Origin of the sequence: Helicobacter sp. 11-8110 (genome assembly GCF_003288905.1) — a bacterium.
Taxonomy (GTDB): domain Bacteria; phylum Campylobacterota; class Campylobacteria; order Campylobacterales; family Helicobacteraceae; genus Helicobacter_D; species Helicobacter_D colisuis.
Genome location: NZ_NHYL01000006.1, coordinates 1 through 57,671, shown reverse-complemented (window position 1 = coordinate 57,671; position 57,671 = coordinate 1). Strand labels below are relative to the sequence as shown.

54 protein-coding genes and 1 pseudogene are annotated in these 57,671 nt (G+C 33.5%); 41 read left to right on the top strand and 14 right to left on the bottom strand.

Annotated features, from left to right (window positions below):
* Positions 1-229: 229 nt before the first annotated feature.
* From CCY98_RS06390 to feoB, 11 genes and pseudogenes are all read left to right on the top strand, one after another.
* Complete coding sequence (locus tag CCY98_RS06390) at positions 230-1,216, top strand: permease (RefSeq protein ID WP_112057735.1); 987 nt, start codon at positions 230-232, stop codon at positions 1,214-1,216.
* 19 nt (positions 1,217-1,235) lie between these two features.
* A complete protein-coding gene (locus CCY98_RS06385; protein WP_112057767.1) occupies positions 1,236-1,553 on the top strand; it encodes a metalloregulator ArsR/SmtB family transcription factor in 318 nt (105 codons plus the stop codon).
* A complete protein-coding gene (locus CCY98_RS06380) occupies positions 1,553-1,975 on the top strand; it encodes a low molecular weight phosphatase family protein (protein WP_034318335.1) in 423 nt (140 codons plus the stop codon). The genes CCY98_RS06385 and CCY98_RS06380 overlap by 1 nt, the downstream gene beginning before the upstream one ends.
* Complete coding sequence (arsB, locus tag CCY98_RS06375) at positions 1,969-2,985, top strand: ACR3 family arsenite efflux transporter (RefSeq protein ID WP_112057734.1); 1,017 nt, start codon at positions 1,969-1,971, stop codon at positions 2,983-2,985. The genes CCY98_RS06380 and arsB overlap by 7 nt, the downstream gene beginning before the upstream one ends.
* Before the next feature lie 159 nt (positions 2,986-3,144).
* Positions 3,145-3,789 (top strand): annotated as a pseudogene (gene guaA, locus CCY98_RS08530) (glutamine-hydrolyzing GMP synthase); the annotation flags it as partial.
* A 435-nt stretch (positions 3,790-4,224) separates the two neighbouring features.
* Complete coding sequence (gene guaA / locus CCY98_RS08745) at positions 4,225-5,766, top strand: glutamine-hydrolyzing GMP synthase (protein ID WP_343217650.1); 1,542 nt, start codon at positions 4,225-4,227, stop codon at positions 5,764-5,766.
* A 109-nt stretch (positions 5,767-5,875) separates the two neighbouring features.
* Positions 5,876-8,944, top strand: coding sequence for a type ISP restriction/modification enzyme (locus tag CCY98_RS06365; protein ID WP_258439536.1), 3,069 nt, complete (start codon positions 5,876-5,878; stop codon positions 8,942-8,944).
* 46 nt (positions 8,945-8,990) lie between these two features.
* Positions 8,991-9,119 carry a hypothetical protein gene (locus CCY98_RS08650; RefSeq protein WP_258439533.1) on the top strand — a complete coding sequence of 43 codons (129 nt, stop codon included), beginning with the start codon at positions 8,991-8,993 and terminating at the stop codon, positions 9,117-9,119.
* Between the two features lie 26 nt (positions 9,120-9,145).
* On the top strand, positions 9,146-11,344 hold the full coding sequence (locus CCY98_RS06360) for an AAA family ATPase (protein ID WP_112057732.1): 2,199 nt from the start codon (positions 9,146-9,148) through the stop codon (positions 11,342-11,344).
* A gap of 182 nt (positions 11,345-11,526) precedes the next feature.
* Positions 11,527-11,757, top strand: coding sequence for a FeoA family protein (locus tag CCY98_RS06355; protein ID WP_112057731.1), 231 nt, complete (start codon positions 11,527-11,529; stop codon positions 11,755-11,757).
* Positions 11,750-13,867 carry a ferrous iron transport protein B gene (gene feoB, locus CCY98_RS06350; protein ID WP_112057730.1) on the top strand — a complete coding sequence of 706 codons (2,118 nt, stop codon included), beginning with the start codon at positions 11,750-11,752 and terminating at the stop codon, positions 13,865-13,867. The genes CCY98_RS06355 and feoB overlap by 8 nt, the downstream gene beginning before the upstream one ends.
* A gap of 57 nt (positions 13,868-13,924) precedes the next feature.
* Here the strand turns inward: feoB and CCY98_RS06345 are convergent, their stop codons facing one another.
* Positions 13,925-15,553, bottom strand: a complete 1,629-nt coding sequence (locus CCY98_RS06345; RefSeq protein WP_112057729.1) for an N-6 DNA methylase — start codon at positions 15,551-15,553, stop codon at positions 13,925-13,927.
* A complete protein-coding gene (locus tag CCY98_RS06340) occupies positions 15,553-16,797 on the bottom strand; it encodes an aromatic amino acid transport family protein (protein ID WP_112057728.1) in 1,245 nt (414 codons plus the stop codon). Before CCY98_RS06340 ends, CCY98_RS06345 begins: the two co-directional genes overlap by 1 nt.
* 107 nt (positions 16,798-16,904) lie before the next feature.
* Between CCY98_RS06340 and CCY98_RS06335 the strand changes: the two genes are divergently transcribed.
* The 14 genes from CCY98_RS06335 to CCY98_RS06270 all read left to right on the top strand — a co-directional run bounded on the left by CCY98_RS06335 (position 16,905) and on the right by CCY98_RS06270 (position 27,417).
* The gene (locus tag CCY98_RS06335; protein WP_112057727.1) at positions 16,905-17,330 is read left to right on the top strand and encodes a hypothetical protein; all 426 of its coding nucleotides are present in this window, start codon (positions 16,905-16,907) and stop codon (positions 17,328-17,330) included.
* Positions 17,331-17,363: 33 nt separating this feature from the next.
* Entirely contained in the window at positions 17,364-18,272 is a 909-nt protein-coding gene (locus CCY98_RS06330; RefSeq protein ID WP_112057726.1) for a methylenetetrahydrofolate reductase, read from the top strand.
* On the top strand, positions 18,265-19,428 hold the full coding sequence (locus tag CCY98_RS06325) for an FtsW/RodA/SpoVE family cell cycle protein (RefSeq protein WP_112057725.1): 1,164 nt from the start codon (positions 18,265-18,267) through the stop codon (positions 19,426-19,428). Before CCY98_RS06330 ends, CCY98_RS06325 begins: the two co-directional genes overlap by 8 nt.
* A gap of 53 nt (positions 19,429-19,481) precedes the next feature.
* The gene (gene lysA, locus CCY98_RS06320) at positions 19,482-20,738 is read left to right on the top strand and encodes a diaminopimelate decarboxylase (RefSeq protein ID WP_258439527.1); all 1,257 of its coding nucleotides are present in this window, start codon (positions 19,482-19,484) and stop codon (positions 20,736-20,738) included.
* 9 nt (positions 20,739-20,747) lie between these two features.
* The gene (gene pheA / locus CCY98_RS06315; RefSeq protein WP_112057724.1) at positions 20,748-21,812 is read left to right on the top strand and encodes a prephenate dehydratase; all 1,065 of its coding nucleotides are present in this window, start codon (positions 20,748-20,750) and stop codon (positions 21,810-21,812) included.
* A 41-nt stretch (positions 21,813-21,853) separates the two neighbouring features.
* Positions 21,854-22,387, top strand: coding sequence for a flagellar basal body-associated protein FliL (gene fliL, locus CCY98_RS06310; protein WP_112057723.1), 534 nt, complete (start codon positions 21,854-21,856; stop codon positions 22,385-22,387).
* Between the two features lie 3 nt (positions 22,388-22,390).
* A complete protein-coding gene (gene acpS / locus CCY98_RS06305) occupies positions 22,391-22,759 on the top strand; it encodes a holo-ACP synthase (RefSeq protein ID WP_112057722.1) in 369 nt (122 codons plus the stop codon).
* Between the two features lie 60 nt (positions 22,760-22,819).
* Positions 22,820-23,371, top strand: coding sequence for a septum formation inhibitor Maf (gene maf / locus CCY98_RS06300; RefSeq protein WP_112057721.1), 552 nt, complete (start codon positions 22,820-22,822; stop codon positions 23,369-23,371).
* Positions 23,368-23,565: a cbb3-type cytochrome oxidase assembly protein CcoS gene (ccoS, locus tag CCY98_RS06295; RefSeq protein WP_112057720.1), complete on the top strand. Its 198-nt coding sequence runs from the start codon at positions 23,368-23,370 to the stop codon at positions 23,563-23,565. The genes maf and ccoS overlap by 4 nt, the downstream gene beginning before the upstream one ends.
* The gene (locus CCY98_RS06290; RefSeq protein WP_112057719.1) at positions 23,562-24,518 is read left to right on the top strand and encodes an NAD(P)-binding domain-containing protein; all 957 of its coding nucleotides are present in this window, start codon (positions 23,562-23,564) and stop codon (positions 24,516-24,518) included. The genes ccoS and CCY98_RS06290 overlap by 4 nt, the downstream gene beginning before the upstream one ends.
* An 84-nt stretch (positions 24,519-24,602) precedes the next feature.
* Positions 24,603-24,791 (top strand): 50S ribosomal protein L28, encoded by a 189-nt coding sequence (gene rpmB, locus CCY98_RS06285; protein WP_006656301.1) that lies wholly within the window; start codon positions 24,603-24,605, stop codon positions 24,789-24,791.
* 20 nt (positions 24,792-24,811) lie between these two features.
* Positions 24,812-25,942 (top strand): potassium channel protein, encoded by a 1,131-nt coding sequence (locus CCY98_RS06280; protein ID WP_112057718.1) that lies wholly within the window; start codon positions 24,812-24,814, stop codon positions 25,940-25,942.
* Positions 25,935-27,125, top strand: a complete 1,191-nt coding sequence (gene argJ, locus CCY98_RS06275; protein WP_112057717.1) for a bifunctional glutamate N-acetyltransferase/amino-acid acetyltransferase ArgJ — start codon at positions 25,935-25,937, stop codon at positions 27,123-27,125. The genes CCY98_RS06280 and argJ overlap by 8 nt, the downstream gene beginning before the upstream one ends.
* A 67-nt stretch (positions 27,126-27,192) precedes the next feature.
* Positions 27,193-27,417, top strand: a complete 225-nt coding sequence (locus tag CCY98_RS06270; protein ID WP_112057716.1) for a DUF465 domain-containing protein — start codon at positions 27,193-27,195, stop codon at positions 27,415-27,417.
* A 2-nt stretch (positions 27,418-27,419) separates the two neighbouring features.
* Here CCY98_RS06270 and cutA read toward each other — a convergent pair whose 3' ends face one another.
* The 9 genes from cutA to tviB form a co-directional block, all read right to left on the bottom strand.
* The gene (cutA, locus tag CCY98_RS06265) at positions 27,420-27,746 is read right to left on the bottom strand and encodes a divalent-cation tolerance protein CutA (RefSeq protein ID WP_112057715.1); all 327 of its coding nucleotides are present in this window, start codon (positions 27,744-27,746) and stop codon (positions 27,420-27,422) included.
* Positions 27,747-27,749: 3 nt separating this feature from the next.
* On the bottom strand, positions 27,750-28,031 hold the full coding sequence (locus tag CCY98_RS06260; RefSeq protein WP_112057714.1) for a hypothetical protein: 282 nt from the start codon (positions 28,029-28,031) through the stop codon (positions 27,750-27,752).
* On the bottom strand, positions 28,031-28,849 hold the full coding sequence (locus CCY98_RS08455) for a hypothetical protein (protein WP_181566555.1): 819 nt from the start codon (positions 28,847-28,849) through the stop codon (positions 28,031-28,033). The genes CCY98_RS06260 and CCY98_RS08455 overlap by 1 nt, the downstream gene beginning before the upstream one ends.
* Positions 28,850-28,860: 11 nt before the next feature.
* A complete protein-coding gene (locus tag CCY98_RS06250; RefSeq protein WP_112057713.1) occupies positions 28,861-29,523 on the bottom strand; it encodes a hypothetical protein in 663 nt (220 codons plus the stop codon).
* A 37-nt stretch (positions 29,524-29,560) separates the two neighbouring features.
* Positions 29,561-30,040 (bottom strand): hypothetical protein, encoded by a 480-nt coding sequence (locus CCY98_RS06245; protein WP_112057765.1) that lies wholly within the window; start codon positions 30,038-30,040, stop codon positions 29,561-29,563.
* Between the two features lie 17 nt (positions 30,041-30,057).
* The gene (locus CCY98_RS06240) at positions 30,058-31,788 is read right to left on the bottom strand and encodes a M3 family oligoendopeptidase (protein ID WP_112057712.1); all 1,731 of its coding nucleotides are present in this window, start codon (positions 31,786-31,788) and stop codon (positions 30,058-30,060) included.
* Between the two features lie 103 nt (positions 31,789-31,891).
* Positions 31,892-33,319 carry an Asp-tRNA(Asn)/Glu-tRNA(Gln) amidotransferase subunit GatB gene (gene gatB / locus CCY98_RS06235; RefSeq protein ID WP_112057711.1) on the bottom strand — a complete coding sequence of 476 codons (1,428 nt, stop codon included), beginning with the start codon at positions 33,317-33,319 and terminating at the stop codon, positions 31,892-31,894.
* Between the two features lie 143 nt (positions 33,320-33,462).
* Positions 33,463-34,128 carry a hypothetical protein gene (locus CCY98_RS06230; RefSeq protein ID WP_112057710.1) on the bottom strand — a complete coding sequence of 222 codons (666 nt, stop codon included), beginning with the start codon at positions 34,126-34,128 and terminating at the stop codon, positions 33,463-33,465.
* A 172-nt stretch (positions 34,129-34,300) separates the two neighbouring features.
* Positions 34,301-35,554, bottom strand: a complete 1,254-nt coding sequence (tviB, locus tag CCY98_RS06220) for a Vi polysaccharide biosynthesis UDP-N-acetylglucosamine C-6 dehydrogenase TviB (RefSeq protein WP_112057708.1) — start codon at positions 35,552-35,554, stop codon at positions 34,301-34,303.
* Positions 35,555-35,719: 165 nt separating this feature from the next.
* On the opposite strand from tviB, the gene CCY98_RS06215 reads away from it, so the two are divergent.
* The 14 genes from CCY98_RS06215 (at position 35,720) to CCY98_RS06155 (ending at position 47,726) form a co-directional block, all read left to right on the top strand.
* The gene (locus tag CCY98_RS06215) at positions 35,720-37,426 is read left to right on the top strand and encodes an ABC transporter ATP-binding protein (protein ID WP_112057707.1); all 1,707 of its coding nucleotides are present in this window, start codon (positions 35,720-35,722) and stop codon (positions 37,424-37,426) included.
* A gap of 27 nt (positions 37,427-37,453) precedes the next feature.
* Positions 37,454-38,383 carry a glycosyltransferase family 2 protein gene (locus CCY98_RS06210; protein WP_112057706.1) on the top strand — a complete coding sequence of 310 codons (930 nt, stop codon included), beginning with the start codon at positions 37,454-37,456 and terminating at the stop codon, positions 38,381-38,383.
* Positions 38,380-39,498 carry a glycosyltransferase gene (locus tag CCY98_RS06205; protein WP_112057705.1) on the top strand — a complete coding sequence of 373 codons (1,119 nt, stop codon included), beginning with the start codon at positions 38,380-38,382 and terminating at the stop codon, positions 39,496-39,498. Before CCY98_RS06210 ends, CCY98_RS06205 begins: the two co-directional genes overlap by 4 nt.
* Complete coding sequence (locus tag CCY98_RS06200) at positions 39,489-40,631, top strand: glycosyltransferase (RefSeq protein WP_112057704.1); 1,143 nt, start codon at positions 39,489-39,491, stop codon at positions 40,629-40,631. Before CCY98_RS06205 ends, CCY98_RS06200 begins: the two co-directional genes overlap by 10 nt.
* Before the next feature lie 100 nt (positions 40,632-40,731).
* Positions 40,732-41,100, top strand: coding sequence for an aspartate 1-decarboxylase (panD, locus tag CCY98_RS06195; protein ID WP_112057703.1), 369 nt, complete (start codon positions 40,732-40,734; stop codon positions 41,098-41,100).
* Positions 41,093-41,401, top strand: a complete 309-nt coding sequence (locus CCY98_RS06190) for a YbaB/EbfC family nucleoid-associated protein (RefSeq protein ID WP_112057702.1) — start codon at positions 41,093-41,095, stop codon at positions 41,399-41,401. The genes panD and CCY98_RS06190 overlap by 8 nt, the downstream gene beginning before the upstream one ends.
* A gap of 3 nt (positions 41,402-41,404) precedes the next feature.
* Positions 41,405-42,490: a PDZ domain-containing protein gene (locus tag CCY98_RS06185; RefSeq protein WP_112057701.1), complete on the top strand. Its 1,086-nt coding sequence runs from the start codon at positions 41,405-41,407 to the stop codon at positions 42,488-42,490.
* Positions 42,462-43,328 carry a polyprenyl synthetase family protein gene (locus CCY98_RS06180; protein ID WP_112057700.1) on the top strand — a complete coding sequence of 289 codons (867 nt, stop codon included), beginning with the start codon at positions 42,462-42,464 and terminating at the stop codon, positions 43,326-43,328. The genes CCY98_RS06185 and CCY98_RS06180 overlap by 29 nt, the downstream gene beginning before the upstream one ends.
* Before the next feature lie 10 nt (positions 43,329-43,338).
* Complete coding sequence (gene surE, locus CCY98_RS06175; RefSeq protein ID WP_112057699.1) at positions 43,339-44,121, top strand: 5'/3'-nucleotidase SurE; 783 nt, start codon at positions 43,339-43,341, stop codon at positions 44,119-44,121.
* Positions 44,118-44,810 carry a ThiF family adenylyltransferase gene (locus CCY98_RS06170; RefSeq protein WP_112057698.1) on the top strand — a complete coding sequence of 231 codons (693 nt, stop codon included), beginning with the start codon at positions 44,118-44,120 and terminating at the stop codon, positions 44,808-44,810. Before surE ends, CCY98_RS06170 begins: the two co-directional genes overlap by 4 nt.
* Positions 44,798-44,959: a hypothetical protein gene (locus CCY98_RS08450; protein ID WP_181566554.1), complete on the top strand. Its 162-nt coding sequence runs from the start codon at positions 44,798-44,800 to the stop codon at positions 44,957-44,959. Before CCY98_RS06170 ends, CCY98_RS08450 begins: the two co-directional genes overlap by 13 nt.
* Positions 44,959-45,840 (top strand): carbon-nitrogen hydrolase, encoded by an 882-nt coding sequence (locus CCY98_RS06165; RefSeq protein WP_112057697.1) that lies wholly within the window; start codon positions 44,959-44,961, stop codon positions 45,838-45,840. The genes CCY98_RS08450 and CCY98_RS06165 overlap by 1 nt, the downstream gene beginning before the upstream one ends.
* The gene (locus CCY98_RS06160; RefSeq protein ID WP_112057696.1) at positions 45,833-46,393 is read left to right on the top strand and encodes a methyltransferase domain-containing protein; all 561 of its coding nucleotides are present in this window, start codon (positions 45,833-45,835) and stop codon (positions 46,391-46,393) included. Before CCY98_RS06165 ends, CCY98_RS06160 begins: the two co-directional genes overlap by 8 nt.
* Positions 46,386-47,726, top strand: a complete 1,341-nt coding sequence (locus CCY98_RS06155; protein ID WP_112057695.1) for an MATE family efflux transporter — start codon at positions 46,386-46,388, stop codon at positions 47,724-47,726. The genes CCY98_RS06160 and CCY98_RS06155 overlap by 8 nt, the downstream gene beginning before the upstream one ends.
* On the opposite strand, the gene CCY98_RS06150 is transcribed toward CCY98_RS06155, so the two are convergent.
* Entirely contained in the window at positions 47,723-47,941 is a 219-nt protein-coding gene (locus CCY98_RS06150) for a hypothetical protein (RefSeq protein ID WP_112057694.1), read from the bottom strand. The genes CCY98_RS06155 and CCY98_RS06150 overlap by 4 nt on opposite strands.
* A 164-nt stretch (positions 47,942-48,105) precedes the next feature.
* On the opposite strand from CCY98_RS06150, the gene serS reads away from it, so the two are divergent.
* Both serS and CCY98_RS06140 read left to right on the top strand, forming a co-directional pair.
* Positions 48,106-49,398 carry a serine--tRNA ligase gene (gene serS / locus CCY98_RS06145; RefSeq protein ID WP_112057693.1) on the top strand — a complete coding sequence of 431 codons (1,293 nt, stop codon included), beginning with the start codon at positions 48,106-48,108 and terminating at the stop codon, positions 49,396-49,398.
* Positions 49,399-49,402: 4 nt separating this feature from the next.
* The gene (locus CCY98_RS06140; RefSeq protein ID WP_112057692.1) at positions 49,403-51,781 is read left to right on the top strand and encodes a hypothetical protein; all 2,379 of its coding nucleotides are present in this window, start codon (positions 49,403-49,405) and stop codon (positions 51,779-51,781) included.
* Between the two features lie 332 nt (positions 51,782-52,113).
* On the opposite strand, the gene CCY98_RS06135 is transcribed toward CCY98_RS06140, so the two are convergent.
* Both CCY98_RS06135 and CCY98_RS08645 read right to left on the bottom strand, forming a co-directional pair.
* A complete protein-coding gene (locus tag CCY98_RS06135) occupies positions 52,114-54,018 on the bottom strand; it encodes an ATP-binding protein (RefSeq protein ID WP_112057691.1) in 1,905 nt (634 codons plus the stop codon).
* Between the two features lie 333 nt (positions 54,019-54,351).
* A partial coding sequence (locus CCY98_RS08645; protein WP_343217649.1) for an LPD23 domain-containing protein occupies positions 54,352-57,671 on the bottom strand: 3,320 nt, incomplete at its 5' end.

Below are 57,671 nucleotides of genomic sequence, written 5' to 3'. Positions count from 1 at the left end.
TGTTTTGTAGGATTTTTCTTCACTTCTTTATGAAAAATTACGCTCATTATATCCGTGATATTTTGTGATATTTTGATATTTGTGAAATGTATGTAGATTTTTTTGTAGCCGTATTGTGCAATTCTTATATCGCTGAATATTTAAGCTTAGATTATATTTCTAATATATTGATATATTTTGATATATTTTGATATAATAATATTTTGATTTTTAAATAAAGGATTGATTTATGTCAGTAAGTTTTTTAGAAAGTATAAAACTTTTTTGTTTGTATTTTGTCGAATTGTCTGTTCTTTTTGTTGCGGCGCAAATGCTTATAGCTCTAATCCAGCAAAAATATCAGAATCTATTCAAAAATCATTTGCAAAAAGATTCGTATTCTAGCTATATCAAATCTATCTTGCTTGGTGCTCTTACACCTTTTTGCTCTTGTTCTACTATACCTTTGCTTCGTGCATTGCTTAAGGCAAATGTAGCTTTTGGTGTTTGTATTGCTTATCTTTTTACTTCGCCTCTTATTAATCCTATCATTGTTGTAATGTTATTTTTAGCTTTTGGATTTAAAATCACTCTAATCTATGTTATTGTCCTTTGTGTTGCAATTTTTATTATTTCAATTTTGCTACAAACCCTAGATACAACAACATTGTTAAAACAAGATTTTAGGCAAGATTCTATACACACAAAGCCTTCAATTTTTACTTCTAATAAGCCTACCAAGCTTACTTCATTTAGCACCATAAAGCTACAAGCAGGGAGTTGTTGTAACAATGAAACTTCAAGCCAAAATTGCTGTGAAAACACAAAGAATATATCTATCAAAAACCTCTTTTATCAAAGCCTAAAAGATTATAAGAAACTCATTCCATATATTGCCATAGGTATGGGCATAGGAGCTTGTATTCATGGATTTGTGCCACAAGAATTTATCCAAAATCACTTAAGTAATTTTGGCTTTTTGGGTGTGGTTTTTGCGGCATTTATTGGAGTCTTGCTATATATTAGAGTGGAAGCTACTATTCCCATTGGTTTGGCTTTGCTTGGAGTGGGTGTGCATGAAGGCATAATCTTTAGTTTTTTGATAGCTGGTGCTGGATGCTCTTTGCCTGAACTTATTCTTTTACAAAGTATATTTACAATGAGATTCCTAGCAATTTTTGTTAGTTTAATTCTTTTTATTGCCATAGGTTTTGGTGGCATTATGTATCTTATATAAAGGTGATAAGATGGACAAAATGAATGCTTTTCTTAATCTCATAGGTGCTCTTAATGATGAAACTCGTGTAATAATTTTGGCATTTTTACAAAATCATGGTGAGCTTTGCGTCTGTGATTTACAAAACGCACTTGACTTAAAGCAATCTCGCCTTTCAAGACACTTAAAGATTCTAAAAGATTGTGGATTTTTATATGTCAAACGCAAAGGCACTTGGGCATATTATGGCATTAATGAGAATCTTTCTATATTTCACATAGAATGCCTAAAGGCTATACAAGAACTTCAATTATCATTACCGCCATTGCAAAAAATTACTTGCAATAAGGAAATATAATGAAAATTGCATTTATTTGTGTGCATAATAGTTGTCGCTCTCAAATGGCGGAGGCTTTAGCCAAGTACAAAGCAAAGAAACTAGGATTAGATCTAGAGATTTTTTCTGCGGGAAGTGATACTTCAAAAGGAGTAAATCCTCAGGCCATAAGACTAATTCATGAACTTTATCAAATTGATATGAAAGATCATTATGCAAAGCTTATTGAAGCCTTGCCAAAAGATATAAATATTGCTGTAAGCATGGGGTGCAATGTCGCTTGTCCAAGCCTTAAGGCAGAATATTTTTTTGATTTTGCCCTAATGGATCCAAGTGGAAGCGATGATGAGACTTTTAAACAAATTATAAAAACACTAGATTCTAAGCTTGATGCACTTCTACACGCTATCAAGACAAATTCACTCAAAGGTTTTGTATGTTAGGTATAGTAGATAGATTTCTTAGTCTTTGGATTTTTCTGGCAATGGCTGCGGGCTTATTACTTGGCTATCTTGTTCCAAATATCAATAATTTTTGGGCGATTTTTGAATACAACTCACTAAATATGCTTTTGGTTGCTTGTCTTATCATAATGATGTATCCCCCTCTTGCAAAGGTAGAATATGCCAAAATGTTACAAGTCTTTGATGATAAGAAGATTCTAGCTTTTTCACTTTTTTTAAATTGGATTGTTGGTCCTACTTTGATGTTTATTTTGGCTTATATCTTTTTGAGAGATTATCCAGAATATATGCAAGGTGTGATTATTATCGGGCTTGCTAGATGTGTAGCAATGGTTGTGGTATGGAGCGATCTAGCAAAGGCAAATAGAGAATATACAAGTGCGCTTGTGGCTTTTAATAGTGTGTTTCAAATCCTATTTTTTGGAATCTTGGCATATTTTTATCTTGACTTTTTACCCTCAATACTTGGCATAAAAATGGAAAATTCTAGTATAGATATTAGCATTAGCGCGATTAGCAAGAATGTCTTTATTTATCTTGGTATCCCTTTTATGTTAGGATTTTTAAGCCGTTTTGTTTTGCTAAAGACAAAGGGAGCTTCTTGGTATGAAACAAAATTCCTTCCATTCATTAGTCCGCTAACGCTTATTACCCTACTTTTTACAATTTTAATGATGTGCTCTTATAAATCTGATGCTATCTTTACTTTGCCATTAGATACATTAAAAATTGCCTTGCCTTTGATTTTGTATTTTGTATGTATGTTTTTCTTTTCTTGGTTTATTTCACGCAAAAACAAAATCAACTATGAAAAGACTTGTTCTATCTCTTTTAGCGCAAGTGGTAATAATTTTGAGCTTGCAATTGCGATTTGTATCGCAAGCTTTGGGATTGCATCTCCACAAAGCTTTGGGGCGATTATCGGACCACTTGTAGAAGTGCCCGTATTAGTTTTGCTTGTCAAGTGGGCTTTGAGGAATAGATATTAGACTATTTTAAGAGAGTGTGTGAGTGTTGTCTATCACACACTCCTTTAAGTAAAAATACAATATAATACCCCACATCAAAACCTAACAAGGTGCTCGAGGAAGAAGCCCTAGAAAAATATCTCAAAAACACCATATATTTAGACTAAGTAAGGAAAGAAAATGAATAATGTTGAAATGTTAGTGCTTGACTTTGGGAGTCAATACACACAGCTTATCGCTAGGAGACTTCGGGAGTTTGGCGTTTATACCGAGATTGTGCCTTATTTTGAAAGTATAGATTCTATCAAGGCTAAGAATCCTAAGGGCATTATTTTAAGCGGTGGTCCTGCTAGTGTGTATGAAGAGGGGGCATATAAGCCTGATAACAAAGTCTTTGAGCTTGGCATTCCTGTGCTTGGGATTTGTTATGGTATGCAATATATCGCGTATCATTTTGGCGGTGCGGTGGTGCGAGCCAAAGAGCAGGAGTTTGGCAAGGCACAATTAGAGATTTTAGCTACTGATACAGCACTTTTTGCAAATGTCAAAAATAATTCTGTTGTGTGGATGAGTCACGCTGATAAGGTAGAAAAAATCCCGCAAGGCTTTAGTGAATTAGCCAAAAGTGGCAATACGCATTATTGTGCCATAGCAGACACAAAGCGTCAAATCTATGCTTTGCAGTTTCACCCTGAAGTCGTGCATAGCGAGTGTGGTGGGGAGATTCTCAAAAATTTCGCGGTGAGTATTTGCAGAGCAGATACAAGCTGGAATATGAAAAATTTTATCACCTATGAGATAGATAAGATTCGTAAAATCACAGGGATACTATCCCAAACACCCACATTCCAACGCACCGAGGATCGCGCGCAACAAGAGCAAATTTTTGCCCTATGGCAAGAGAGCTTCACAAAAGCACACGGATTTATGGGAGCAAAATTATTAGAGCATATTGCCACGACGCTAAAACAACGCATTCATAATTCAGAGCATTTTTTTGCCAGAAAAGATGATGTAGGAAATGTAAGTGCCTTTGGCTTTTGCGTGTATGTAGAGGATACAAGTGGCTATCGGTGCAATTTTGAGTGTTATATCATCGATAGAAATCTAACACAAAAAGAAGTAACGCAATCTTTTTTGGATACGCTTATGCAATTTCAAAATACACAGAGCTTCCACACACAATGGGATACACACGACAAAAAAGGGCTAAAGGTTTTTAGCGAACTTGGTTTTGAAAAAGGTGCGGTATGTGGTGATATGGTGGAGTTAGGTTTGGATTGTGTAGCGACGAATACAGCGCCACTACAACGATGTGGTTGGATTTATCAAGGGTATAATGCCTCTGATAAAGCCACACAAAAGCTTTATCAAGATTATCACGATTTTGAGTGGGGCATTCCACAGCATGATGACAAGCGACTTTTTGAGCAACTTGTGCTAGAGGGTATGCAAGCAGGGCTTTCGTGGATCACGATACTTAAAAAACGCGAGGCTTTTAGGGCAGCCTTTGATGCCTTTGATCCTCATATTGTAGCCACTTATGATGAGGCAAAGATACAAGAACTTATGGAAAATCCAGGTATTATCCGCAATCGTGCTAAGATAGAATCTGCTATCAACAATGCCAAAAGATTCTTAGAGATTGAGCGTGAGTTTGGGAGCTTTGCGAAGTTTCTTTGGGATTATGTAGATAATACACCAATTATCAATCATTTTGAGAGTTTGGAGGAGATTCCCACACATACACCACTTTCTGACACAATCGCAAATGATCTCAAAAAGCGAGGCTTTAGCTTTGTAGGAAGCACAGGGATTTATGCCTTTATGCAGTCTGTGGGGCTTGTGTGCGATCATTTGACAAGCTGTGCATTTGGGCACACAGATAAAGCCAAACCTCACAAGGTGCTTTGTGCCGTGAGTGGTGGAGTGGATTCTAGTGTCGTAGCCACATTGCTTTATCGTGCTATTGGGGAAAATCTTATCCCTATTTTTGTGGATACGGGGCTTTTACGCAAAGGCGAGAGAGAAGCCGTGGAGAAAATGTTTAGGGAAAACTTGCGTGTGCCACTTATCACCATTGATGCAAGTGAAGAGTTTTTGGGATTGCTTAAAGGTGTGCGAGATCCTGAGAGTAAGCGTAAAATCATCGGTGAGACTTTTATCAAGGTGTTTGAGCGTGAGGCTAGAGCGCACAATGCCAATGGCGAGATAAAATTCCTCGCACAAGGCACGCTGTATCCTGATGTGATTGAATCTGTGAGCGTGAAAGGACCAAGCAAAACGATAAAATCTCATCATAATGTCGGCGGGTTGCCTGAATGGATGAAATTTGAGCTAATCGAGCCTTTAAGAGAGCTTTTTAAAGATGAGGTGAGGGCTTTGGGGCGAGAGCTTGGTATGCCAGAATCTATGCTTATGCGTCACCCATTCCCAGGACCAGGACTTGCAATCCGCATTATGGGAGAAGTCAATCAAGCGGATTTGGATCTTTTGAAAGAAGCGGATTGCATTTTTATAGAAGAGTTGCATAAGTGGAATCTATATGATAGCGTATGGCAAGCGTTTTGCGTGCTTTTGAATGTCAAAAGCGTGGGGGTAATGGGCGATAACCGCACTTATGATAATACAATTTGTGTGCGTGCGGTAGAAGCGCTTGATGGAATGACAGCAACTTTTTCGCATTTGCCTCACGAATTTTTAGAATCTGTGTCTAATCGTATCATTAATGAAGTAGAGGGCATAAACCGCGTCGTATATGACATTACTTCTAAACCCCCGGGAACGATTGAGTGGGAGTGATAGCCTAAAAGTCAAAAGCATAAAATGATTGAGGGATTTTAAAGACTTTAAAATACAATATTGCTATGCGGTGATAGTGGGGCTTAGAAATATAAATCAAGGAAAGAGTATGCAAGAAATTTTGGCGGAATATCTACAGCAAATAAAAGATATAAATCAGGGAGACAAAGAACACACTTATCGCACATTTTTGCATACGCTTTTGATAAAGATTCAAGAAAAAGCAGCATCTACAAATATAAAAATCATCCACGAGCCAAACAATGACAAAGAAGGCAGAGGTGCGCCAGATTTTCTCATCACAAAAGATTCTCTCATACTTGGATATATTGAAAATAAACGCATCAATGAAGATCTCAATAAGATTCTCCAAACACAACAAATCAAAAAATATCTAGACCTCTCTTCAAATCTCATACTCACAGATTATCTGCGGTTTTGTCTCATAGGGCTTGATAATAAAAATAACCCCATCATTCTAAAAGAGCTTAGACTTTGTGAATACTCACAGCTAAAAACTATCACCAAAGATAATGCGTATTTGCAAGATAAAGCACAAGAACTCTTAGAGTTTTTCACTCTCTTTTTCTCCAAAAATCCAAAACCCATAGCAAATGCCAAGGACTTCGCCGATGCCCTAGCCCTAAGGACAAAAATCTTAAAAGATGAATTGCGCTCAAATGATACAAATCAATACTTACTAAGCCTTTTTAATACCTTTAGAGAAGTTTTATACAAAGAGTTAGAATATCAAAACTTTTGTGATAGCTTTGCTCAAACGCTTACTTATAGCCTCTTTCTCTCACGCCTAAACAATACCACACAAGAAAATATCAATCTAAGCAATGCCAAAAAATTTATCCCAAAATCTTTCCCACTTATTAGAGCAATGAGCGGATTTTTGGACAACCTAGAGGAGCTAGATTCTATCAAATGGCTTATAGAAGAAATCATCTCTATCATCAATCACATAGATATAAGCGAAATGATAAAAGAGCTTAATAAAATCTCACAAAAAGATTTATTAGGAGATTCTCTGCATAAAGACCCTTATTTGCATTTTTATGAGACTTTTCTAGCGAGTTATGACCCTAAGCTTAGAGAGATTAGGGGCGTGTATTATACCCCCGCTTCAGTGGTAAGCTTTATCATCAATGCCATAGATTTGACACTACAAAAAGATTTTAGTAAAACAGGATTAAATCAAGCAATGAGTGATAAAACTATCACACTCCTAGACTTTGCCACAGGCACAGGGACATTCTTGCTGGAATCCTTTAGAAAAGCCCTAAAAGAGAGCAATAAAAACAGCCCAAAATATAATCCAAAAGCCTTGATTGATAGATTCTATGGATTTGAGTTTTTAATCGCTCCTTATACTATCGCACATCTAAAAATCTCCCAAAGCCTAAAAGAAGAGTTTGACACAGAGCTAGAGGATAGTGAAAGCCTAAACATCACCCTTACAAACACGCTTTATTTTAGTAAAGAAAAAGATGAGCTAGACAAGCAAAGCAATCTCTTTGCAGGTATGATAGAGCTTACAGAGGAATTCAAAAAAGCCCAAAAGCTAAAAGAGCAAGAAATCCTAATCATCACAGGCAATCCACCCTATAGCGGCGCCAGTAGTAATAAAGGGCTTTATGAAGATGAGATTAGAATTAGCTACGGATTAGAGCCAAAACTAGCTAGTCTTACAAAAGCAGAGCAAGAAGCCTTGCAACGCTATTTTACAAACAAAAGCAAGGACAATGCAAAAACCTTTAAAAGCATACTTGAGCGACACAAACTCCAAAATGAGAAAAATCCCAAATGGCTACTTGATGATTATGTGAAATTTATCCGCTTTGCAGAATCTAAAATTCAACATCAAGGCAGCGGAATCTTTGCTTTTATCTCTAATAATAGTTTTTTAGATAATCCCACTTTTAGGGGTATGAGATACCATTTATTGCAAAGCTTTGATAAGATTTATATCCTTGATTTGCACGGCAATACGCGTAAGAAAGAAACCACACCAAGTGGTGATAAAGATGATAATGTTTTTGACATTATGCAAGGCGTTTCTATCAATATTTTTGTAAAAACAACACAAGATTCTAAAGATTTAGCCAAACTCTACCACGCTGAAATTTATGGTAAGAGAAAAGAAAAATATAATTTTCTCTATGAGCATACCCTAGATTCTATAGAGTGGAAAGAGCTAACACCACAAGAGCCTTTTTATCTCTTTATCCCCCAAGATGAGAATTTACGCATAGAATATGACAAGGGCTATAGTATAAAAGATATGTTTAAAATCTCAAGTGTGGGGGTTGTTGGTGGTAGAGATAAATTTGTAATGTCAGATTCTGATAGTTTTGAATCTTTGGAAAATTTCAAAGAAAGAATTAAAAAGTTTTTATCATTAGATATAGAGAATGCAAGAAAAGAGTTTAATTTAGGACAAGATTCTAGGGATTGGAAAGTAGAATATGCACAAAAAGAATTACAAGCAACTGGGAATAACCTGCAAAATTATGTAAAAATTCATTATCGCCCATTTGATATACGCTGGACTTATTACACAGGAAAATCAAAAGGTTTTCATTGTATGCCTAGAGGAGAGGTTATGCAACACTTTTTAAAAGGCGAGAATCTAGCCATAACACCCATTAGACAATTAAAAGATTCACAACAAGAGTGGAATCATTGCTTTTGTATAAACAATATTGCAGACCAAGCTATTGCTTCTGGAAGCAATGGAGCAAACACCATAATGCCTCTTTATATTAAAAACACAGAATCTGCAGACTTAGATTCCATAAAATGGATAGAAAACTTCACGCCAAGCTTTAGGGAGTTTATAGATTCTAAATACAAAGAGCATTTTAGCCCCGAAACGATACTAGGCTATCTCTATGCCCTGCTTTTTCATAAAGACTATAGAGAAAAATACATCGACTTTTTGAAAGTGGATTTTCCAAAAATCCCCTTTGTAGAATCTAAAGAGCTATTTTTACAGCTTAGTGCTTTGGGAAATAGTCTAATCACACTACATTTACTAAAAGAGCAGGATTTACCACCTATTGGAGAGCCACTTTATAAAGATACTGCAAACAAGGATTTAAAAATCTCTGCAATCACTTATGCTAAAGAGACAAAAGAGCTTTTTATAAACAAAAAGCCTATATTTTGACAAAGTGGATTCTAGTGTATGGGAGTATAAAATCGGAGGGTATCAAGTGTTGGATAAATACCTAAAAAGCCACAAAGACGAAGAAATCAACTTTGAGTATTTTCAAAAAATTATCCAAACTTTGCATAAAAGCTTGGAGATTGAAAGAGAGATTGCAAAAATAAAGTTTGTGTAAGCGGAAATAATGATAAGGGGGAGAAAATGATTACTAAAATTTCTATGAAAAATGTAGCGAGTTATAAAGATGAAACAATCCTAGAAACAAATAAACGCATTAATTTGATTTATGGTTTAAATGGAGCAGGAAAAACACAAATATCTAAATTTTTAGCAAATCAAGAAGATGAAAATTTTAAAGATTGCAATATAAAAGGTTTAAGTAATGAAGAAATTTTGGTTTATAATCAAGATTTTATTGAAAAAAACTTTTATGATACAGACAAACAACAGGGAATTTTTACACTCTCTGAAGAAAATATAAGTGTAAAACAAGAAATTGAAAATTTACAAAAAGAATTAATGGAGTTAAAATCTCGTCAAGATAAAATTAAAGGAGAATTAGAAGAAAAGCAAGAAGGAATTACAAAAATAGAAAGTGATTTTAGGGATAGTGTTTGGAAAATCAAGCAAAATCATAGCGATAATTTTAAAGATTTTTTTGAAGGAAAAATGGGAAACAAAGAAAGTTTTCTTAAGTTTATAGAACCAAAAATAGAAGAAGTTTTATCCCCTAATCTATTGCAACAAAATAGCAATTTAGAAGAATTAAAGAAACAATATAACATTCTTACCGATACATCACAAGCTAGATTAGAAAATATTCATGAAATCTCAAATGTAGAATTTACAAATATAGAAGATAACTCAATATTTAATGAAACAATAGTAGGCAATGAAAATATTATTATTGCAGATTTAATAAAAAAGCTAGGAAATGGAGATTGGGTAAAAGAAGGTTTTGATAAGTATATTTTACAAGATTCTCAAACTTGTCCATTTTGTCAAAATAACACAATCACTCAAGAATTTAAAAACTATTTAGAGAATTATTTTGATAAAACATACGAAGAAAAAATCCAAGAAATTAAAAAATTAAACAACGATTATGAAAAATTATTTTCAAATATACCAAGTATAGAGATTTTTTACAGAGGAGATATTTTAGATAATAAAGATTTTGAATTTGAAAAATTATATTCTCAAGTAAAATCAAAACTTGAAGAAAATATTAGAAAAATTCAAGAAAAAATTAAAGAGCCTGGCAAAAAAATAGAATTAGAAAAAACCGAAGAAGTATTTCAAAATTTAAATAATTACATTAAACAAATACAACAAAAAATTATAGACTTTAATACTAAGTTAAATAACAAAAAAATTGAGTTAGAAAAATTAGAAAAATCTTTTTGGGAATTTGTGATTTTTGAGAAAAAAGAGATTATAGAAAAATATAAAAAAGACAAGAAAGATAAAGAAATAAATAAACAAGCTGTAGAAAGAGAAAATGAAACTATCAAAAACAATATACAAAATATAGAAAATGCCTTAAAAGATGAACAAGAAAAAACAATTAACATTCAAAAAGCAGTTGATAAGATAAATAACTATTTAAAAGATTTAGGAATTTTAAGTTTTTGCATTAAAATCCAAGATGATGAAAAGCAAGAATATATTATCACAAGAGAAGGAGAGAATAAGCCTAGTTTTAAAACCTTAAGTGAAGGTGAGAAAACTTTAATTTCATTTTTGTATTTTTTGCAACTCTGTCAAGGCAAAAAAGAAAAAAATGAAGCAATTCTAGATAAAATTATCGTGATTGATGATCCTATTTCTAGTCTTTCATTTAATTATGTTTATGATGTAGCTCAACTTATAAAAAATACTTTCTTTAATAATAATTCATATAAACAAATTTTTATTTTTACACATAATTTATATTTTTATCATGAATTTTTTACAATTATCAGTAAAGAAGATTGCAGGAAGAATATTGCTTCATTTAGAATATTTAAAAATCAAAATAATTATTCTTGTATTAACACCTTAAAAAGAGATGAAATTTTAAATGATTATCAAGCTTATTGGCAAATATTAAAAGAATACAAGAACAAAACAGCACATAAGGCAATAATACCTAATGCAATGAGAAATATTTTAGAAAATTTTGTGGGTTTTGTATATGCAAAAAAATTGCAAAATGTTATTGATCAATATTTTACAGATGGCATACAATATAAAGCTTTTTATAGATATATGAGCAGGGAATCACACACTGATCAAACAAATATATCAGATACAAAAGAAATTGATATTGATATGTTTTTTGAAGCGTTTAAAAAAGTATTTGAATATTTAGGACATCTTGAACATCATGAAAAAATGATAGGAACTAGCAATGCCTAACCACAAAAGACAGATTCCAAAAGTTTCACACTTACAAATCCACCCTTTACCCTATTCTACCCTAACTTTTTTGCTTTTATAAAATCTTTACTCACTCTATTATAAATGATAATCAATATTAATATTACTCTAAGAGTATTAAGACTACAATACAAATTAAACTAATTCTTAAGGGACATCTTATGACAATTGAAGATTTAAAAGATGGTGAAAGTGCAATCATCACAGAATTAGATGTTGATGCACAGCTTAAAGATAGATTTTTCAGTCTTGGTATTTGTAAATCCAAAAAAATCAAAAAACTAGAAACTTCATTAGGTGGCTCTACAATCCTAGTAGAGCTTGATAGAAGCTGCATTATCTTGCGCGCAGAAGAAGCAAAAGCAATCAAAGTAGGAAATATCAATGGATAAAAAAAGTATCAAAATCGCTCTTGTAGGGCAGCCCAATGTCGGCAAAAGCTTATTAATCAATGCCCTGTGCCACTCAAATATGAAAGTTGGAAATTTCACAGGCGTAACCATAGAAAAAGCTCACGCCAAAACCACTTACAAAGACTATGAATTAGAAATCATCGATTTACCTGGGACTTATTCGCTTTATGGTTATTCCGAAGAAGAAAAAATCACTAAAGACTTTATTGACAATGGAGAATATGATTTGATTGTCAATGTAGTTGATTCAACCAATCTTGAACGCAATCTACTACTCACCACACAGCTACTAGAACTCCAAAAGAAAATGATTCTAGCACTTAATATGAGCGATGAAGCGGAAAAAGAAGGGGTGCAAATCAATCATAAAGAACTTGGCAATCTCTTAGGAATCCCTTGCCTAAAAATCTCTGCTAAGACCAAAGAAAATCTTAGATTACTTCTCTTTTTGGCACTTCAAACACACACGCAAAACACTTCATCAAACAAACGCGTATATAGCAATGAAATTGAAACTGAGATTCTTAGGCTTGAAGAATTTTTAAATAGCAAAAATGATAGAAATATTCAATCACTAAATCTCACTAATCGACAAATTGCCATTTTGCTTCTCAAGCAAGATGAAAAACTCTTTAAATTCTTGCACGAAAAACCCATTTGGATGGAAATCTCTCCACTTCTACAAGAATCTCTTAATAATCTCTATATTATCTACAATACCAAATCAAGTAGCGATATTTTTATTGATGATTTAAATGCTTTTGTAAATGGCTTAGTAACCGAAACGCTTAAATACGAAAACAAAATTCTGCCAAACTACACCAAAAAAATTGACAAAATTCTTATCAATAAATACGCTGGAATCCCTATATTTTTGGCTCTTATGTGGCTACTTTTTCAGCTCACCTTTACGCTAGGTGCAATTCCTATGGATTATATCGAATCCTTCTTTATTGGAATTGGCGATAGCATTAAAGAAAATATTGCTAATGAACACATTGCTTCTTTATTGGCTGATGGAGTTATAGGCGGAGTGGGTGCAGTTATCTTATTTTTGCCTAACATTATCATTTTATTTTTTGGAATCGCCCTTTTAGAGACAACAGGCTATATGTCTCGTGTCGCTTTTTTACTTGATGGATTCTTCCACAAATTTGGCTTACACGGAAAAAGCTTTATACCGCTTGTTACAGGCTTTGGTTGTTCGGTGCCTGCTTTTATGGCTACAAGAACACTCAAAAGCCGCAAAGATAGATTACTCACTCTTTTTATTGTCAATTTTATGAGTTGTGGTGCTAGATTACCTGTTTATGTGCTTTTTGTAGGGGCATTTTTCCCCGCAGAACAAGCAGGAAATTGGCTCTTTGGAATCTACATTTTAGGGGCTTTATTTGGATTAATTATGGCAAAAATCTTACGCCTTAGCGTCTTTAAAGGACCCGATGAACCCTTTGTAATGGAAATGCCAAAATATCGAATCCCAAACTGGAATCTTGTATGGTTTTCTGTCTATAACAAAGCAAAAATGTATCTCAAAAAAGCAGGAACTTTCATTTTAGCAGCCACGATTCTTATTTGGTTTGCTAGCACTTTCCCACTCCAAGAAGACACCCAAGCTATCTATGCTCAAAAAATAGAACAAGCTAATACTCAAGAAGAAAAAGAGGCTTTAGAATTTACCTTGCAAGAACAGCTTATTGAAAATAGTTATTTAGGCAAAACCGGACAACTCATTGAACCAATCTTTGCGCCTCTAGGATTTGATTGGAAAATGAGTGTTGCTTTGCTTAGCGGACTTGCGGCTAAAGAAGTTATCATTTCCACTATGGGAGTTTTATATTCCTTAGGTGCAGAAGTTGATGAAAGTAGCGTTACTTTAATGGAAACTATCAAAGCAGTCATTCCTTTAAAAGTTGCTATTGCTTATATTTTATTTATTATGATTTATAATCCTTGCCTTGCTGCAAGTGTGGTTTTTGGAAAGGAAGCAGGCGGATTTAAATATATTGTTTATCTCTTTTTATTAACAACTATTACTGCCTATATTGTCTCTTATATTGGTGCATTAATTGCTAGTTTTTTAATATAATTCACAAGATTCCATAATCTTGTGATTCTTTTTTTTTAAGTTAATTCCATTTGTTTTTTAAAAATCAAGCAATGTCTTTATTGCTCTTTGGTGCTCTTTAATTTGCTCACCCTCTTTTAGCAATAAATCAAAGCACTTTTGATATTCCAAAAAACCACTTGGCAATAAAAGATTCATTATTTGCTCTTCTCCAATGCGATCTTGATTTTTTTGATAAATCTCACTTAGCGCCAAAAATCCTTTTGGAGATAAAAAATATACATACAAAGCCTCTGCAATCTCTCTGCTTTTGGGACGCAAAACCAAGATTCCTGCATTAGGCAAAATCCTTTTCTCTCCTATTCTTTCTCCAATAATTGCTACTTTGGGTGAAACTCCTCGTATAGAGAGCAAAATATCATAAGCTTGAATTCTAAGTTTTTCGATTCGCTTCTGATCGCTTTTGGGAGAAAATTCCAAAAATCTCTCACTAAAGCCATATTCTTCAAAATCCTTAATTCCCGCATTATAGCAATCCACCAAAACCCCATCTTTTTTTGCTTCAACCCTCTGCCCTCTATAAATACACTCCAAAAATTCACTAAGCAACGCAGAATCGCAAACATCTTTTTTTTGCGTGTAATAGGAGGCTTTAAAGTTCCCATCATCAAGAGATTCATAATCAACCAACCTAGAAATATCAGAATCTTGCTTGCTAAGATATTTATCATAAATCCTATCAATATTAGTTAGCCTATTATACTTGCCCTCTTTGAGATAGAACTTTTGAGCATCAACAAAAAAGACTTTCTTGTTCTCTTGTTTTGATAAAATAAGCAATGAAAATTCTTCAATTTGGTGTGGAAAAATATTTTTAGGAAACTCCACCACCCCCTCAAGTAGCCTTTTTTCTCTTAAAAACTTTCTTAAACGCTTACCATAAGCCTTATACAACAATAAAGAGCGAACAATAAAAACTCCTTTTTGCTTAAAATGCCTTAGCGTATAAGCCAAAAAAGGAATCTCAGGGATACTCTTAATAAAAGGCTCCAAATCATCATCTTTAAAACTCCATAGATTTAAAGGCATCTCCAAGGGAAAATAACAAAAAGCTTTGTTTGCTACCAAATCCCCAAAGGCAGATTCTTTAAAAATATCTGCCACTTCCAAATAACTCCGCTTAAACCCTATAAAAAGCGATAAAATCTTAGCTAGATAAAGAATCTTTGGCTGAATATCCTCTCCATAATAATCAAAATTCCTCTCACTCACGCCAAATAGCAAACTCCCTAAACCACAACAGGGATTATAAAGGCTCTCATTACTCTTAATATCCAAAAACTTACAAACCAAGAGATTCACTTCAATAGGAGTAGCGTATTCATAAAGCCCCAAAATTGTCTTATGCATCACAATAGCTTGAATAAAATTCTCCAAATCTTTTGGAGTAATTTCATAATCTAATAATACTTTTAAAATTTTTTTGCGATTAATCTTTGGATTTGCACTAAAGGCTTCTAGCCCATAACCCCTTAAATTTTCAGAAAGATTCTCGTCAATTTGCTCTTTATCCCCCTCTATCAATCCCTTTAGGAATTTTTTATCTTTGGAGATCAACAAAAATTCCAAGATGATTCTTAAAACCTCAAGATTATCTTTATGGAATTTTTGAAGGTATTGAAAAATTTGCAATAATTCTTTTAGCATTATTTATACATTGGCAAAACATTAAACACAAATAAAATATGGCAGATTCCTACCACACAGCCAAAAATCAAAAGTGCATAAATAGTCAAATTACCACCTTTAACTTGATAATTAACTTCTTGATTTTCTATCCTTTTTCTCGAAGCTCTAAGGAGTAAAGCAGGAATCACCACCGACCAAATTGTCGCAGCAAGTCCTGCCCAACCAATTGCAAGCAAAAATCCATCAGGATAAATCATTCCTGCAATAATAGGTGGTGCAAAAGTAACAAGCATTGTTTTTGTTCGTCCTATTCTGCTATCATTAAATCCACACAAATCTGCCATATAATCAAACAATCCAAGTCCTGCCCCTAAAAATGAAGTGGCTACTGCTAAAAATGCAAAAGCATCAAGCATTCTTAATAAAAAACTACCATTAAGATTACTACTTGCTGCTTCAATAAGATGACTAACATTCCCACCTGCTGCAATAACTTCTTTAAAATCACTTCGCATAATATTTCCATCACACGCAACAATCCATATCACATAGGCTAAAAGCGCAATCAATGTCCCATAAATAAGGCATTTGTTAATAGAAACAGGGTCTTTACCAAAATATTTTACCAAACTTGGCACCGAAGCATGGAAGCAAAAAGAAGTTAAATAAGTTGAAACTGCCACAAATACAAAAATCCCATAACTACTTCCATCATTTTGCAAATCCAAAAGCAAAGAAGTTTTAACCTCCCCAAGCATTCCACTCATCGCAAAAATAAAAGTAATAACCATACCCCCAATCATCACTACTGAAAATCGATCAACTGCATAAGTGCTCCACCACACACAGCCACTCAATAAAATTGCAAATAGCAATCCTGATAAAAACTTGGGAGGCTCATATCCAAACAATGCCACAGAAGTATGCACTACCATAGAACCTCCACCACTAACATAAGCATAGAGTAAAATATATAAAACAAAGGCTACACTCAAACCATTTACAAGATTCCAAAATTTCCCTAAATTATCATGCACAAGTGTATGAAAACTTGCACCAGGATTATAATTGAGATTAACTTCCAAAATGGCTTGAGAAGAAAGCAACATCATAAGCCAAGTAATCACCATAAGCCCCAAAGACCACCAAATCCACATTCCAGCAGAGATTGTTGGCAAAGCTAACATTCCAGCTCCAATTGCCGTCCCTGCAATAATCATTGTTCCACCTAACACGCTAGGTTTTTTTCCAATTCCAAACATTCACCAACCTATAAAATTAAATTTACCACAGGATTATAGCAAATTCAATTTCAAAACAATGCAAATATGTTATAATTCAGATTAATTTTATAAAAGAGGGTTGCTATATGCAAAAGATTTTTTTATTTTTTATTTCCCATTTAATGCTTACTGCCTCTCTTGTTTATGCACTTCCACCAAAAGAAACACTAAAAACACCAAAAGGTATCACCAAAACACTTTATCACAATTCAAGCTTTAGTCAAAAAAGAGAAATTCGTAATATTCAATACCAATTTCATCAAGATCTTCGCAAACAAACCGAAAAATATCGCAATACTAATGATAAATTACACTTAGAAAAAGATTTGCTTTTGCTTGATTTAGAAGAAGCAAGGATTCAAAAAGATCAAGCCAAAATCCAAAATCTTTATCACTCTATTGCCAAAAAAGAAGCGCAGATTCAGCAAAACAAACACGAAGAGCATAATGTGCGATATAATCTTGAGACCAAGATGAACACAACAATTAACAAAATTCTTGGGATTCAATAAAAGCCTTAATTTCAAGGCTTTTGCTATTAGTGAATGAATATGATTGAAACTTTTATTAAAACCCTAAGAAGCGATGAGAAATGCTTCACATATGAATTTTCATCACCAGCTAGTTTTACCCTAGAAGCGCTTTTTGAGACAATAAAAAAAGAGAATCTCCCCAGCAAAATTAATGCCTTTGTTTGCACTGATTCTCCCCTTGCAAAACTCAAACACAATGCGATTTTAGCAAGTCTAAAACTCCAAAATACCTTTAAGATTCCAAGCATCACAACAATGTCAATGAGAGATAGAAACACTCTAGCACTCCAAAGCGAGTTAATCGGTATGAACAGCCTTGATTTACGATTAATCCTAGCACTCACCGGTGATCCTATGAGACATGGCAATCAGCCACAAGCTAAAAGCATCTTTGAGGGTAATAGCAATGTTTTACTTAAAACCATCTGTCAATTAAATACCGCAAAAGACATTAATAACAACCAAATACAAGGCGATTTTAAACCTTTTTACCCCTTTAGTGTGCTAAATTCTTATGCTAATAAAAAACAAAATCTCTATAAAAAAATGCAAGAAAAGATTCAAAATGGTGCTTTAGCAATTTTTACACAACCCATTTATGATCTTGAAATCGCAGAAGAGCTACTCCAATGGATAAACCAAATCAATCAAGAATACAACACACATTGTATATTAATGTTTGGATTCTTTCCTATTACTTCTTATAAAACCGCTCTTTTTTTACACAATAAACTACCGGGTGTTTTTGTTCCACAAGATTATTTAAAATCCATGGAAAAAGCTTTTCAAAAAGGAATAGAATTTGAAGTGGGACTACAAAAAAGCCAAGAACTTTTTAATCATCTTTGCAAAATCCACCACAAAATTCATCTTATGAGTGCCAATAAAGCAGATATTATCGGAAAAATTCTCAATGGTTGATAAGCCACTCTTTTTTTTAAGCATAAGCCTCATTACTATTAGCATAATCTTTTCTTACTCACTTTCCTCTTTTGCTGTTTTATATTATGATTACAGCGAATTCCATTTTATGATAAGACAGCTTATTGCAGGAATCTTAGGGATTTTTTTAATATGGGGTATTTCTCGTTGCAATCCTGATAACTTTGTTTTAAAGTTTGGCTTTATTTTATTTTTTGGTGGAATCTTTTTAATGTTTATTATGCATTTTCTCCCCGAAAGTCTTGCTACAAGTGCTGGTGGAGCAAAACGCTGGATTAGATTCCCTCTTTTTTCTCTAGCGCCTGTAGAATTTTTTAAAATCGGCTTTATTGTCTTTTTGGCTTGGAGTTTTTCGCGTAAATTCTCTCTTATAGAGACCAAAACACTCAAAGAAGAATTTATTACCTTTTTACCCTATGTTTTTGTATTTTTAATTGCTGTTTATCTCATTGCTATTTTGCAAAATGACCTAGGACAAATTGTTCTTCTTGGTGTTACTTTAGCTTTGATGATGATTTTTGCAGGTTCTTCTTTTAAGCTTTTTGCAAATCTTTTAGCCCTTGCGTCTGTTTTATTTATTTTGGTGATTGTTACAAGTGCGCACCGCATTATGCGTATTAAAGCGTGGTGGGCAGGAACGCAAGATCTAATATTATCTTTCTTCCCACAATCCATTGCTAATTCTCTGCGCGTTGAAAATCTCCCTGAACCCTATCAAATACAACATTCTCTTAATGCAATTGCTAATGGTGGAATCATAGGAGAAGGATTAGGAAATGGGCTTATTAAACTTGGTTTTTTAAGCGAAGTGCATACCGATGTCATTTTAGCAGGTATCACAGAAGAAATTGGCTTTATTGGTTTATTTGTTATTAGTCTTATTTTTCTAGTAATGATTTATCGTATCTTAAGAATCGCAAACCGCTGTAAAAATACAATGTATTATTTATTTTGTTCTGGAGTTGGAATCATCTTAGGATTGTCTTTTCTTATTAATGCTTTTGGGATTTCAGGATTAATTCCCATTAAAGGAATCGCCGTCCCATTTTTAAGCTATGGAGGTAGCTCTATGCTCTCAACGAGCATTATGATTGGATTAGTTTTATCCATTGGCAAAAAAGCCAAAATATCCTAATTTTAAGATTTTTTGATTACAATTCTCAAAAATTTTATTTTAAAGTGAGTTTTATGAAAAATATTCCACTACCAAACACTCCCAACCTTGATGGCAATCTAAATAAAGAGCTTTTGTTGCAAGTAGCCAAAGAGCACCAAACCCCTCTTTTTGTTTATGACTTTGATAAAATTGAAGAGTATTTTAATCAATTTAAACTTGCCTTTAGTGGCAGAAAATCATTAATCTGCTATGCTCTAAAAGCAAATTCTAACCTAAGCGTTATTAAAAAACTAGCCTCTTTAGAAAGCGGTGCAGATTGTGTTTCGCTAGGAGAAATTAAACGCGCCATTCTAGCTGGTATCCCAACTTATAAAATCATCTATAGCGGAGTTGGCAAACAAGACTATGAAATCCAAGAAGCTATTAAGCTTGGGATACTTTTTATTAATATTGAAAGTAAAGAAGAGTTGCTTAAAGTTGAATCAATTGCAAAAACTCTTCACACAAAGGCTAGAATCTCTATTCGCGTTAATCCTGATATTGATCCACAAACCCACCCTTATATCTCAACAGGACTTAAAGAAAACAAATTTGGAATTGGGATTGAAGAGGCTAAAAGTCTTTATCTCCATGCTCACAAATCAGAATCTCTAGATCCCATAGGTATCCACTTTCACATAGGAAGTCAAATCACCAAACTCCAGCCTATCTCTGAATCCGCACAAAAAATCGCTCAACTACTTCATAGTCTTTTAGCGCTTAAAATTGACATTAAATTCTTTGATATTGGTGGGGGTTTAGGAATTACTTACAAAGATGAAACAACCATTAATCCTTACGATTATGCTCAAAGCATTTTAGAGTGCTTAAGGGGGCTTGATGTAACTATTATTTGCGAACCTGGTAGATTTATTATGGGGAATTCAGGAGTTTTCTTAACTCAAGTGCTTTATGAAAAAACTTCTCAAGAAAAGCGTTTTATTATTGTAAATGGCGCAATGAATGACTTAATCCGCCCTAGCCTTTATAATGCTTATCATAAAATCACTCCCTTAACTTCACAAGAAGGAGAAGCCACTCCTGCAGATATTGTAGGACCAATTTGTGAGAGTGGGGATTATCTAGGTAAAAATATTGCTTTACCTCCTTTAAAAGCCGGAGATATACTTGCTATTCTTAGTGCTGGAGCTTATGGCTTTAGTATGTCAAGTAACTACAACACACGCCCTAGATGCTCTGAAGTAGCTATTTCACAAGGAAAATCAAGATTAATCCGTAAAAGAGAAACTTTTGAAGATTTAATTGCACTAGAAAAAGATTACTTATAAGGATTCTAAATGAATTTACAGCTTTTTAGAAATGAAATTGATAAGATTGATGATAGTATTCTAGAACTTTTAGAGAAACGAATGGAGATTGTTAAACAAATTGGTAAAGCCAAAATCCAAACCAATTCTCCAGTTTATCGCCCAGAAAGAGAAAAGGAAATCATTGATAGACTAGATCATAAAAAACCAACCTTTTTAACTAGAAGTGCCATTGAATCAATTTATCTAGAAATCTTTGCAGTAAGTCGAAACCTTGAATTACCAGAACGCGTAGCCTATCTTGGACCTATTGGAAGCTACACACACCAAGCCGCTGAAAGTCGCTTTGGCGCCATATGTGAATATTTTTCTCACAACACTATTACTTCTGCTATTAAAAGCGTCAAAGAAGGAAGAGCAAGTTATGCAGTAGTGCCTATTGAAAACAATCAAAATGGCGCTGTTGGAGAGACTCTTGATATGCTAGAGGAAACTGATCTTAAAATTGTTGCTGAAATTTATATGCCTATCCATCATTGCTTTGCAAGCATTTCACAAAAACTCCAAGACATACAAATCATCTATTCAAAGGACATTGCATTTGGACAATGCCACCATTTCTTAAGCGAACACAGCCTTGATCACATTCAAAGAATCCCTGTTGATTCTACTGCAAAAGCCACGCAACTTGCCGCCAAAAATCCACAATGCGCTGCAATTTGTTCTCATATTGCTGCTAAACTTTATAATGTGCCTATTTTGTTTGAAAATATTGAAGATAGCGCAGGCAATAAAACACGCTTTATTATTATTAGCAACTTCAAAAACCAACGCTGTGGCAAAGATAAAACTTCAATTTTTGCCAATCTCACTAATACTAACAAACCAGGTGCTTTGTATAATTTGCTTTATGATATTAGAGATTTAAATATCAATATGACTTCTATACAATCGCGCCCTGCACACACTGGAGATGATTTCCAGTATTGTTTTTTTATTGATATTGATGGACATATTGATGATGCTAATATTAATGAATTATTTCAACGCTACCCAAAAGAACTCAAATGGCTTGGTAGTTACTTGAAAAATTAATATGATAAATAATATAATATTTCTAAAAATAAGGAGTTAAAATGGCAGAAGAAGAACAAAAAGAATCCAAACTAGCAAGTCTTAAACAAAACAAAATGATTTTATTTGTTATTATTGGTGTAGTTGCATTGCTTTTGATTATTCTTATTGTGGTAGGAATCTTAATCTTTAGTGGTGGAGATGATACACAAACTCAAGATGCAAATCAGCCCACTCAAAGCTCTGCTTCTAAAAGTAGTGTGGCAAATCCAAATAGCTCACTTCTTAATGTAGGTCCTATGTATCCTCTTGATCAATTTATTGTCAATCTGGTTTCTACAGGTGGTGGAAAACGCTATTTAAAAACTTCAATCGCTTTAGAAATGAGTATTGCTAAAATGCAATCCGAACTTGACACAAAAGTCAATATTCTACGCGATACTATTATTAGTATTTTAGCTTCTAAAACTTTTGAAGAAATACAAACAACAAGAGGCAAACAAAAACTAAAAGAAGAAATTATTGCTCGTCTTAATGAATTTTTAGTAGATGGCAGAATCTCAAATATTTTCTTCACTGAATTTGTGGTGCAATAGTCCTTGTTTGAAGTTGGAGTAGATTTAGTTTCTATTGCAAGAATAGAAGCTTTTTTGCAAAAATTTAATCATAAAGGACTTGCTCGATTCCTTAATTCTGAAGAAATAAAACTAGCTAAAACCCCCCAGACCATTGCTGGTTTTTGGGCGGCAAAAGAAGCTTGCTCTAAAGCTTTAAAATGCGGAATATCTAAAGAATTAAACTTCCATGATATGATTATCTCAAAAGACAAAAAAGGTGCCCCCCTACTTACTTTAACAAAAGACAAAATGAAATATTTTAATCTCCACTCACTAAGTCTCTCTATTTCTCATGATAGTGGATTTGCCATTGCAGTTGTAGCAGCAATTTTCAAAATTAAAGAAACTTAATGGCATTATAATCCAAAAAATAATATAATTGAAAGCCTAAATTCAATTCTAAGGATTTTTGTGCTGAGATTATGTTCAACTTCGCTTAGCAGACAGCAGATTCTAAAAGAAAATGAAATTACCTTTATACAATGCGATAATGGCTTTGATGAGGAGACTTTAGAGCTATCTAGTCCAAGAAGTTTTGTTTATACTGCTGCAGTTTGCAAATACAAAAAAGCATTAGAAACTTATGGCTTAGAGCTTCCGCTTTTAGTAGTTGATAGCGTCATAGAATGCGCTAATACTTTACAAAGAAAACCCAAAAATCAAAAAGAAGCCAAAGAGTTTCTTCAAATGCAAAGTGGAAGTTCTATCCATATTTTGAGCTGTTGCATTTTACATTCTAACAAATTTTATTTTATCAATCTTGGCAAAACTACTTATGAATTTTCCAGCTTTGATTTAGATGATTTGGAAGTCTATCTTCAAAGCCAACAATGGCAAAATAAGGCAGGGGCAGTTATGGTGGAAGGATTCCACAAAAAATATATCAAAAAGCAAATTGGTAGCACTTCTAATGCGATGGGTTTGCATTTTGAAGCAATCCAGCCTTTTTTGGAGCTCTTATGAATATAACAATGGTGGGAGTTATGCTTGCAACTTCGTTAATCATAGGGCTTTTAGGATTAATTGCATTTCTTTGGGGATTGAAAAATGGACAATTTGATGATGAGAAAAAAATGATGCAAGGCGTTTTATTTGATAATGAAGAAGATTTGCGCCGAGCTGCAACTAACAAACCTATTAAAAAGGATAAAAAATGAAAGAAATTTATGATATTGCAATTATTGGTGGAGGACCAGGCGGAATTGGATCTGCAGTGGAATCAGTTATTTTAGGAATTAAAGATGTTATCTTGTTTGAAAAAGGGGAAAATCACTCCACAACTATTCGCAAATTCTACAAAGATAATAAACGCGTTGATAAAGATTACAAAGGACAAAAAGTAGAGCTTAATGGAAATATCTATTTTTGTGATGGCACTAAAGAAAGCACTTTGGATTTATTTGATGAGATTATTGCTAAAAATAACTTTGAAGCACAATTCCAAACAGAAGTCGAATCAATCAAAAAAGAAGGGGAATATTTTTTAATTCACACTACACAAAACACTTCTATTAAGGCAAAATTTATCGTTATCTCTATTGGGAAAATGGGGCAGCCAAACAAGCCTTCTTATCCGATTCCAAGCACTATTAGAAGTGTAGTAAATTTCAACGCTAACAGCTGTCAAAACAATGAAAAAATTCTTGTAGTTGGTGGAGGAAACTCCGCTGTAGAGTATGCTTGTGTGCTTAGTGATACCAATCCTGTGATGCTTAATTACAGACGCACTGAGTTTTCTAGAATCAACGAAACTAATAAAGAAAACTTAAATGCTTGTTTAGAGGCTGGGAAAATTACTCCAAAACTTGGTATTGACATTGTTAGCCTTGAAGATGAAAATGGAAAACCAAAAGTGAATTTCACCGATGGAACAAGTGAAACTTTTGATAGAGTTGTCTATGCTATTGGCGGAATGGCTCCTGTTGATTTTCTCAAAAAATGCAATCTAGCACTTGATGACAATGGAGTTCCATTGATTGATGGGAATCACCAAAGCTCAATTGATAAAATTTACATTGCTGGGGATATTCTTTATAAAAATGGCGGTTCTATTGCGGCTGCACTTAATCATGGATTCCACATTGTGCAAGAAATCAAAAAAAGATTATAAAAGCTTTGTGCTTTTAAAGTTTTTTTTACATAGATTCTGCTAGAATCTATGGTTTATTTTATTTAATTTCTTAAGGAATCAAAAATGGCAAAAAGATGTGTTTTTAGCGGAAAAGGTCCAATGGTTGGAAACAATGTGAGCCACGCAAACAACAAGACAAAAAAACGCTCATTACCTAATTTAAGAGTAGTTCGCATCAAACTAGAAGATGGCACAACTGCAAAAGTTAGAATCGCTGCTTCTACTCTACGCACAATGAAAAAACGCTCTTAATCCTGATTTAGGATTGAGTAGTGGCTTTCACAAAACTCAAAAAACTTCTTCATTGGGAAGGCACTCAAAAACCTGATATTGATTTATCTGGCTTATTATATGAGCAACTCAAGCCTTTTCGCCTTCCTTTTATTTTACTTTTTCTAGGATTATTGCTTAGCACACTTGGTTATATTGTCATCACCGATTACACTTTGATTGAAGCTTTTTTTCAAAGCTCTTATACTTTCACAACAACTGGATTTGGTGCTCTAAAAGAAAGCGAATTTGATGCTTTAAGCATTATTTATACTGCCATTGTTATGTTGGCAGGCTCTGCTGTTTTGAGCTTCTGCGTCATCGGCGTAATTGACACCTTAAACCGAGGAAAACTTATCTCAGTCATCAAGGAGCGGAGTATGATTTACAAAATTGCGCGTCTTAAGAATCATTTTATCATTTGCCATCACAATGAATACACCATTCAACTTTCCAAACAATTCAGAGAAGCTCATATTCCATTTGTTGTTGTAGATAGCAATCAATCATTAGAAGACATTGCCCTAAAGTATCGCTATCCTTTTTTTATCAATGAAGATCCTTTAGAGGAAATCGCAATGCTAAAATCCCATTTATCTAGCGCAAGGGGAGTAATTGCCTTGTCTAACAATATCGCTGATAATATTGCCCAAATTGTTTCTGTAAGACTTTATGAAAAGGAATTAGGCAGAAAGCCTTATTTTATTATTGCCAATGCAAACAATAGCGAAGAAGAAGAAAAGTTAAAAAAACTTGGTGCAGATTCTGTTGTTTCCCCATCAAAGCTTTTTGCGCAAAGAGTAAATGCAATGGCAACAAGACCAGATATGGAGAATCTGCTTGAACGCTTTGCTTACCAAAAAGACACACCTTTAGATTTAGAGGAAATTGTCGTTCCACGCTATTCTTGGCTTGTTCTTAAAAAATTAAAAGAATCTCACTTGCGTGAAATCACACAAACCTCCATTGTCGGAATCACGCAAAAAGATGGAAAATTCATCTCTATGCCCAATGGAGATACACTTGTAACTAGCGAATGTAAATTGCTTGTAATTGGAACTTCACATGGAATACGCCTAACTAAGCAATTAGTATCTAAAAAAGACAAACCAGAGGAGTTAAAATATGTTTAATCTTTTTCCAATTGAAAATGGAGTTTGTGCGCCTATTGGCTTTTATTGTGATGGAGTAAGTGCAGGATTAAAGGCTGATTCACAGCTTGATATTGCTTTTATTTATGCTGATTCCTTATGTGATGTAGAGGGCATTTTTACAAAAAACAAATTTTGCGCTGCCCCCATTACACATTTTAGGCAATATGGAGATAATTTTAAAACCAATTTTATTTTAGTTAATTCCAAAAATGCCAATGCGCTAACTGGAGAAGAGGGAATCCAAAATATCCAAGAAATCTTAGCAAAATTACAAACCACTTTCCCCCATATCATCAATCCTATAATGAGTTCAACTGGGACTATTGGAGTGCAACTCCCAAAAGAAAAGATTATGCAATCTTTTAGCAAATTTCATCTTGAATCAAAAAATAATCAAAACGCTTCTCAAGCTATTATGACAACCGATCGCTTCAACAAAACCATTGCTTTTGAAGTTTTTTTAGATGATACAAGAAGTTTTAAGATTGGCGCAATTTGCAAGGGAGCAGGAATGATTAATCCTTCTTTGGCTACAATGCTCTGCTTTATTACCACCGATGCAGCTATCCCCAAAGAAGATATGCGCCCACTTCTTCTTGAAGCAGCAAAAACAACTTTTAACGCCATTAGTGTTGATGGTGATACTTCAACAAATGACACGATTCTCTTACTTAGTAACCAAAAAAGTGGCAATTACGACAAAGAAGCCTTTCTCTTTGCGTTAGAAAAAATTATGCATAAACTTGCTACTGATATTGTGCGAGATGGAGAAGGAGCCACTAAGCTCGTTGCTTTTGAAGTTAAGGGTGCTAAAACACAAAGAGAGGCAGAGATTTGCGCGAAGGCTCTTAGTCAATCTCCATTAGTAAAAACTGCACTTTTTGGTTGCGATCCAAATTGGGGAAGAATCGCCTCTACTATTGGTGCAAGTGGGATTGAATGTGATCCTAATACCTTAGAGATTAATTTTGGAGAAATTTGCGTGTATAGCAAGGGTAAAATCTATTTTGATAGCCTCAATGAAGAAAAAGCCGCTAGAGTCTTAAAGCAAGATTCTTATAAAATCTCTTGCAATATCGGCTTAGGTAAAGAATCATTTGTTGCCTATGGCTGTGATTTAGGCTATGAATATGTAAAAATCAATGCGGATTATCGCACTTAAATTTTGTTTTGCCTAATGTTTTTAAGGCAATTTTGTTTATAATATTATTTTATTTAAAGGAGTAAAAATGCTACACGAATACAGAGATGAAATCACAGTGCTTAAGCAAGAAAATGCACATTTTGCAAAAATTTTTGATGAGCACAACGAACTTGATCAAAAGATACAAGACATTAGCGAGGGTAGAGAGCACGCCACAGATATTGAACTAAGTGAATTAAAAAAGAAAAAGCTTAGCTTAAAAGATGAAGCTCTAGCCATGATTATGGAGTATAAAGAAAGTAAAAAGTAGTCTTACAAAACTCCTTTATGGAGTTTTTTAGTCTCATTATGCCATTTTTGGTATTTGCTAGAGACAAAATCTAAATGCACTCCGATTATCTCTGGAATCTCATAAATATGCTTTGCTTCTATCAGTTTGTTTAATTTTTCAAAATCACCTTGATTAACCTTGAAAGTTAGCAGAATCTCACTATCTTCTCTTAGAGTATTTTCCCAATAATAAAAACTCTTTATAGGCACTTTTTGAACACAAGAAACCAAACCACTTTCCAAAGCTTCTTTAATTAATATTTCTGAATTCTCCGGTGTTGTAGTTGTTTGCAAGAGCATTAAAGACATTTACTATTCTTTTGACTCTTTTGGTTTTTTTCTATTTCGCTCTTCTTGGACTTTCTTTTTTTCTTCCCTGCGAAGCTGCTCAATATTAGCTTGTCTCTCTTTAGCTTTACGGAATTTATCCAAATAATCCTGCCTTTCTGTTGGGCTTTGATAAGCAATGGGGCGAATAAAAAATATAATCAGCATTAAAACAAAAAAGAAAATAGCAGTTTCTTGGTTTGAAGTCAGCTGATACCAAACCATTGCAATAATTAATGATGCGATAACCTTTAAAGCTACAACCATTAAAGCATCTTTGGAGCTATGATATGCTGATCAAACAACAGATCGCTTGCACCAAACTCTTCAAATAGTGCTAGAAAAATTTGTGGAATAAACAAAAGCGGAATCTCCAAATCATCGCGCCCTGAAGCTCTTTTATTTTCATGGGCATTCCTATCTAAAAGCTCAAAATTTCCAATATTTGGCGTGATAATACAATCCACTCCACAATCCACCATCTCATAGTAATCTCTACCACCCATTTTGTGAGCCAATCTCTTATTGCTAAGCAGTAAATAATCAAGACTATCTTTATAGAAAGTTAAAATTTTGAGTCCCAAAATATTTTCAAATTCTTCAATAAGATAATAATCCCTGACTATTTTCTCCAATTCTCTATCTAGTAAAAATGCGCACTTAAAACCCTCCCATCTTCTCTTCTTATGCAATCCCTTGATATTTTGCAAAATCACTTCTGGCATAAAAATAAAACATTTCTCTAATTCCAAAATATCCACTTCTATACCAAAATCTTTCAATAATTGCTCTTTGAATTCCAAATCTTCATAATATTTTCTAAAAAATTCCAAAATTCCAAGCAAAGTTTGACTATCATAAACCAAAAGCTTACTCTCTTTTTTTTGTGCCTCTACCAAAGCTCTTAAAATTTGCCCATAATATTTTAGCTCATCCACAAAGGGTAATAATCGATTCTCACAAGCAATTTTTTGAATCCCAGCTATAGGAATCTGTAGTTTTTGGCAAAGCTTCTTTAAATTTTCTGTCAAAATAAAAGCACTTTTAGGGTAAAAATCATTATGTAATAAAATATATTCCTTCATCACACTTCCCTTTATAAAATTCTATTTAAAAGCAATTTAGCTAAATTCTTCACTTCTTTATGATTACTTTTTTTAAAGATAATTTTCTTAAATTCATTCAAATAATTATCAACATAACTATTCATCGGAAAAACATAATTTTTAATAGCTAGGGTATTAAAAATATTATTTTCTCCCATTGTAACAAACTCAAGTATTGCTTCATTGTTAGTTTCTTGATAAATCAAATACGCTAACACAAAAAACACTTCACTAGAACTACTTTCTTCTAAGCCAATGGGCGTAGCATAAGCAAATGGAAAAAATGTAAGCACAAAATCCTCACTTTGATTAAGCCCAAATCTTTCCAATTCTTGAATCTTTTGCAAAAATGGCTTAGTATCAATCACCAGATCCTTTGTAACCAATCTCATATTCAAAGGTTCTATTGTCCAATTTAGCCCAAATCTTCCAATCAAATCTTCTATTTTTAAGCCAAAATCACATACCACGATTCCATTGATTTTAAACCCATAAGCATTATAAGCAAAACCAAAGAGATTCTCTTTTATTTTTTCTAATAATTCTGAAAGTGTTCTTTCTTTGTCTATTTTTATCTGTAACTTTGAAAAATAAGGCAAATAATCTGTCTGCACATCAAATCGAAATATTTTTAAGTTAATTTTTTTATCCACAAACTCCCCCTTAAAAATTCAAAAATATTATCCATTTTTATTTCTTAAATTTACGATTCTTTGGATTTGATAATAAAGCTTTCATAGAGCTATTTACACCATCATCACCAAAATCATTCTCATTTTGCGGCACAATATAAGTCGCCAAAAGATTAATAAAAACGCAAAAATCAGCACGAATATCTGTTTCATTGGGTAGCAAAATTTGAACAATAGATTCCAAAGGAGTTGTTACAAAACTACCCAAATTTTCTTCACCAAACCCTGCTTCAAAATAGAGATTATTCTCATCAATTTCCAAACTCTCAAAAGTATAACCTGCTAAAATAAACACAGTTAATTCACTAAAGGCTGCCTTGATATTACTTGGAAGTTCAGGCTCAAATTTCACACAAGAAACATTGCAAACAATGGAAAAATTGATTTTTTTATGGATTAAATACTCTAATATCTTACGACAATGCATTTTATTAAGCTCCATAAATTTCTTATCGTGCAGGATTTTCTCTAAATTCATAGCTGCTACCTCCCCCTTTATAAAATCTCTTTTAATCCCTTTAGCAATGATTCTACTTCTTTGATCCCTATTTTCCAAAAATCATCATCTTCAATATCCAAGCCAAAAATACCTACCAATTCCTTTGGCGATTTGCTACCTCCTAAGCTCAAAAACTTCTCATATTTCTCTATAAAGCTTTTTCCCTCTTTTTTATAAACACCAAAAAGTGCCATAACCAAAAGTTGCCCATAGCTATACGCATAGCAATAAAAAGGAGTATGAATAAAATGCGGAATATACGACCACCACAAACGATAATCCTCAGTCAAAATCACGCTCTTGCCAAACATTTTTTGATTCTCTTCTTGCCATATTTGGCTAAACTCATCTGCGCTTAACTCCGATTCTTCTTGATGCACCCTTCTTTCAAAATTAGTAAAAACATTTTGTCTAAAGAGTGTTGCAAAAATATCCTCTAACTTCCCTGCATAAAGTGCGATTTTTTCTTCTTTAGATAAAATCTCTTTCATTTTGTCAAATAAAAGCATTTCAGCAAAGACAGAGGCAGTTTCTGCTGTTGTCAAGGGAGTATCTGCATTCAAATAACCCACCCTATAAGAGAGATATTGATGAATTGTGTGTCCTAATTCATGAGCCATTGTGAAAGCATCTCGTCTTTTATTGGTGTGATTTAGCATCAAATAAGGATGGACACTTGGCACTGCACTATGGCTAAAAGCACCTCCTCTTTTATTTTCTCTTGGATGCGAATCAATCCACCCCTCATCAAAAGCCTTTTTAGCAATCTCATAAAACCGCGGCGAAAACTCTCTAAAGGTTTCTAAAACGATTTTTTTAGATTCTTCATAAGTGAATTCTGAATCTTCACTACATAAAAGTGGCGCATAGCGATCATAATCATATAATTTCTCTAATCCCAAAAGCTTTGTTTTTAGAGTGTAGTATTCCTCTACAATCCCTACTGAATCATTAATGCTCTTAACCATACTATCCACACTTTTTTGGGTAATTTGATTATCATTGTGGCGTGATTCTTCTAGCGATTTATAGCCTCTTAATTCTGCTGTGATTCTCAAATCTTTACGCACCACATTGTAAATATAAGCCAAAAGCTCCAAATTTTCTCTCAAAGTTACGCTAAGAGATTTTGCAGCCTCTTTTCTTGTTGCTTGATTTTTATCATAAAGAAAGCTTAGAATCTCTTCTTCGCTTAATTGTTTGCCTTGGAATTCAAATTTCAAGCGGCTTAAATGCTCATCAAAAAAGCGCTTAAAGCTATCTACACCCACAGGTTGTGTTTTTAACAATATTTTTTCTTCAGGCAAAGTGAGTTGATGTTTTGCGTTTTTAGCTAAAAGTTCCAAATAATAGCTATATTCTTTTGCATTGCAAATAAAATCCTTTTTTTTGTTTTCTTCTAGTGCGTTAAATTCTAAATCAAAAAACAATAATTTATCTTGTGCTTTATTAACTTCCATTTCGCATTTGGCTAAAAATGCACCTTCTTTAGTGTTAGCCGCAAAACACAAAAATGCATAAGTCATTACCCTTGATAGATTTTCAAAAATCTTTTCATACTCTTTGATAGCTTGATAAAAGAAGTGGTGATCAAGTGTGGCTAATTGACCTTTATATTGTTCTTCAAACTTTGCTGCACGATTAATTTCATTACGCAACGATTCTTCTAATGTTTCTTTGTTAGAAAAAAGCGGAGTAAGATTCCACAAATCTTGTGAATGACACATAAACTCTCCTCAAAGTATTTTATTATTTTATAAGACTGCCCTTTAACCTATCCTAATACCTTGTTATAAGCTTTTTTAAATCGCTTATGCCAAAAAATCAAATCTATTGTAATTTTTCTTTTAAAAGCTCATTTACTCTAGCAGGATTTGCTCCCTTGCTATTTTTCATCACTTGACCGACAAAAAATCCAAAGAGTTTATCTTTGCCACTTTTGTATTCCGCGACTTTATCGGTATTGGCAGATAGCACAGAATCTATGGTAGCTAGGATTGCACCATCGTCATTCACTTGTGCTAATCCCATAGAATCTATAAGGCTATCTACATCACCGCCTTTTTGCTCTACCAAGACATCTAAAATTTCTTTGCCACTTTTGCCACTAATTTTAGATTCATCAATGCTACACACCAAAGTTGCAAGTGTGCGTGAATCTACCCCACAAGTTTGCAAAGTATTCTCACCTTTTAGACGCCCCAAAAGCTCTGTGGTAAGCCAAGTGAGAGAACCTTTGGCACTTGCGCCAAACCCAAGCATAGATTCAAAATATTGTGTTAGCTCTAAGCTAGAGGTAAGCACCCCTGCATCATAGGGTTTAATGCCAAATTCTCGCACATAACGCTCTCTTTTTTCATCAGGCATTTCTGGAATCTCTCTCCCCTCTTTCATTAACTCTTCATCAATATACACAGGCAACAAATCTGGATCAGGGAAATAGCGATAATCCGCAGCCTCCTCTTTGCCACGCATAGATCGCGTTATGCCTTTTGCAGTATCAAATAGACGCGTTTCTTGCACTACTTCGCTTTGATACTTGCCATCTTCCCACGCTTCAATCTGTCGCTCCACTTCGTATTCGATAGCTTTTTGGATAAATTTAAACGAATTAAGATTTTTAATTTCTACGCGCGTATAGAGTTTAGAATCTCCTTTTGGGCGGATAGAAACATTGGCATCACAGCGAAAGCTTCCTTCTTGCATATTTGCATCAGAAATATCCAAAAATCGCACGATAGAGTGGAGTTTTTTTAGATATGCAATTGCTTCATCACTGCTACGCATATCTGGCTCACTCACAATCTCTAAAAGTGGTGTGCAAGCGCGGTTTAGATCGACTTTGGAGTAATCGTGTTCGTGGATATTTTTTCCGGCATCTTCTTCCATATGTGCGCGTGTAACGCCGATGATTTTTTTCTCACCATTGACTTCTATTTCTATATTTCCACGCCCTACAATGGGAATTTCAAATTGACTAATTTGATAAGCTTTTGGTAAATCGGGATAAAAATAATTTTTGCGCGCAAATACAGAGTTTTGATTAATCTGTGCATTAATAGCGGTGCCAAAAGCAATAGCTTTTTTTACCACTTCTTTATTTAGCACTGGCAATGCACCTGGAAGTCCCAAGCAAGTAGGACAGACATTGGTATTTGGTTCTGCGCCAAAGCTCGTGGCACACGAACAAAAGATTTTAGTTTTGGTGTTAAGTTGGACATGCACTTCTAGTCCGATGATGGTCTCATACGCGCTCATCAAAATCCTTATTTTTTACTAGGATTCTATCAATCTTTTGCTTAAAAAAAATGGATATTCTCAAGCAATCACAGCAAAATACCAGCAATCTAAACATTAAATTAGCCCAACTAAGATTGCCTATCAACCAAAACCTCAGCTTGTTAAACAAATTGATAATTTCTATCTTCTCTTATATCATAGAGTTTTACCACCTCACCCTTAATATTTTCTTGAAAATATAAAATAGGCGGAACAAAGGGATAAAATCCGGCAAACATAAACCATTCTCGACAATATTTAAAAGTTGTATGAGTTCTCTCATCAATTTGCGAATTGATAAATTTATTATAATTTATTGTTTTATCAACATAAAACTCCTCACTCCAAAAAGAAAGTATTTTTCTATTACAATAGGGATTTTCAATAATATCTTCTACTCCAATATCAAAATAAACATGAAAAGTAGGATCTAAAATTCTCCATTTATTTTCAATTTCTACTTGTAAAAATCCATGAGTCCACCCAAATAAATCACTATAGCTTATCACTCTTGATGAAATCCCAAAATATTCTAAGAGCATTTGCAATGCATAAGGTTTTTGCCCACAATGTGCATATTTTAAGCCCATAAAATACTCTATCAGATTGGTAAAAACAACATTTTCTTTAATATCTCTTGGAGTGTAATGTTTGCTTTTGTGGATAAAATCATTAAGATAAAAACTTAAGGCAAGTTCTTGTGGAATCCCTCTCCATTTTAATTCTTTCTTGATTTTATTTTGTTTTTTGGAAAAATCATTTTGTAGTTTTTGTAATAATTCCTCCAAAAAGCCTTGCGATTCACCTTTGGAAAAAGAATTACAAGTAGGAGGGGAGCTAGAAGATAATTAGCAAAAATAGTTTTATCTATCTCAATTTTCATAGGAAAATATTCTTGAATTTGCAAAGGGCGAATGGAGCTAGAAGTATAATTATATTGCCTTTTAGTGTCAATTTGCATTACAATCTCCCACTTACTTGTTCTTTTGGCAAGATTCCTTTTAAATCATAAATGATTGTCTTGCCTTTATTGCTAAAATCAAGCTCTTTAAATTCATTATGTGCCACTGCCACAATAACAGCAGCATAATCTTGCATTTTAAAGTCTTTAATTTCTTTTAATGTCAATCCATACTCATGCTCTACTTCTACTAAATCAGCCCAAGGATCAAACACTTCAACACAACAATCAAAATCTTTTAATTCTTTAATAATATCTACTACGCGAGAATTACGAATATCAGGACAATTTTCCTTAAAAGTAATCCCTAAAATCGCCACTTTGCTACCCACGATTTGATGCGCTTGTTTAATCATCAATTTAATCACTTTATTAGCCACAACAACACCCATATTATCATTAATATGTCGCCCTGCTAGAATCACTTGAGAATGATAGCCTAATGATTCTGCCTTGTGTGTAAGATAATAAGGATCCACCCCAATACAATGCCCCCCCACAAGCCCTGGGCGAAATGGCAAAAAATTCCACTTTGTCCCTGCAGCTTCCAATACATCAAGAGTATCAATTCCCATTTTATCAAAAATCAAAGAAAGTTCATTGACAAAAGCAATATTAATATCCCTTTGGGAATTTTCAATAACTTTAGCTGCTTCAGCTACTTTAATACTTGAAGCCTTGTGAGTGCCTGCTGCAATAATACTAGCATAAAGCGCATTGACTTCTTGGGCAATTTGTGGTGTAGAGCCACTTGTAACTTTCTTAATGCTAGGCAATCGATGCTCTTTATCACCTGGATTAATCCGCTCTGGAGAGTATCCACAAAAGAAATCCACATTAAATTTTAATCCACTCTCACGCTCCAAAATTGGCACACAATCTTCCTCGGTGCAACCCGGATAAACAGTGCTTTCATAAATCACAATATCATCTTTTTTTAGCACCTTACCCACACTGCTAGAAGCCTTAAGAAGTGGCGTTAAATCAGGCTTATTGTAATGATCAATGGGTGTGGGAACTGTAACAATGTAAATTTGTGCTACTCTCAAATCTTCTAAGTTTGTTGTATAACTCAATCCCTTAGCGCTCTGTAATTCTTCTTTTTCAACTTCTAAAGTCCTATCATAACCCTCTTTTAACTCATCGATGCGCTTTTGGTGAATATCAAATCCAATTACTTTGTATTTCTTTCCAAACTCTACAGCTAAGGGCAATCCAACATAACCAAGTCCAATTACAGCTAAAGTTTTCATGATTTATTCCTTATTTTAAAATTTAAGATTTATAAAATTTTACTTTATTTTGCGTTAAATAAACTCTAAAAAATATAATTTTTTTAAGAAAACTACGCAAATTAAAAAACTTCACACCAAGTTTGTTTTATAATTTCAGAAATTTTTAAACACAAAAAGGTAAATATGTTTGCTAAGCTTGATTTAATTCTCTCTCAAGAAGATAGAATCTATATTTATTTTTTACTTTTTGTTTCACTTATTGTCTCATTAATAGAGTTAATAGGAATCTCCGCCATTGCTCCTTTTATTTCTATAGCAAGTGATTTATCGTTAATAGAAAATAAGCCTTATTTTGCTTATTTTTATCATCTTCTTAAATTTGATTCTGCTTATCACTTTGTTGTCTTTTTTGGAATTTCACTTTTGATATTTTATTGCTTTAGAAGCATTGCAAACCTCATCTATCAGCATCTTTTGGCTCGTTTTACTTTTGGGCGTTATCATCTTATTGTAGGGCGTTTATTTGTAAATTATTTGGGTATGAATTACCAAGATTTTTTAACCAAAAACACAAGCTATCTCACAAAAACAATCACCACTGAAGCCCATAATTTTACTATTTTGCTTGCAGCTATTTTATTTATGACTTCAGAAGTGTTTGTGGTGCTCTTGATTTATGGAACACTCTTGTTTGTGAATTTCAAAATCACGCTAGGGCTTACCATTATGCTCGGATTCTTTGGATTTTTAATGAGTAAATTTGTCTCACAAAAAATCAAAAAACAAGGCAAACAAAAAGAATTCTATCAAAAAAGCTTTTTTGAATGCCTTGCAAGCAGTTTTGGAAACTACAAAATTATCAAACTTCAAAGCAATAATCAAACCATTTTAGATCATTTCACCCAAAGTTCTTGGGGTTATTCACTGGCTAATATCAAAAATCAAACCTTTTTTCATATTCCGCGTCTTTTGCTTGAAGCCATTGGTTTTTGTATGATGATTGCTGTTGTTTTGTATCTCTTTATTACCGATGGCAAAAATATGTCATCTCATCTCCCTTTATTATCAATGTATGTCCTTGCTCTCTATCGACTTTTGCCTTCCATTAATCGAATTTTAGATTCCTATAATAAAATCCTTTTTAACTACCGCTCTTTAGAGATCATCTATCAAGACATTCAAATGCAAACCAAAAAACTAGGTGATGAAAGAATTAAGTTCTGCGAAAAAATTGAACTTAGAAATATTTGTTTTGGCTACACACAAGACAAAAAGGTGTTAGAAAATGTAAATCTCACTCTCAAAAAAGGCTCTAAAACTGCATTTATAGGAGAATCAGGTAGTGGCAAAAGCACATTAGTAGATCTCATTATTAGCCTTTTGGAGCCAAATAGCGGAGAAATTTACATTGACCAAACTAGACTTTGTGATAAAAATCTCAAAAGCTGGAGAAGTAAAATAGGATACATTCCACAAAATGTTTATCTTTTTGATGGCAATGTCGCAGACAATGTCGCCTTTGGCAGGGAATTTAATGAAGAAAAAATGATAAATTGTTTAAAATTAGCCAATATTTATGATTTTTTAGCGACCAAAGAGGGAATCTATACTCAAGTAGGAGATAGCGGAATCGCACTTAGTGGCGGACAAAAACAAAGAATCGCCATTGCAAGAGCATTATATGGGGATCCTGAGATACTTGTTTTAGATGAAGCAACAAGCGCTCTAGATAATACAACTGAACAAAAAATTATGGAAGAAATCTATCAAATCTCACAAAATAAAACTCTACTCATCATCGCACACCGCCTAAGCACTATTCAAAAATGTGATACTATTTATCAGATTAAAAAAGGGATTCCAAAAAAGATTTCTTATGCCGATTTATAAGATACGATTTTAAAGACAAGGATACAAATGACTTCTAAAAATATAGATCTTCCAAAGGTAAGTGTCATTCTAACAACCTTTAACCGAGAATATTTTTTTACAGAAGCGATTGAAAGTATCTTAGAGCAAGATTATCCAAATTTGGAAATCATTATCAGTGATGATGGTTCTAGTGATAACACCTTTACCTTTGCCTGTGAATACGCCCAAGATCATCCTAATATTAAAGTTGTTCAAAATGCTCATTCTAAAGGATCAGCTGGGAATCGCAACAATGGCTTAGATTATGCAAACGGAGATTTAGTGCTACTTTTAGATGATGATGACTTACTTTTTAAAGAGGCAATTTCCCAAATGGTGGAAGTTTATTTGCAATTTAATAAACATTATGGAATCATTCTTGCAAACTGCACAAGAAGCGATGATGGATTTCTCTCTGGCAAAGGCATAAATGAAACACGCGAAGTGTCTTTTAAAGAAGTTTTATGTGGCAACTTAAAGGGAGAATTTATTACACTTTTTGAGAGAAAACTGCTTGGAACAAGGCGCTTTAGCGAAAATCTTAAACGCGGAAATGTTGGGCTTTTATGGCTTAGAATGCACAAACAGAGCCCCTGTTTTTATCTCCATCGTCCTTTAAAATTCTATCGGATACATGCTGAATCACTTACGCACAATATGAAATACAAACCCCTTGAGATGGTTAAAAATTATGAGCAAGACATTTTATTATTCTATAAAGAACGCAAAGAATTATGCCCCAAATACCTAGCTGAACTCTGTGCAACAGCCGCATTGCTTTATCGGCAAGGTGGAGATAATAAACACGCTTTTAAAAAGATTCTACAAAGCCTTCTTATCTATCCTAATCTCAAAGCACTCAAAGCACTAGTTTATTTATTCTTGCCCAAATCATTTATACCACGCTTTAATGTCCGCCAAAGAATCGAAAAATGAAAAAAATAAAGATTCTGCTTGTAATTCGCTCTCTTTTTGTTGGCGGAGCTGAGAGACAATGGGTGCTACTAGCACGCGGATTAGCCAAAAAGCAAGAAGTGAATTTGCTTCTTTGCACTTTTTATAGCGGAGGTGAATTAGCAGATGAAATTAATGGGATTCCACATTTTTGTCTTCACAAAAAAAGCAAGGGAGATTTTCTATTTTTATGGCACTATCGCAAACTTATAAAAGAGTTTCAACCTGATTGCATTTATGCTTTTATGCCTGATTCTAATCTTTTTAGCCTTTTGGCTAGTAGCTTTTTAAAAATTCCTGTTATTTGGGGATTCCGCTCTAGTGGAATTGACATAGCAAGACTTTCATTATTCTCTAAAATTTATTTTTACTTACAAAGATTCTTAAGCTCCAAAGCAGCAACTATTATTTGCAATTCAAGTGATGCCATTAGCTTTTATAAAAATGCCAAATACAACATGGAAAAAGCCAAAATTATTTACAATGGCATTGATACAACTAAGTTTTACCCCAAGCAATCTAACGCCCTTAAAAGCTCCCTAAAAATCCCCAAAGATTCTTTTGTCTTTGGAATAGCTGCACGAATGGATAAGGTCAAAGATTATCCACTACTTGCAAAAGGTGCTAAAGAAATTCTAGCTAAGAATCAAAAAGTTTTTTTTATTGCCATTGGAAAAATTAATGAAGAGATTCTAAAAGAGTGTGAGACAATTTTAGGGGAATTTAAAAAGCGATTTTTGTTCTTGGGTATCCAAAAAGACACGCCAATGTTTTATTCTCTTTTTGACTGCATTCTTTCAACCTCTTATACAGAGAGTTTTTCAAACTCTATTGCCGAAGCTATGGCGTGTGAATGCATTCCACTTGTTAGCGATGCTGGAGAAAGCAGAATAATTGCTAATTTTAAGCAAAACTACCCTTATTGCTTCCCTAAAAAAGACTTAGAATCTTTTTGTCAAGGATTAGATTCTATCCTAGCACTTCCAAAAGATTCTTTGCAAACCCTAAAAAAACAAGCAAGAGATCATATTTTGCGAAACTTTTCTGCTCAAAAAATGGTCGAATCCACTCTCAAAGAGCTAAAACAATGTCTTTAGTTATCCTTATTTACTCACTTGGTCCAGGTGGCGCAGAGAGAATCACCTCACTGCTTTTAGAATCTCTAAGCAAAGAATATCCAATCACACTTGTCTTACTAGAAGATATTTGCCACTATAAGATTCCTAGCAATGTAACCAAAGTTATTTTAGGCAAAAATTCCACTTATGAGAGCGGACTAAAAAAACTTATCAAAATACCTATTTTAGCTTATAAATATTCTAAAATTATCCGCAATTGTACGCATTCTTTTTCGCTTATGACACGCCCAAATTACATCAATATTCTTGCTTCCTTTTTTGCCAAAAAGCCAAAAATATTCATTTCAGAACGCAGTTACCCTAGCAAACAATATGGTTATGGAAATTTACAATCCAAAATCAATCGCTTTCTTATCCAAGCCCTCTATAAAAGGGCAGATAAAATTTCAGCTAACTCTCCACAAAACTTGCAAGATTTAATCTCAAATTTTCAAGTCCCAAAATCCAAAACAACCCTACTCCCAAACTGCTTTGATCTTGAAAAAATCCAGAATCTAAGTCAAGAAAATACTCCACTCAAAGAAAAAATTCTAGCCAAAAAACTAGAGGGGAAAAAAATTTTTGTTAGCATTGGCAGACTTGATGAGGGCAAGAATCACGCCTTGCTAATTAACACACTAGCTGCACTCAAAGAGAAAAATATCTTCTTATTTATTCTTGGAGAGGGTGTGCTAAGAGAATCCTTGCAAAAGCAAATCAATGCCCTTAAACTCACAAATCATATTGCGCTTTTAGGGGCGACTACTAACCCTTATGCGCCACTTAGTTGTGCAGACTTTTTTCTTTTTGGCTCAAATCATGAGGGATTCCCCAATGTTTTAGTGGAATCATTAGCTCTAGGGATTCCTATTATCACGACTGATTGTGCGCCTCAGATGATTTTACAAAGCACCCAAGAAATGCAAAACTTTAAACTTGGTAAATGTGGCATCACTACTCCTCTTAACAATAAAGAAATTATGATAGAAGCTATTCATTGGGCTTTAGAAAATCCTGATTTCTTCAAAAAAGACAATCTTTTATCTCAAGCCAAAACCTTTAGCATCACACACCAATTACCACTCTACAAAAAATGGTTAGAATTAGAATAAAAAATTATTAAAAGTCATAAATGACTACAAATAACTACAAACATTTCTAAAATGTGCTAAAATATCAAGAATTTTTGAAGTCAAAAACAAGGGATAAGTTTTGAATTTTACAATGCTTTATAGCAAGATTCATCGCGCAAGAGTGAGTGATGCTAATCTTAATTATGTTGGCTCCATTACGATTGATACCAAACTTATGGAGTCTGCTGGGCTTTTAGAGGGTCAAAAGGTTGATATTGTTAATATTAATAATGGCGAGAGATTTTCTACTTATGTTATTGAAGGCAAAAGTGGTGATATTTGCCTTAATGGTGCTGCTGCTAGAAAAGTGCAAATTGGAGATAAAATCATCATTATGGCTTATGCTCAATTCTCCAAAGAAGAGCTAGAAAACTATGAACCTAAAGTAGTTTTGGTAGATGAAAATAATCAAATCATTCAAATCAAAAAGGAATTAAAAAATGTTTAATCCAGAAGACTTAGCAAAAACTCTAGAAAATTTACAGGAAAATTTCAAAAACGCGCAAGAAGAAAATAAAAATCTCACCTTTAGTGCCAAAAGTGGTGGAGGATTAGTAAGCGTGAGTGCTAATGGTGAGGGAGAAATTATAGATATTAGTATTGATGATTCATTATTAGAAGATAAAGAATCGCTTCAAATTTTATTGATGAGTGCAATTAATGATGTCTGCAAAAGTGTAGAAGGAAATAAGAAAAAAATGGCAATGGGAATGCTTGGAAACCTTGGAAATTTTCCTTTTAAAGGTTAATTAATGAAACAAAAACTCTTGCTTTTACTCTTTAGTCTTGGCTTAAGCATCAAGCTTGTCGCTTATGATTTTAGCACTTGTCAAATTAAAGCCGTGCATTCTATGGAAAAAATAGATCAAAGCTATGGAATCGCCATCAAGCCTTTGAAAAAAAATGCTAAACTTCCTGCAAAAAGTGTATTATTTTTTTATTCTCCAAATACCACCCCAAAAGACTACAAAATCCTCAAACACGATCCTTTCTTAGGATTTTATCTCCTAGAGTCAAAAACCAATCTAAACCCCATTTCTTTAAAAGAAATTAATAGCGAAATGCTAGAAGATGAGATTGCTAGTATCACGCCTACTCATAGTGTAAGTGGAAAGATTATGACAAGAATGCAAAGCCCTGTTGATTTTGCCACTTTAAATGTCCCAACTTTTCAGAATAGCCTTATTAATACCATTTGTGATCAAAACTATGGAATTGGTATTGGCAAAAATCAATTTTTAGAAAAAAAATATCTTGATCGCTTTATTAACAATCCCATTTATTATGGTGATATTGGCATTAGGGTGTTTCAAAATTCAAAAGATAGAGTTGAAGTCAATCTCATTGATCCATTTTTTGATAACAATCCCTTTGAGTATGGCGATATTATTATGATGATTAATGGAGAAGCTATCCCAAATGTTAGTCACTTTAATCGTGTGGTTTTAGATTTAAAAGAAGATTCTGTAATTCCTGTTAGAATAGAGCGCAATGGTATAGTGCAAAATCTCTCTGTAAAAGTGGATAAGCGACGTGGTGGTATGCTTTTAAAAGAAGATTTTTTTGGAAGAGTAGGCATAAAAATTTCTAATGACTTTACAATCACACAAATTTTACCTAGTGCTAAAAATGGTTTTGAAAAGTTACAAGTTGGCGATAAGGTTTTAAGAATCAATCAAAAAGATGTCCCACAAGATTATGATTCTATTATCCATTTTTTAGGAAGTTATGTTAATGATAGACAAAAATGGCTTATCTCTCGCAATGATTTTCAATTTTTTATAGAAGTTAATACACAAAAGGCAAAGAATGACAGAGAAACTTCATTCTCTTTTTAGCGAATTTGAATCTTACCTCATCTCGCAACCCCCTAAAGTCCCTAGCTTTCACCCTTATTATGAAAAAGCGCTTTGGGAAATGGTGCTAAGTGGTGGGAAACGATTCCGCCCTAAATTACTCTTAAGTGTTGTTTATGCTAATAAATCAAAATTTACTTCCAAAGCCTTTGCTCCTGCACTTGCTTTAGAAATCTTGCACACTTATTCACTAATTCATGATGATTTACCAGCAATGGACAATGCCACTTTAAGAAGGGGTGTGCCAACCTTGCACCACAAATACGATGAGTGTGGCGCAATTCTAGTTGGTGATGCACTCAATACTCATAGTTTTTATTGTATTGCCAAATCTTCTTTAAAGCCAAAAATTAAAAACAAGCTCACTGAGATTCTAAGCTATAATGGCGGAATCTATGGTATGGTTTTGGGACAAGCCTTAGATTGCTATTTTGAAAAACAAACTCTACCTTTAGAGAAGTTGCGCATCATTCATTTAAACAAAACTGCCAAACTTATTGCTGCTGCTTTAAAAATGGGTGGAATCATAGCCAAATGTGATAAAAAATTCTGCCAAAAACTTTATAAAATTGGCTTGGATTTAGGGCTATTTTTCCAAATCCGTGATGATATTATTGATGCAACACAAAGTTCACAAGAAGCAGGAAAAACAACACAAAATGATTCAGAAAAAAATAGCTATGTCAATCTTTTGGGATTAGAAACTGCCAAAATAGAAGCTAAAAAGCTTCAAGAATCTTTGCAAATGCAACTCCAATCTCTAAATCCTAAAACTAATCAAGCCTTAAGAATCCTTTTGGAAGAATATTTTACATTTTAATGAGGAATCTATGAAAAGAATATTGATTACTAATGATGATGGCTACCAATCCCCAGGATTACTAGCGCTTAAAGAAGCCTTATCTCCGCTAGGACATGTTATGATTGTTGCTCCTGCGAGTGAAAAATCTGCGTGTGGGCATGGAATGACACTAACGCGTCCCCTAAGATTTATAAAACTTGATGATGATTTTTATAAACTTGATGATGGAACGCCAACTGATTGTATTTATCTCTCACTTCACGCACTTTATGAAGAAGGATTTAAACCAGATTTAATTGTAAGTGGAATCAACATAGGCTCTAATATGGGTGAAGATGTTAGCTATTCAGGCACTGCTAGTGCTGCTATGGAGGGAGTTTTACACGATATTCCCTCTATAGCTATTTCGCAAGTCTTACAAGATAAAAATTACTTTGGATTTGATTTTTCTCTTGCTAAAGAAACTATTTACAACCTTGCAAAAAAAATCTTAGAAAATGGCTTCCCTCTTCAAAAAAGAGAGTTTTTAAATGTCAATATTCCACAGATTCCAAAAGATCAATGCAAAGGAGTGAAAATTACAGAGCTTGGAATTAGACTTTATGGGAATGATGCACATTTACATAGGAATCCTCGTGGAGAAGAATACTATTGGCTAGGACTTCATCCGCTAAATTGGAAAGAGCGCAATCAGCAAGAATCTTCAGATTTTAGCGCTGTAATGAATAATTATGTCTCTATCACCCCTATCACCCTTGATTTTACTGCTAAAAAAAGTATGCAACCCCTACAAAATTGGATTATGCAATGACAAATAAGCGCTTTACTCGCACTCTTTTACTTTTTAAAGAAGATGGTTTTGCAAAACTCCAAAATTCCAGTGTTTTACTTCTTGGGGTGGGTGGCGTTGGAGGATTCGCTCTTGATTGTCTTTATCGCACAGGAATTGGCAGAATCTGCATTATAGATTATGATAGCTTTGATGAAACCAATCAAAATAGACAAATTGGCTCTTTTGAGGGTGTGGGAGAAAAAAAGGTAAAAATCCTAGCACAAAAATATCAAGGCATAGAAGCCATAGAAACTAAAATCACTCAAGAATTTCTTCAAAATTTTGATTTTACTCCTTTTGATATTGTCATTGATGCAATTGATGATATTGATGCAAAAATCGCTCTAGCCCTCACAATTGCCAATCACCCCAAAAATCCAAATATGCCCCTACTTCTTTCTTCTACAGGAAGTGCTAAGAAACTTGATCCCTCACAGATTCAAAGCGCTAGTATTTGGAAAACCTATGGGGATAAATTTGCTAGAAAATTTCGCGAGGGACTAAAAAAGCAAGGTTTCAAGGGAAATTTTCAAGCGATTTTTAGCCCAGAACCCCCTCACTGCAAGGAATTAGGAAGCTTTAGTGGTGTTACAGGAAGCTTTGGATTGCGTCTTGCAAGTGAAGCCATTTCAATTATTTTAAAAAAGGAGACATTATGCAAATCTTAGCAAAAAGTTATGAAGATGAATGTGAAGATTTTGAAGAAGAAGAATACGATGGATATGATTCTAGATATGAAGATAGTGATAAATACAATTATGATGAAGATGATTACGATAATAGCGATAGCGATTATGAAAATGATGAGGATTATTAATGCAAAATATCAAAGTTGCTCTCATTCAACAAGCCTTTAAAGGCACAAAAACAGCCACCCTGCAAACCACTGCAAAAATGATCAAAGAAGCAGCAAAAAATGGTGCAAATCTTGTTTTATTACAAGAATTACATACAACAGAATATTTTTGCCAAAGTGAAAATGTAGATTTTTTTGATTATGCGTTGAGTTTTGAAGAAGATTGCGAATACTTTAGTGAAATTGCTAAAAACCATAAAATTGTGCTTGTAACTTCACTTTTTGAACGGCGCACAAGCGGACTTTATCACAACACTGCTGTAGTTTTTGAAACTAATGGAGAAATTGCAGGAAAATACCGAAAAATGCATATTCCAGATGATCCAGGATTTTATGAAAAATTTTATTTTACTCCCGGGGATTTAGGATTTACGCCTATCTCTACAAGCCTTGGAAAGCTTGGAATCTTGATTTGTTGGGACCAATGGTATCCAGAAGCTGCAAGAAGTATGACTTTAAAGGGAGCAGAAATCTTAATTTATCCAACTGCAATTGGTTGGTTTGATTCTGATTTTAAAGAAGAAAAAGATCGCCAAAGGGAAGCTTGGATAGCCATTCAAAGAGGTCATGCAGTAGCCAATGGGATTCCAGTAGTTGCCATTAATCGCGTGGGATTTGAAAAAGATAAAAGTGGAGTTTTAGAGGGCATACGCTTTTGGGGATCTAGTTTTGCCTTTGGCGCACAAGGAGAGCTTTTAACACTTGGAAGTGTAGAGGGTGAAGAAATTTTGTATTTTGAATGGGATAAAAAACGAAGTGAAGAAGTGCGCAGAATCTGGCCATTTTTGAGAGATAGACGCATTGATTCTTATCAAAATATTTTAAAGCGTTTTGATGATTAGCGACAAAGAAAAGTGGGATTTGCGCCACCAAAACAATCCTATCCCAAACTCGCCATTAGAACTTCTTTCTCAATACATTACTCAAGCGCAAAAAGGTAGAGCATTAGACATTGCTTGTGGAATGGGGAGAAATTCAAGATTTATGCGCGATAATGGTTTTGTGGTGGATAGTATTGATATTTCTACCTATGCCATTTCAAGCCTTAAAGATGAAGTCAATATTAATCCTATTTGCGTGGATTTAGACACCTTTAGTATCCCCAAAAATCATTATGATCTTATTTGCAATAGTTTTTTTTTGGAGCGCAGATTGTTTCCTTCTATCTTTGAGGGGCTTAAAAAAAATGGTATTTTGATTTTTGAAACTTTTGCAAGAAGCGACAACGAATCTCACAATGCTTTTGCTTCAGATTCTTCCCATCTTTTAAGAAAAAATGAGCTTTTAAGGGCATTTTTAGACTTAGAAATTCTTTTTTATGAAGAAAAGCTTATTTCCAGAAATCGAGATTCTCACACTTTAGCTTTAGTCGCTAGGCTTGTTGCGCGTGCCTAATTTTTTACATTTTTACTCCAAACAACGCAGCAAAAAGATTCTAAACATTGCTATCCCCTCTGGACTAAATTCTCTTTTGGATATTATTAATCTCTCTATCGATTTAATGTTTATCGGAGTTTTTGGCGCTAACGCCATTGTGGCTGTGGGAGTTAGTCTTAATTATATGATGTTAGCTTTTGCTTTTACAACAATTATTTTTGTTGGCAATAGCGCCTTAGTTTCAAGATTCCTTGGTGCAAACCAAAGAGAAAGCGCCAATGAAGTAGTTTTAAGTCTTACCTTTGCAGCTTTTTGTTTCTCCATTCCCTTGTGCTTATTAGCATTTTTATGCTATGACTATTTTTTTAGCTGGATTGGAATTTCTAATGAAGCCAAAGAAATTGGCAGTTCTTATTTGGGTTTGACACTTTTTACCATTCCCTTGCTTTTAATTAAACAAGTAAGCATTTCTTCATTTTCTGCTGCTGGAGCGACAAAAATACCCTTTTTTATTAAAATTTTTATCACGCTTATCAATCCTATCTTAAAATATATTTTTATTTTTGGCTTTTTAATTATCCCAGAATTTGGAGTAATTGGGGCTGCTATTGCCACTTTGATTATCAATTTTATTGAAACCTTAGCTCTTTTTTTATATCTGCTATGTTACAAAAAAAGCCCAATTTCTCTAAGAGGAAAAATTAATTTTGATTATATTAGACGCGCTTTTGTCGTTGGAATTCCATCAGGTTGTGAGCGACTTTTTACGCTTTTGTCTATGATCTTAATGGCTAAATTCGTAGCACTTTATGGCACTTTTGATTTAGCAGGTTATCAAATCGCCACAAGAATCGAGGGCTTTGCCTTTATGCCCGGATTTGGATTTATGATTGCTGCTATGGCATTAATGGGACAAAACCTTGGAGCACACAAACCTCTAGAAGCCAAATACAGCACCTTAAATACACTTTTTCTTGGAAGCCTTTTTATGGGGATAATTGGCTTAATTATGACATTTTTTGCTCCCTTTCTTACAAGTTTTTTTACCAATGATACTCAAACCATTGAAGCAAGTGCAAAATATTTAATTCCCATTGGTATTTCACAAGTCGCATTTGCTTTTATTTGTATCTTAGATGGTGCATTAAGAGGGGCAGGAATCACTAAAATTACATTAATCATCAACACTTTAATGATTTGGGGATTAAGAGTCATCCCTTGCTATTTGATTGCTAAGTTTCACTATCCTATTTCTTATATTTATCTTTGCATTTGCTTAGAGACATTTTTGCGCGCATTTGTATATTGGAAAATATTCCAAAAAGGCACTTGGAGAAAAAATAAAGTCTAGCCAATTAAAGCCAAAAATAAAGATAGATTTGAAGTAATGTAAAGCCCCACTACCAGCAGACACAACGCCACTGCAACAAAAACTAAAATTTTTTTCTCAAAGGAAGTTAGCTTATCACCACTTCTTACCACAGAAATGATAGTTGCAACAACAATCAAAAACGAAACTGCCACTATCAACATCAAAATCAAACCAAATCCACTAACACTATTCATATAAATTTTCCTTGAATTATTGTAATTTACTTGTAGCGGCGAATAATTTTTAAAATTATACCACCATTTTTTGCTAAAAATTAAAATCAATCTGAGAATTTATTATGTTTTAACAAGCTATAGGATAAAATGGACACAGATAATTATTTTTAAGGCTAGAATTTATGATTGATTTAAAACTCTTAGTGAATGATTTCGAAGAAGTTGTAGCACAACTTGCTAAACGCAATATTGATGAAGTTTTTTTAGAAACTTTAAGACAAACTCACCTTAATTACAAGCAAAAAAAGATCGCACTTGAAGAGCTCCAAGCCAAACAAAATAGCAAAACCAAACTCTTTGCACAATACAAACAAGAAGGAAAGGATATTCAACCACTTAAAAAAGAATGTGATTTGCTCAAAGCAGAAATCGCACTCTATACTCAAGAAATACAAGGCTGGGAAGAAAAATTACAAGAATTTTCTCATATTATCCCCAATATTCCTGATTCTAAAACCCCCATTGGTAAAGATGAAAAAGACAACATTGAGATTAAAAAGATTCTTACACCAAAAGAATTTTCTTTTACGCCAAAAGAACATTGGGAACTTGCTGAGCAAAATGGATGGATTGATTTTGAGCGCGGAGTAAAACTCGCTAAAAGTCGTTTTAGTGTCTTTATGGGAATAGCAGCAAAATTAGAGAGGGCGCTTATTAATTATATGCTTGACTTTAACACCCAAAGAGGTTTTAGTGAAGTGGGAACTCCTGTTATTGTGAATTCTCAAATTCTCTTTGGAACAGGGCAATTGCCAAAATTTGAAAATGATCTTTTTAAAATTTCAGATTTTGAAGAGGAGGAATTAGATAGCAAAGAAGCCAAAAAGGGGCACGAGCTTTACTTAATACCCACTGCAGAAGTTACACTAACCAATCTTTACAATAATGAAATTCTTAAAGAAGAAGATTTGCCCTTAATGATGACTGCCTACACGCCTTGCTTCAGAAAAGAAGCTGGGAGTGCAGGTCGCGATACAAGGGGCATTATTCGCCAACATCAATTTGATAAAGTTGAGCTTGTAGCTATCACCACTCCCCAAGATAGCGATATGATGCAAGAAAGAATGGTTTCTTGTGCTTCAGATTTACTGGCTTCATTAGGACTACCTCACCGCTTAATCCAACTCTGTAGTGGAGATTTAGGCTTTAGCGCTAGTAATACCATTGACATTGAAGTGTGGCTACCTGGACAAAATTGCTATCGCGAGATTAGTTCCATTTCTAACACACGCGATTTCCAAGCAAGACGCGCAAAAATTCGCTATAAAGATTCTAATAAAAAAAATATTCTTGTCCATACCTTAAATGGATCAAGCCTTGCTGTAGGCAGAACTTTAGTTGCAATTATGGAAAACTACCAAAATGAAGATGGAAGCATTGATATTCCAAATGTTTTACAACCTTATCTAAGGTAATCTAATGATTGATCAAGAAGATAGCAAACAGGTTATTCATCTTGATGATGGCTTAGATATTCTCCAAGACATTCTAACCAAAGAAGAAAAACCAAAACCACAAACCAAGTGGGATAAGCTGCAAGAATTCTTTAGAAAACATAAAAAAACTACTATTTCTCTTGCTTTATTACTTGGAATTTTTATGGTTGCTCTTATTTTTATCATCGGGCAATTTCTTACTCAAGAAACCAAAAAACCCCAAAAAACCACACAAATACTGCCACCACAACTCTCAATCCAAAAAGGTGGAGACATTATCCCTGATGCTGAAAATCTCGATGCGTTGCTTAAAAAGGCTAACTTTCTTTATTCAAGTGGAAACAAACAAGAGGCGCTTGATCTCTATGGTAAAATCTCAAACTATTCTGAAGGACTCTCTAGTTACAATCTAGGAGTTGCACAAATGGAAGAAAAATCCTATGCTAATGCAATGGAATCTTTTCAAAAAGCCATTGATTTAGGGGAGGATCGTGTAATTAGCTCCCTTAATGCTGCTGTTTGCGCATTATATCTCAATCAACCACTTAAATTTCAATATTATCTCAATCTTGCAGAAACCTACCTTCCTTATGCTGGGAATCTCCCCCTTTATTCTTATCTTTATGCTCTCACACACTATTATCAAGGAAATTATTTTGAAGCTTTCTCTCCTCTCACACACCCAAGTTCATCTTACTACCAAGAACAAAATAATCTCTTACTATCATCGCTATATGCTTATTTTAATAATAATCGCAAAGCCCTAGAAACCCTTAATAAAGATTCGGAAAATCCCAATCATTGGTTTAATCTAGCACTTCTTTATGCGAGAATTGGAGAATACAAACAAGCCAACACTTTAATCCAACAAACTATTGACACTTTTGGAATCTCTCTCCAAAGAGAAATGGCACTACTTCTTGTCAAACTCCAATTGCATGATTACACACAAGTTTCACGAATATTAAGCAAATATGCCAACAATAAAGAAGCCATCAAGCATAATCCCTACCCCATTAAAGTTACTTTAAAACAAGATTTTTTTAATATCAACACAGCCCAAAAACGATTTTGGGATAACTTCAGTGGTTTTAAGCTAAACTCCTATAAGATTCTCTTTTATTTTGCTCCTTACAAGGTTTTTGATGCACAAGAAGCTTTCAGTATTATCCAAGAAGGCGGAATCAATATCCACATAGAGAATCTCCAAGAAGCCAAAGAAATATTACTGCGCGGACAAACAATCTCCAAAGTTAATCGCAATATTGCCAATGCAATCTTAGAAACATTACAAGGCGATATTAGAAGAGCCAATGCTCTACTTATTAGCGCTACCAAAAACTATCCCAATCACTCTATCTTACATTACAACTTAGGGCTTAATTACGCGCAAATGGGAGATTTTGATCATTCTTATCAGCACTTCATACGCGCCTTTCACCTTAATCCAAAAGATTTATTAGCCGGTATTTTTGCACTTATTACTTCTCAACTCACCCATCGGGATTCCACACGCTTAGATAATGAAGTCTCTCAAGAATTCGCAAACCTAGAAACCACACCACAAGAAAGAGAATTTTTTCAAACACTTCTAAACTTTGCGCGTGATGGGACACCAAAACCCCTTGAATCGCTAGAAAACAAAAAAAGTAATGTTGCTATTTATTATGCTCTTAATTTTGTCCAAAATATAGCTCTTCAAGATCAGAATTTACTCATAGAATCTGCTAATGGATTAAAAACACTTCTTCCCAATGACCCCCTAAGTAACCTACTTAATCTTTTAGCAATCAATTATAAAGATGACCCAAAAAGCCTTGCTCTAAAGCTTCAAGGTTACTACCAAGATTCAATTATTAACAAAGATCCTATTTATTATGGGGCGGCTGTTGTTAGAGAAATGTATATTGAAATTGCTTATATTATTGGAACTTTGCATTATGTAGAGCAAGATTTAGACAATCGCCTCATTACCGAGCAAAAAGATGTGCGTGGAATCATTCAAGCACTCGCTTTGAGCTATATTTATCTCCAAGAGTTTGAAAAATCTTTCACACTTTATAACAGCCTTATTGATGACTTTAAAGAACAAGACACACAAACATTGTTTTTAGCTGCTGTTGCCGCAATTGGTGCAGGACATACCCAAAACGCCGCCACTCTTCTACAACTCTCTAAACTAGAAGCACCTACAAACTTTGAAACTAGAATTGCTAATGGACTTTTATATTTACAAGAAAATAACTATAATGCAGCTGCTTCACAATTTACTGCCTTGGTAAATTCTGGTGCAGTATCAGAGTTTTTTGATTTTAAAATTGATGTAGAAAAACTACAAAACAAAGTAAAAACTTCTAATTAAACCCTGCTCTACTTTTTACCTTTTATTATACAAAAAAGTATAGCAAATTATTTAAACTATTCTTTAGCTAACTTTTACCTTTCTTTTCAACAACAATGAATATAAGGTTTATATATTAAAAAAATCAATTTAAAAACAAAAGTATTTGTGTAATCAATACTAAAGAAAGACTTTTGTTAAACAAGTTTTAAAGCTATTTAGTCAGAAGCCCCACATGCTTTAGCGGGTGGATAACTCAAATTTATTGCCGAGCTTTGTTATTACTTAAATTTTCAACTTCAAATCAAAGCGCTTCGATTTAAAATGCGTTTTTATTAAAAAACATTTAATTTTTATATTTTTTTTAAATTTTCAACCCTTTCCCTTTTTATTTCTTTTTCTTTGAAATCGTAAATATCTTTATATTTTGATAGAGATAAATTACTTTTAACATCTTTTATGTGGTTTTCTAAGTCTTTTTTTCTTATACTAATTATTTCTTTCCAAGTCATTGGTTTTATGTTGTATTTATCTCCAGTTAAGCTTCCTGTAAATTCTTGCTTTTTTGATGAAATGCATATAGCCTTCACATAATCAATATTACTTCCTTGCTTTGATAATGATTTAAGAATTTTAGTGATATATTTATCAAACACATCGGTAAGTATTGATGAATTTATTTCTACTTTTGGTGCTTTTAACTCAATAAGTATTAATTTATTATCCTTAGTGCGAGGTATAAAAATATCCGGAATTGTATTTAATTGATTTTCACTATCTATATTTATTGGTAATTTTATTTCATTGAAAATTCCTTTTAATGATTGATCGCTAAAAAAATCAAGATTTAGATATTCTTCATCAAACAACCATAAATTATTTTCTACAATTTTATGTAGCTCCTTTCTTTCCTTTGTTTCTGCCTTCCCTTCGTTTAATACCAAATTTTCAAAATGCTGTAAAAAATCAAGTCTTGATATATAATTATAATATTTTTTTATTAGATTCAGAATATTAACATTCTCTCTTACATAATTAAAAACTTCATGATCTTCTTTTTCTAAATTAAAAACAAGTTCCAAATTCTCAAGCGTATTATAAGAATTATCTGAAATTAATCCTATTAGCGAGTTGCTAAAATATGATGCGTTGCTACGATTAATATTATGTTGTTTTATAAGCAACGGCAAAGATAAAACCATATATGCTTCTTTAATTTTTTCTTGTATCATTTTATCGGTTTCATCTTTGAAAAATTCACTCTCTTCTGCTAATTTATTAGCCATCAAATCTGCATTTTTAAGCCAAACTTTATATAATAATTTATCTAAGTCAGGTTTGTATAAATTCTTGGCTTCCTCTATAATCTGTGTATAGTTAGGATTAATATCGATAAATTCACAATCCTCTTCAAAACAACTACTCGTTAAAAATACAGTATGGCAGTTAAATATTGATTTTTGACAACCAGATGGTATTTTTCCAAGAGGAATATTATCAATATTAAATAAAAAAACATGCTTTTTATCGATTGCCAAATCAATCTCATTTTTCCAAACAACCATATATGCACTAATTTTTTGTCCATTTTTTAATTCATACTCTTTTTCCAGTTGTTCTTCTATATATTCTTCAACATTAATTTTAATATTGTTGATAGTTAAAGTGATGCCCTTTAGAAGTTTATCTGAAAATTCAACTATAATTTCTTTTTTTGCTTTTTCAATCATCTGTTCTATTGTATTGTCATTAATAAATTTATTTCCTAGTCTTTTGATATATAATTTCGTTGTAAAATTTTCTTTACGATTTGCAACTTCTTCTTTGACGCTAAATCCTATATTTTGATTTTCACCTTGAAAGACAACGCTATAACTTTTATTGTTATATTTTGTGTATATTATAATATCACTCAAACATTCATTTTTAAAATCAACAAACTTAAGATAAGAATATCTGCCTCTACTTCTTCCTCCTAAGGTATTTTTAATATAATCTCCACCTTTATAATGCGTCCATCTATTTTGCATATATTGATTATCGGAGCAATTAAAACCAGCACCATTATCTTTAATAGAGATAGAAATACCCTTACCAAATAAACTATTGCTTTCACACTCTTCAAAACAAATATCAATATGAGTTGCTTTTGCATCAATAGCATTCTTGATCGCTTCGCTAATTGGATTTAATCTCATGATGCTAGAATCGCTTTTGATTGTTTTAACTGTTACAATAGTATTAAAGCAACTTTTCATTTATGAGTCCTTTTTTACAAGGTTTCAACTCTTTAACTGTTGAGATTATATAGTTTATATATTAAAAAATCAATTTAAAAACAAAAATATTTGTGTAATCAATACTAAAGAAGGACTTTTGTTAAACAAGTTTTAAAGCTATTTAGTTAGAAGTCCCACATGCTTTAGCGGGTGGATAACTCAAAATTTTTAACCCTTTTAAAAAAACTCTTTTATTGCCGTGCTTTGTTATTACTTATTGCTTTCAGTTCCATTTGGTTTTTATCCATTAAAAACACGCTCCTTATCCTATGTTCTCCATTGAAAATAGTAAATTCTTTTTAAATAGTCTCTTTACTTCTCATTAAAATATTGAAAATCGTTTTTTCTTTCTTTAAAATACAGCACATTAGAATTTAACATTTTCTTAATTCTGCCAAAATCCCTTTTATTCATAGGGATAAAAGTTGTGTTGATAATTTCGCCATTAGTATCAAGGGCATATCCCACCATATAGGTATATTTTTCTTGCAATTGGTAGGGCTTAAAAAAGACATAAGAATCTTGTGCTATACTTTGATTGTCTTTATTCTGCACTAGTTTGCTATTTTGCATTTCCCTAGCATTCGCAGACAACTTTGGATTAGGGACATATTCTTGCTTAACGATAAAAAGCGGGTCGGTAAGAGTATCAAGGAATGCTCCGCTATACATACTCCTATCTTTCTTGTAAGTATTTTTCTTATTCATATGCTCCCAAGCGTGTTCTAAATTGATAGTGATTCCGCCTATGGGTGTATTGATATTGTTATATCCTCTGTTCTTTTGGTTTAAAAACTCTTGTTTGCTTAAAGCTTTTGGCAATGGTTCTGCAAAAGAATTTAACCTCTCTTCTAAGATCCTATCCTCCTTAACAAAAAGTTCTTTTAATATTGCTTTGCTTTGGAGAATCCTGCCTTTTTCATTTTTGATAATATATCTTGGTTCTAAGGCTTCTAAAAGGGGGTATTTTGCTTTAGCACTCTCCCAACCTTTTGTTAGTGTATTGCTTAGCTCTTGTGCTACTAGCTCTTTGTCTTGTGGATTGTCTTTTAGATATTTCACCCCTTTAGCAAAGGAGACACTTCCACCAACTCCACCTAGCATTCCTAACACAAACTTCTCTGCATTGAAGCTTATATTGCCATTCTCATCTTCTTCAATCCCTGCTACACTCCCACTTGCCAAACCCACTCCTAAGTGCGGATTAGAATAGTAGATATTTGGGCTTTTTTCATTAAAATATCTATGCTCTGCCTCTTTATCCTTTGGCTTTTCTTTTGTGATATTGCCTTGTATATCTGTGTAGCTTCCTTGATTGTCTATGTGCTTGATTTGATTGCTATCAAAGATGATAATAGTATCTGCCAATTTTCCTCCACTACCATTAGGATTGTCTTTGATATTTTTTAAAATAATACTATCGTATTTTGATAAATCAATATTTGCTATTTTGTCTATAATATAATCTCTTGAGTCATTAAAAGTATTTCCAAAATTTTCTATAATAAAAGGATTTTTCACTTTCAAAAAACTTTCATAGAGTGTTTCTCCATATTGTTTTGCCACTGCTTTATTGGAGGAAAAATAAGAACCTTGTGGCATTTCATAATCTCTTGTTAGTTCTTTTTGAAAGACTTCAAATTCTTTCCAACTGCCGTGATAAAATACTTTAGGCAAACCATTTTTATCCTTTGTGATAGGATTAGAATCCTTGTGCCATTCATACAAATCTTTGGCTTTTGCTTCATTGAAGTTGTAAGTTTTTTGGATTTTAGAAATAGTTTTTAACTCTTGTGGATTAAGTAAAACATTGCTATTTTTAAAATACAACAAATCCTCATCATCTCCTTTTATAAGCTTCTTTAGTTTAGAGATAGTTTTAATATCATAGAAAGTTTTATGCAAAAGCTCTCCATTTTGACTAATTGCAAAACTAGCTAAAGATACAAGACCATTTTCATTTACAAAAGGCTTGTAAAACACATAGGAATCTTGTATAATTTCTTTGTCGCCTATCTGAATCCTAGATTTGTTTTGCATTTTGGAATCTAGCGAGTTATTGCTCCTTTGTAGGCTTTTGCCTTGTAGAGACACTTTAGGACGATACTTTTGTCTCACTATAAAAAGCGGATTGACTAAAGTATCTAAAAATGCTCCGCTAAATTCTTTCCTATCTACATTGTAAGTATTTTTCACAAAATGGTTATAAGCCTTTGGCACATTGATTTTAATTTCTCCTATGCGTGTATTAACTTTAGCATTACCCTTACCATCTGTCCTAAACTGCTCTTTAAACTCCCTAAAACTTAGCACCTTTGGTAACTTCACTGCCTCTGCTTCTAAAGCTTCAATATTGATATTATCAGAATCCAAAAATGCCTTTTCTAAAGGTTTAGCACCATTAAAAGCTTCACTATGTCTCTCTACAATAGGTTTAATGTTTTTGTTATTTTTGTAATACTCTCCTGTCCAGCCGTGATATTGACTTTCATATAATCCAATTTCGCTCTCTAAATACTTAACCTTTTCATTTTGATTTTGCATTTTTTCATATAATCTATTATGCTTATTAGAATTAGCAGAAGAAGGATAAGATTCATATTCATCTATATATTTTTCTAGTTTTTTTAGTTCTTTTTCTAATCTTGGTTTTAACTTTTGGGCTTTTGTATAATGGGCTACATTATCTTTTCTTACTTTTTGGTTTAGTTCGCTTGTTTGATGTGGAAACTTTTCGCTTCCATAATTCATTCTGTTTTCTATATTTCTCGCTTCCATTTCTCCATAGCTTAATATATGGTGATCACCTCTTGAGCTTGAGCCTGTCGCAAAGTCTTCTATGTGCTGGATAGCGTGTTGTATTTCGTGGTAAATATAAGGCTTAATATCTTCTCTATCAGTCTTTTGCCCTATTGTGATATTCCTTGATTTTGGGCTATATGAAAAACCAAAATATTCATTATTCTCTACCACCACATCTTTTAAGCTAGGATACGCCCTAAAAAGCTCATCATCTTTTAGCATTTGTCCCAAAGTTGTTCTCTGCCCGTGTGTGAAAGGCATTTTTTCCCATATTATCCTGCCACCATTTGGATTAATTTCAAACTTCCACTTTCTATCTAAATCTTTATACCAGCCTGTGCTTTCCCATATTTCTAGCTCACTTTTGCCTTGTTTTTTCATCTCTTTTGCGACTTTTAGTTTTTTCTTTTGTGGTCCAAACTCTCCAGCCAATAAAGCTTTTTCCCCTGCAAAAATCTGCAGATTTATATCAAGATACTTATTTTTATTGAAAAAATTTGTTAGCAAGTTGTAGGTATTTTTGCTTAATCCGTATGATAGGCTTTTTTTAAACACTTCTTTGAAAAGCTTTGGATTATTTGTAGCCATATTTGGATAAGCTTTTGTTAGTTTTTTAGTTTTGTATTCTAAGCTTTTAACCACCGCCTTGCTCCCTAAGCTCCCACCCAAAAACCCTAACACAAACTTCTCTGCATTGAAGCTTATATTGCCATTCTCATCTTCTTCAATCCCTGCTACACTCCCACTTGCCAAACCCACTCCTAAGTGCGGATTAGAATAGTAGATATTTGGGCTTTTTTCATTAAAATATCTATGCTCTGCCTCTTTAT

Excerpts from the sequence above, each read along its gene's own strand:
- CCY98_RS06390 (WP_112057735.1), top strand. The coding sequence starts at position 230 with ATGTCAGTAAGTTTTTTAGAAAGTATAAAACTTTTTTGTTTGTATTTT.
- CCY98_RS06385 (WP_112057767.1), top strand. The coding sequence starts at position 1,236 with ATGAATGCTTTTCTTAATCTCATAGGTGCTCTTAATGATGAAACTCGT.
- CCY98_RS06380 (WP_034318335.1), top strand. The coding sequence starts at position 1,553 with ATGAAAATTGCATTTATTTGTGTGCATAATAGTTGTCGCTCTCAAATG.
- arsB (WP_112057734.1), top strand. The coding sequence starts at position 1,969 with ATGTTAGGTATAGTAGATAGATTTCTTAGTCTTTGGATTTTTCTGGCA.
- guaA (WP_343217650.1), top strand. The coding sequence starts at position 4,225 with ATGGTGGAGTTAGGTTTGGATTGTGTAGCGACGAATACAGCGCCACTA.
- CCY98_RS06365 (WP_258439536.1), top strand. The coding sequence starts at position 5,876 with ATGCAAGAAATTTTGGCGGAATATCTACAGCAAATAAAAGATATAAAT.
- CCY98_RS06360 (WP_112057732.1), top strand. The coding sequence starts at position 9,146 with ATGATTACTAAAATTTCTATGAAAAATGTAGCGAGTTATAAAGATGAA.
- CCY98_RS06355 (WP_112057731.1), top strand. The coding sequence starts at position 11,527 with ATGACAATTGAAGATTTAAAAGATGGTGAAAGTGCAATCATCACAGAA.
- feoB (WP_112057730.1), top strand. The coding sequence starts at position 11,750 with ATGGATAAAAAAAGTATCAAAATCGCTCTTGTAGGGCAGCCCAATGTC.
- CCY98_RS06345 (WP_112057729.1), bottom strand. The coding sequence starts at position 15,553 with ATGCTAAAAGAATTATTGCAAATTTTTCAATACCTTCAAAAATTCCAT.
- CCY98_RS06340 (WP_112057728.1), bottom strand. The coding sequence starts at position 16,797 with ATGTTTGGAATTGGAAAAAAACCTAGCGTGTTAGGTGGAACAATGATT.
- CCY98_RS06335 (WP_112057727.1), top strand. The coding sequence starts at position 16,905 with ATGCAAAAGATTTTTTTATTTTTTATTTCCCATTTAATGCTTACTGCC.
- CCY98_RS06330 (WP_112057726.1), top strand. The coding sequence starts at position 17,364 with ATGAATATGATTGAAACTTTTATTAAAACCCTAAGAAGCGATGAGAAA.
- CCY98_RS06325 (WP_112057725.1), top strand. The coding sequence starts at position 18,265 with ATGGTTGATAAGCCACTCTTTTTTTTAAGCATAAGCCTCATTACTATT.
- lysA (WP_258439527.1), top strand. The coding sequence starts at position 19,482 with ATGAAAAATATTCCACTACCAAACACTCCCAACCTTGATGGCAATCTA.
- pheA (WP_112057724.1), top strand. The coding sequence starts at position 20,748 with ATGAATTTACAGCTTTTTAGAAATGAAATTGATAAGATTGATGATAGT.
- fliL (WP_112057723.1), top strand. The coding sequence starts at position 21,854 with ATGGCAGAAGAAGAACAAAAAGAATCCAAACTAGCAAGTCTTAAACAA.
- ccoS (WP_112057720.1), top strand. The coding sequence starts at position 23,368 with ATGAATATAACAATGGTGGGAGTTATGCTTGCAACTTCGTTAATCATA.
- CCY98_RS06290 (WP_112057719.1), top strand. The coding sequence starts at position 23,562 with ATGAAAGAAATTTATGATATTGCAATTATTGGTGGAGGACCAGGCGGA.
- rpmB (WP_006656301.1), top strand. The coding sequence starts at position 24,603 with ATGGCAAAAAGATGTGTTTTTAGCGGAAAAGGTCCAATGGTTGGAAAC.
- argJ (WP_112057717.1), top strand. The coding sequence starts at position 25,935 with ATGTTTAATCTTTTTCCAATTGAAAATGGAGTTTGTGCGCCTATTGGC.
- CCY98_RS06270 (WP_112057716.1), top strand. The coding sequence starts at position 27,193 with ATGCTACACGAATACAGAGATGAAATCACAGTGCTTAAGCAAGAAAAT.
- cutA (WP_112057715.1), bottom strand. The coding sequence starts at position 27,746 with ATGTCTTTAATGCTCTTGCAAACAACTACAACACCGGAGAATTCAGAA.
- CCY98_RS06260 (WP_112057714.1), bottom strand. The coding sequence starts at position 28,031 with ATGGTTGTAGCTTTAAAGGTTATCGCATCATTAATTATTGCAATGGTT.
- CCY98_RS08455 (WP_181566555.1), bottom strand. The coding sequence starts at position 28,849 with ATGAAGGAATATATTTTATTACATAATGATTTTTACCCTAAAAGTGCT.
- CCY98_RS06245 (WP_112057765.1), bottom strand. The coding sequence starts at position 30,040 with ATGAATTTAGAGAAAATCCTGCACGATAAGAAATTTATGGAGCTTAAT.
- CCY98_RS06240 (WP_112057712.1), bottom strand. The coding sequence starts at position 31,788 with ATGTGTCATTCACAAGATTTGTGGAATCTTACTCCGCTTTTTTCTAAC.
- gatB (WP_112057711.1), bottom strand. The coding sequence starts at position 33,319 with ATGAGCGCGTATGAGACCATCATCGGACTAGAAGTGCATGTCCAACTT.
- tviB (WP_112057708.1), bottom strand. The coding sequence starts at position 35,554 with ATGAAAACTTTAGCTGTAATTGGACTTGGTTATGTTGGATTGCCCTTA.
- CCY98_RS06215 (WP_112057707.1), top strand. The coding sequence starts at position 35,720 with ATGTTTGCTAAGCTTGATTTAATTCTCTCTCAAGAAGATAGAATCTAT.
- CCY98_RS06210 (WP_112057706.1), top strand. The coding sequence starts at position 37,454 with ATGACTTCTAAAAATATAGATCTTCCAAAGGTAAGTGTCATTCTAACA.
- CCY98_RS06205 (WP_112057705.1), top strand. The coding sequence starts at position 38,380 with ATGAAAAAAATAAAGATTCTGCTTGTAATTCGCTCTCTTTTTGTTGGC.
- CCY98_RS06200 (WP_112057704.1), top strand. The coding sequence starts at position 39,489 with ATGTCTTTAGTTATCCTTATTTACTCACTTGGTCCAGGTGGCGCAGAG.
- CCY98_RS06190 (WP_112057702.1), top strand. The coding sequence starts at position 41,093 with ATGTTTAATCCAGAAGACTTAGCAAAAACTCTAGAAAATTTACAGGAA.
- CCY98_RS06185 (WP_112057701.1), top strand. The coding sequence starts at position 41,405 with ATGAAACAAAAACTCTTGCTTTTACTCTTTAGTCTTGGCTTAAGCATC.
- CCY98_RS06180 (WP_112057700.1), top strand. The coding sequence starts at position 42,462 with ATGACAGAGAAACTTCATTCTCTTTTTAGCGAATTTGAATCTTACCTC.
- surE (WP_112057699.1), top strand. The coding sequence starts at position 43,339 with ATGAAAAGAATATTGATTACTAATGATGATGGCTACCAATCCCCAGGA.
- CCY98_RS06170 (WP_112057698.1), top strand. The coding sequence starts at position 44,118 with ATGACAAATAAGCGCTTTACTCGCACTCTTTTACTTTTTAAAGAAGAT.
- CCY98_RS08450 (WP_181566554.1), top strand. The coding sequence starts at position 44,798 with ATGCAAATCTTAGCAAAAAGTTATGAAGATGAATGTGAAGATTTTGAA.
- CCY98_RS06165 (WP_112057697.1), top strand. The coding sequence starts at position 44,959 with ATGCAAAATATCAAAGTTGCTCTCATTCAACAAGCCTTTAAAGGCACA.
- CCY98_RS06160 (WP_112057696.1), top strand. The coding sequence starts at position 45,833 with ATGATTAGCGACAAAGAAAAGTGGGATTTGCGCCACCAAAACAATCCT.
- CCY98_RS06150 (WP_112057694.1), bottom strand. The coding sequence starts at position 47,941 with ATGAATAGTGTTAGTGGATTTGGTTTGATTTTGATGTTGATAGTGGCA.
- serS (WP_112057693.1), top strand. The coding sequence starts at position 48,106 with ATGATTGATTTAAAACTCTTAGTGAATGATTTCGAAGAAGTTGTAGCA.
- CCY98_RS06140 (WP_112057692.1), top strand. The coding sequence starts at position 49,403 with ATGATTGATCAAGAAGATAGCAAACAGGTTATTCATCTTGATGATGGC.
- CCY98_RS06135 (WP_112057691.1), bottom strand. The coding sequence starts at position 54,018 with ATGAAAAGTTGCTTTAATACTATTGTAACAGTTAAAACAATCAAAAGC.